Source organism: Pararhizobium polonicum (genome assembly GCF_001687365.1).
Taxonomy (GTDB): Bacteria; Pseudomonadota; Alphaproteobacteria; order Rhizobiales; family Rhizobiaceae; genus Pararhizobium; species Pararhizobium polonicum.
Genome location: NZ_LGLV01000006.1, coordinates 1 through 57,538 on the forward strand (window position 1 = coordinate 1; position 57,538 = coordinate 57,538).

The window sequence follows — 57,538 nt, forward strand, 5'->3', positions numbered from 1 at the left end:
ATTCAAAGTGTGTCCTGACGAAGGAGGTCGGGGCACATGGCCAAAGCGTTGTGCGGCCGGTCTTCGAAAACGCATTGCTACAGTGGCAGTCGCTGGTCTGCCTGACGCGTCAGGTCGCTCTGCTCGAGGAGGCGATTTTGGCCTGGTGCCCTATCGAAAGGACAGATGAATGAGTTCGATCGGCGCGGGGTCGGCCGCCACTACATCATTGACATTGTTTCGTGCGCGAATTGCCCGATTGCTCGGGCAAAAAGATGGCGAGCCTTACGACGCCGAGCGCGGGCAGGCGATCGTGCGGATTGTCGTCGTTCCGCTTTTCTTCCTTTACATCATTCCTGCGCTTATCCTGACGCACAGGACAGGTGTGCTTGTCACAGCGTTCGGCTTCTACTCCGCCTTCTATTTTCCGTTCGTCTGGCTTCTGCTGTACGACACCGTCAAACGTCCGGGCAATTATCTCTGGCGGCGCGGCGCGGCGATGACGGGCGACTATATTGCCATGACATTCGCAATGTCTGTGGGAGGGGCCACGACTCTGCCGGTCTATGCGACATTGTTGTGGGTGACGGTGGGAAACGGCCTGCGGTTCGGCACCACCTACCTCGCGGCCGCAACGGGCGCGGCTGTTGCCGCTATCGGGGTGGCAACGCTTCTCAATGAATATTGGCAGGCGAACCCCTACATGGTTCTCACGCTGGCCGTGACGGCGATCCTCGTGCCGGGATATATTTTTGTTCTGATACAGCGCCTGCAGAAAGCCACCACTCTCGCTCACGAAGCGAACCTTGCCAAATCGCGCTTCCTTGCCCAGGCAAGCCATGATCTGCGCCAACCCATTCATGCCATCAGCCTGTTCACCGCCTGCCTGCGCGACGCTGGTCTCGGTCGCGAGGAACGGCAGATGGTCGAAAACATCGACCGCTCCCTGCAAAGCCTGTCGCATCTCTTCCGCTCCCTGCTCGATATTTCCACGCTGGACAGCGGCAAGGTGATCCCGAAGATGGAAGCGGTATCGATCGGCGCGCTGATCGAGGACGTTGTCCGGCAAAACTCTCAGGCGGCTCAGTGGGCGAAGGTCACGTTGCGCGCCGTCCCGAGCAGGTGCCACGTGCATGTGGACAACGTATTGCTGACGACCATGATCCAGAACATCGTTACCAACGCCTTGAAATATGCTCCCGGACAGCCGGTTCTGATCGGGTGCCGCCGGCGCGGCGGCAAGCTTGCGATCGAAATCTACGACCGCGGCGGCGGGATCGCTGCGGAGTATCTGCCCCTGGTGTTTGACGAGTTCTATCAGGTTCGCGAACGCGGAGACAAAGATGTTGACGGCGTCGGTCTCGGCTTGCCGATCGTGCGCCGCCTCGGCCACCTGATGGGCCTGTCGATCTCCATACGTTCGGTGAAAGATCAGGGAACGGCAGTGATTATCGACGGGCTGCAGATCGTGCCTCTGCCGGCTGCAAAGGCCAAGTCGGGCATTCCCAGGCTGCCGCCCGTTCTTGAGGGGCTCCGTATTGTGCTGGTCGAGGACGACGAAGACGTGCTGCTTGCAACGGCAATGCTGCTGGAGAAGTGGGGATGCCGGGTGCAGGCTGAAACTGCGGCGCCAACCGAACGCGTGGAATGCGACATTCTCATTACCGATTTCGATCTGGGCCAGGGGCAAACGGGGACCGACTGCATCGCGGCCGTACGGGAACTGGCCGGGAGGGATGTGTCGGCGATTGTCATGACCGGGCATGACGAGGCGCGCGTACGCGCGGATCTGGGCGATGCCGCGATCCCGATCCTGTCAAAGCCGGTCCGACCGGCCGAGTTGCGATCCGTCCTGACGGCCCAGGTTTTACGGCAGAGAAACACCGTTGCGGGATAAACCTACGCTAGACGATGTTTGAACGACGCGATGCGGGGCATCCTGAGCTGGAACAGCATGGTTGCTCGACGCTGGTCTGACGTCTCTCCGGTATGCCGGTTTGGTTGGCGATTAAAATCTGCCGAAATGACCGGTGTTCCCGAATCGGGCGTTTTGAGTTGCGTCAGTTATCGCCACCAACGCCGTCGCAGGTTGTCTCCTGAATGGGGCACACGCCCCGGAACCAGGCTCGCTTTTCCTGCTCCGGTTTGCCATAGGCGATTTCTACCCATTCACCGCTGCAATCGGCCACGCGCAACCAGTCTCTCGGGCCATACCAGTCATCGGCGGTGAAAACGACCGGCGAGCGGTTATCCGGTTCCGCAAACCCTTTGGTGGACTGGATCACGAAAAAGATCGCTTCGCCGGATATCCAGCCCGCGACATCGAGAGGGACCGTCTCCACGACGTCGCCATCCTCTATCTTCGGCACGCCGACATTGGCGATCCGAAACCAGCCGTTGTCGGCCTCCAGAATCTCAAACTCCGGCCCGCGTCCGAAGTGAAGCCCACCCTCGTAGGGAACGAATGGCGGCAATCTGCCGACGATCAAAGCATCGGTGGAGGGCCCTCCCCGCACAGGAAGCCCGTCGGCACTGGTGGCGGTTGACCATCCGCCGATTGCACATTGTTTGGGCGCCGCGACGGCGGGAGCCGTCATAGCCAGACCGGCCCCGGCCAGCGTAACGCATATGAAATTTCTGATCCCGGTGACAAGCATGCGATCGTCCTCTGGCGTTCAGGTTTCTGGGCACAAAGGCATGAAGGCTGGGCTGGTGCGCAGCCAAGCATCACCGTCGTTATCCTTCACCTCGAGGTCAAGCTTCGGCAAAGGCCCGGAAGAAGAGATGGCGGCGAGGCGGAGCGGCTTGGTCTTCCTGCTCATGGAAATAGTCCGCCGGCGACCGCCTTGGCTGCCGCGGCGGTTCGGGAGGAAACCCCCAGGGATTTGAGCAATGCGGAGACATGGATTCTGACCGTAAACGGCGAGATGCCGAGGCTCACGGCAATCTCCTTGTTGGTCTTGCCTGCAGAGAGCATGCGAAGAACCTCGAGCTGGCGTTGCGTCAGCGTCGATATCTCGTTATCGCGTTCGGGAATCGAAGAGCCCGAGGCATCGAGCCGGAGAACAAGATCGCCGTCGCGGACTGCGTCGAGTGCTGTAATAATCTCGTGTGGCGGCAGGCTCTTGCTGATGAAGCCGTTGACACCCCGCGCCATAATGCGTTCCGCTATAGCCCGGTCTTCGATCATGGACACGACGACGATCGAAGAGCGAGCGAATTCCTGTCGCAATCCCGTCAGGGCCTCTTCGATGCTCCTTCCAGCAAAAATGAGATCGACGATAAGGATGGCCGGCATAGGACCGCTGCGGGCGAGGGCGAGAAGTTCGTCAAAATCGTTGGCCTCGGCAATCTCCGCCTCCGGCGCGCTGCGCTGGATCAGGCGGCGCAGGCCGTCGCGAAAAACCGGATGGTCATCGGCAAGGATGATGCGTTCTCTGAGCAACCTCTGCTCCGTAGGCAGCATTTCGATGGTTGGGGACTCTATAACCCCCTCAGCCTCCCTAACACGTGTTCACGCCGCAACACAGTAGGTCATCCGTACTAGTGGTTCTTGCAGGCAATGTTGAGATATTGGATGCGTTGCGTCTCCGTCATGCTGACGGCGTCCAAGAACAGAAGAGTTCCGTGAGGCGCCTCATGGGCGGGGTGAGTGTGGAAATCACGATCCGAGGAAATGCGGAGTGACAAAATACGGATCTCAAACGGCAAGAGCCATGTTCTGCACGGCGGCTCTCTCCCTGCCGGCGACAGCCCATGCCAGCGGCAGATTGCCGATCCCTCCCGCGAGCGAGGAATTCACATCGCACGCTGCGTGTATTGCCGCGCTTGAGGCGCACTACAGGGAAGACCAGAAACAAGCCACGCAAAAGAGTGACGGAGTTGGCGGCAAGATGCCGGAAGTGGAGTTGATCACCGACGGGGTAACCCGCCTCGGCGGCGATAGTGCGCGTTACGGCACGACAATATGGCATCACCATCTTCGCATCCGCGATGATCTGCAGCAGACCGAAACGGGCCATAACTACGAGTATCGACTGCGCGAGTGCGAGGGCAAGATCATGCGGATCACGGGAGAGGACGGTTATACGTCAAGTACGTTCGAGCCGCTGCCGGTGGCCGGCGATCAAACAAACAACAACCAGCGGTAAGGTGATATGGTGCGAGTATTCAAGAACTTGATGATTTTGCCTCTTTTAATGGGGCTGTGCATCACAACGGTTGCGGCCGCCGAAATAGAAAAATTGGCAGAAACTCCCAGGAAAGGCCAGTTTTGCAACCAGCAAGAAGATTGGTGTGTCGAAATCGACAAGAGCGGACCGCAAGCAAGCAGCCGCACGCTGAGGGCATCTTACGGAATATGGGATCTGCCCTACATTCCGTCTTCTACGTCGTTGTCTATATGGCCGTCCTTGATCCGCCTCACGGAAGACCGTGCGCTGGTCGGAATTCTGGAGACGCGCGCGCAGCCCTTTTCCGGTGGCGGCTTCGAGGCCAAGGATCTTATTCTCTTCGATGTCACTCTCGGAGATTTTAACAAGTCGAATTCCGTCCTGCGCATCCCCTTTAAAGCCGAAATCAGTATCCGGGCCTGTTTTGGCGAGGATGATTTCGCCAAGCGGCAGGGGGCTTGCCTGGATGAATATACATTCAATTCGGTTCTGGCACCGGTCGACGGCAAGGAGGATTTACCGGATCTGGTGTTGAAAACACAGGCCTGGCGCAACCCGGCCGGAGCAAGCCGATTTGCAGATTCATCCGAAGCCCCGCCCCTGACACAGGATCAGCTCGGACCGAAACAGGATTCTAGCTGCAGCTACGAACGGGTTTTTCTCTGGAGTTCGGAGACGTCCTTGTACAATCCCACGTCCCCCCTTCCGGATTGCCGGGAGTTCACCGAAGCGAATCCGTCTTTCACCCGGACGGCCTCTGCTTGCCCGGATGAAACTTTCGAGAAATTCGTGACCCGGTTCAGCCATGACATTGCAGTTCAGGAAAAATCCACAGCTCAAAAGGTCATCTTCGAGGGGGTTGATATGGATGCCCAGCCGGAGCCGAAAAAGACCAGCGAGGAGGTGCCGCTTTCGATGGTGGAATGGCCCGTTATGCCTGATATGGCGACCTTGAAGCGCCAGAATCTTGTATCTGAATTCGAGGTTCTGGCGAACGGCAACAAGCAGGTCGTGCTTCGCGGCACGGACGGCGGCGCGTATATGGAATTCGAATTCAGCCAGCAGCCGTGCTGGACATTGATCCGCGTCTCTGACCAGAGCATGTAAGTCCGCTGGAGGGGGAGATCATGACTGTATCCCCCGGAAGGTTCAAGCGTCGGCTCAAATCACCTTGCCAAAGGGGCGCCCGGCCGGACAGGGCGTCACTTGCACCACCTTGATCCTTGCCGGACGTGATCGCAAAACATGACGGCAGTGCTCTGCTGCGGGTTCTGCCGGCAGAAACGGAAACCCGGTCATGTATGTGTGGTTCATCTTCGATGGCAATGGCCTGCAGGCTACGGATCAATTCGGCAATAGTGCCGGGGATGACGAACTGGTCGAAACCAAAGGATACCATCTTTCATACTTCCCAGTATGGGGGACACGGGCAACTGGCAATCAGATGAAGACTTTCAGATACTTTGATTTGGCAGCGATCGTTGTTTTCGCAGTTGCCGGCCCGTTGATCGCTGAGTTGGCGTTCATCGCCTGGCTGATTGTACTTGATCCCAGCGAACTCCTGCACCTCGCAAATATAGGGCGAGCCTTTGTCAATTTCGTCAGCATTCTGCCGATCTTTTACCTGCTTGGGCTCGTCCCCTCCCTTTTGGCTGGACTGCTGTTCGGCATTGTCTGGAAGATGTGGCCAGGGAGGATGCTGCATGGTGCACTGGTCTGCGCCAGTGCAGGCAGCGGAGCCGGTGCGCTTGCCGCCTTGTTATGGGCAATCATGCTCAGATTCCCCGACTATACGTCCGGTTCCCTCTATTACGGATTGGGTGCCTGCAGCGGAGCCGTATGCGCGCTTCTTGTCCGATATTGCAAGATCGTCGCGCGAGAAGCTCTTGCAACGCCCGCCCCGTGAGGTTTGCAAAATGCGGTCCGAATTTTGAAAGTGTGTCAACGGATGATGGGTTTTCGAGTGTTTTTGCTTGCCGCGACTATTTTCGGCATCGCGAGCCCGGTTGTTTCGTATGCTCAGACACGTTCAGCAAGAGAGGAGGCGCAAACGTTGGACTTTCACCTGCGGAGGTGGGGACACAATAGCGCATTGAGTGCTCTTCTGACCCTTTTCGCCGAAACCGATCACGCCATGTCCGATGTTTATGTCCCCAATATAAAGTGGTCGGGCCTTCGTGACGATGAAAAGGCCCTGAGTCGGGACGGCCTTACCCTTGTTCGCAAAGGCACGGTATCGCTCGAATTGGCCCCGGAGGGCGCCGCCGAGGTCGCTCTTCTGAGCGATTCTGCCGGCAAAGCGCAGGAGATTGCAATCAGGTTGCGAGGCCATGGCGGCGGTACCGAGTCTATCCTCCAGCAGGAACTTGGCCCGAGAGGCAGGGCCCGCACAATTCGTCACCCTTGCTATGACGAAGAGGCGCCCAGGAAATATGTCGATAATGCATTCCTGAGCATCTCCATGACGGGGGAAGCTACCCTTTACGCTGAATCGATTTATGACGAAGGCCTTATCATCGTTGTCAAGGACAAGCCGACAGCCGAGCAGATGGAGTGCAAGCGTCGCCTTTCGCCATGATCGCCACATCCAGCAGGCGGGTTGGGGCGATCCACCAGCAGTTCTCCCGTCTCCTGGCATCCGCGAGCAGAGCTGTCTGGATCGGCAATAGAATACTGAGGAACGAGCAAGGAGCATGAAGAGAATGAATTTCAGACAATGGATATGCACAATAGCGATCGGGATGAGCCTGACCATGTCTATCGCTGCGCCTGTTCCGGTCATTGCCGGAGAGGGTGATCTGTCCAGCGAGCAACGGGCGAGGCTGCTGGATACCGCGCAAATCAATTGCGGCACCGATGGAAAGGATGATTGCGTCACAGGCAATGTCGAGAGTGGTGATTTTTACGACGTGGACATCCATGGCGATTGCGTAAGCAACCCTTATTTTGGCCGGATCGATGACAAGCCCGCTTCCTTGCGCAGAACGGTCGCGACGACAGGAAGTCGGACGCAGAACGAGTTTACGTCGACGCCCAATCAATTGGTCTGCATCCGGGCGACTGCCCGTAGCGGCCCTGTCCATATCTCTGAATATTACGTTATGGCCCTGCCGATGGATCACGGTCCGGAATGCCCCGGCGAGACGTTGTGCCGAAAACCAGATCCCGCCACACAAACTGACCGCATGCTCAAGTGCCGGCTGTCGGATTCCGGTGCCGACTATATAAATTGCCCGCAAGGCTGGGTATTTGCCGATGAAATAGAACCATACCCTATGGGGCTGCTGGGAAATCGCTGAGGCTCAGGTATCGACAGGGGTGGATATAAGAACTGGTGTTCACTCCTGTCTTGAGTCTGAGGTTCAGCTTGCGGCAAATATGATGGGACGGCAGGAGAATGCTTGACGGTGTTTGCCGGCCACGCCAGTTGCGATGTGGCTACAACTTCGGAAAAAGGACCTTGTTGGCTGGAGCCGATAATACAAAAGCATGAGCACTCTTGGAAACCTGATCCTGTCTGCCGTCCTGGCGGTTTTAACCAGTCTGATCGTCGCGGCGCTGTTTCTGCCTGTCTATGGTATTTTCGAGGGCGGGGCGCACAACTGCCTGAATGATGGCATCGGGGAGTGTATGTCCGCCATTCCATTGAGCATGCTGATCTACGGGCCGTTGTTCTCTATTGCTGGTGGCCTGATAGGTACGCCCGTTTTTATGATGATCCTCGCATGGCGCGATTGAATGCTCAATGTGCAAGTCTCAAACGACCGCTTGCAGTGTCGTCTTGCCCTCCACGTGACTTGACGCCATGCGGCTCCGAGTTGTGAAGCTGCCCCGAATAATGACCCTGCTGAGATATCCTATGACAGTCCGAAATTGGTGGGGAAAAAAGTGTCAATGAATTCATTCCGCCGCGTTGAAGAAGCTATCGGGTGAAGACAGGCTCGTTAGCGCAGTAGCGTCGGCCTTTAGCAGCCATGGTTCACGGTCTTTCGAATCCGCACCGAGACCGCTGGCATTGGCGATGAGATAGCGTGCCGTCGGCAGGCGCCGTTCACCCTGCCATTCGGTAAATCCCTGCGGCAACACCCGGCCGTCCAGCCGGCAGCCGACATAGTTCACCGTCGCATAATCCTGCCATGGCCTTCCAAGACTGATCGTCTTCACCGAGGGATCAGCGGTCACAGTACAATCGTGAAACATATAGCCGCTTGGTTGGCCGGGATACCGGCGGCTTTGCGCGGTGATCGTCACTTGCGGCCGGTCAATGCCGTGCAGTTGTGTCCGCTCGAACCAGGCGAGCGCATCGCCGAACACGAAATCGACAGCGCCCTCGATCACGTCGTCCTGATAATACTGGCGGGCCGGCTTGCAGGCTTGCGCAGTGGTGCAGCCATGGCTGCCAGCGTAAAGTGTATCCTGCCAGCCAGCCAGGCGCAGATCAACAAAGCGCTGATGGTCACCGGTCGCAGAGAGCGCCACGGCCTGTGCACCCTCTGTCACACCGGGGTTTCTGTCGTGGAACCGATTGGCAATGGTCAGTTGGCGGATCTCAATGCCATCCGCCTCGGCAAAGACTGTGGCAGAGCGCGCCGTGCCGCCGCTTTCCCGAGCGGAGCGGTCCGCCTCAATCACCACGTCATCGGCATTGTTGCCATCGCCAGCGACACGAAGATTCGGGGTACGCAGATGCACCACCTCGCGATACGTGCCCGGCTGGATCAGGATCGTATCCCCTGGTTTTGCCGCATCGGCCGCCGCCTGGACGGTGTCATAGGTCTTGCCGGGACCGACAGTCAGGATAGCGGTGTCCCTGGTCCGGGCATGCGGCATTTGGCTATTTGGTGCAGGCGATAGGTCGCCGCGCAGGCCTTTGGCGACCGGAAACGCAACCCAGCGCGCGTCACAGTCGTAGATGGCACCGTCCGTCACGGTTGGGCCGGCGATCTCGGGTACAGGTGGCGTTACGCCCCCAGGTCCGGCGGAAAGTTTGGCATTCTTAACCTGCCATATGACGTTTCGCCCGAAGCGCACGCCGTCAAACGCTATGCTGAGCGGGTGCGCACCATCGTAGCCGTGGATGACGAGCGCTCCGTTCCGCGCCGTTACATTGTGCAGAACGATATTGCTATAGACCGGGATGGCGCTACCCTGCGCCTTGTCATCATAGCGCGTATCGAAATCGATCGGCTTCTTGTTGTTGCGCAGGCAGATGTTCTCGTAAAGCACCCCGCTAACCGCTCCGCCGCGGCTGGCGTCGCTCTTGATCCTGAGCCCCGAGGCCGTACCATCGAGCGTCACGTCACGGACGAGAATGTCGCTGACACCGGCATTCGTCTCGCTGCCGATCGACACGCCGTGCCCCCAATAGAAATGATCGTCCACAATCGAGACATGCCGGGTCGGACCATTTCCGGCCTTGATCGCGATATTGTCATCGCCGGTGCGGATGAAACTGCGGGCAATGGTAATGTCCTGGGACGCGCCGGGGTCTATACCGTCCGTATTGCGGGCGTCGGCGGGGGTATCGATCCGCACGCCCCAGAAAGTGGCGCCGGTAACACCATTCAGTACGGCATGAAAGTTGGGTGAATTGCGCAGCGTGATCCGGTAGAAGGTGATGTCGCGGGCATTATCGACCTCTATCAGGCGAGGATTATTTTGCTTTCCCTGCTGGGCCTGGGCGCGGCGAGCAAGTTGCCACCATGTTTCGCTTCGGCCGGCCATGGTTTCGCCGCCCCGACCGTCGATTGCGCCGTCACCGACGATCCCGCCGCCGTAGGTCCCATCGAACTGAATGAAGGGCCTGCATCCCTTCCCCTTGTCGTCGATGGTACCACAGCGGCCGCTGCCGCGGTCATAGGCGTACGGATCGGAGACTGCCGCCAGCACGGCACCCTGATCGATCCAAAGCGTAACGCCAGACTTCATGATCAACGGGCCACTCAGAAAGCGCCCTCCCTGTCCGCCTGCGACAAGCCGGACCGCCTCGCCCGCCGGGCATTGATCGATCGCAGATTGAAGACGGCCTGTGTCGCGACCACTCTCTTTCAATTGAGCAGCGGTCGTCTCCGCCGATAGTGTCAAGCATACATGCGCTGGCAAGGATGGTTCCACGACCTCCCGGCGATCCTGTGCCTGCGCGGGATGGGCCGGCAGATGGATAAGAAGGAGAAGGGCTGCAATATACCGGCGAAAGGGGAATAATGGTGGGGCCAAGGGCACGATACTGATCCTGACAGCGAATATGTTTCAATTCCCGTCGTGAATTTCATCATGGCCATCGGCCGAATTTGTGACAGCGTTGCCACGATTGCTCTGAACGATGTATCGAATTGACGCTTTGATATGCCTTCAGAGGGAGGGGGGGCCACAAAACCTCAAGCTTGTCTTATGATTTCCCTGCCTCATTTGATAAGATACAGAAACGCGGAATGGCAAGCAGGGTGGGATGGTCGACGACCTCAATTGCCTCGGCTTTATCATGCTCGACGAACTCGGCTACCCGCCATTTGTCCAAGCTGGTGGTCGGCTCCTGTTCCAGCTGATTAGGCTCAGGCCTCATTCATCGATCCAGTAGCAGCACGTCGCTGCGATGAGGATTGCGGATAGGAAGGTGTGAGCGCATCGGTCGTATTGCGTTGCGATGCGCCTGCAATCCTTGATCCTGCCGAATATGTTCTTGATGCGATAGCGTTGCTTGTAGAGGATTTTGTCGTATCCGGCAGGGCGGCGCCGCTTTCTTTGCGTAGCGGGGACGCAGGGTGAAATCCCCTTGTCTTTCAGTCCAGTGCGGACCTAGTCGGCGTCGTAGCCGCGACCGGTCAGCAGCTCCCTTGCTTTGGGTCGGCGATCGAGCAGATGCCGGCCCCCCTGATCGTCGCGGGCATTGCCTGCGGTGAGGAAAAACACCAACGGTCGGCTCAATCCATCGCATGCTGCCTGGAATTCAGGCCGCCTTTCGTTCGTCCGATACAGCGGGAAAGAGCCCTTTTTAAACAGGCTGGCTGCAGTGCGATGGGCTTTCACATGGGTGCATCGATCATCAGCCTGTCGGGTTGGCCAGCTTTCCCGGCAAGCGCCTCGAAAGTCCGGTTGAAGACGCCGAGCCTGCTCCAGTGGATGAAGCAGTTATAGAGTGTCTTGTGCGGACCATAGTTCTTCGGTGCGTCTTTCCACTGACGCCCCTGAGATCGTTGACGCGCTTGATACCGTGGGCCAAAGGGAGATACGGCCTGATCCGGCCGAACTGTGATGGCATCAGCAAAAACAAACCACTCATGGCAAAATCCTCCCGCCATGAGTGAATCAAAACCCCGTTAAATAGAAAAGCGGATCAATCAATCGGCCTGAGCCTAGACAGATGAGTAAATAGGTCGTTGATTCGTATCCTTTCGAGGCGCTCAGTGTTGAGTTTCAGCAGGCTTTGGCTCGTTTTTTCATTTCGCGCTAGCCCACCAGATCTGGTGTAGTGAATTGTCCGCAATCAACTTTATTCGGCCTGAGTGGATCACGGCGAAATGGAAAAACGGTAAGCGGTGTCTTGCTCACGCATTGACCAAATCTGTGGTCGAGCCACGGTTAGCGGTTATCGCCTATTCGATGATTGCGCTAAGAGCGACCTTCCTATTAAGAGGTCACGGACGCCTTATGTTTGGCGTCTTTTGCTATCTGCGCGAGTGTCGTGGCAGCGTACTTCGCAATGAGTTGGGTCTCCGCAGCAGCATGCGCCTTTTCGAGCACAGAATTGGATGCACGCTCGACTGGGCAAGTGGGGTGATCTCGCGAGATGGGAGCGGCGAGGATGGGTCCTTCGGTTAGAGCGCGCTGGACGTCGAGCACCGTGACCTGGTCGAGTGACCGGGTCAGTTTCCAACCACCTCCTCGGCCGCCTTCGGATTCAACGATCCCATGCTCACGCAGCGCCCCGAGCGTGCGGCGCACAACAACGGGATTTGTGTTGAGCATCTGCGCTATGCGTTCTGACGTTTCCCTGCCGCCGAGTAGCCCCATGTGAACCAACACATGCAGCATTCTGGCAAGCCGACCATCGGTCGTCATTGTGCACCTTTCCGCAACAATAAGAGTTACGCTATCTTGACATTCAGCCTATAGCGTAACACATGTTGTTACACGATAGAAGAAGCGCGAATGCGACGCCGTCAGTTTTTGAGTTTTCCGCCGCTCGTGATTGCCTTTCCATCAATTGCCTTGCCAACCAATCAGGAGGCGCCCGTGAAAGAGACAATTATTCAGACCCGCACGATCAACATGAGCATCCTTGATGCCGGTCAAGGCCCGCTAATTCTGTTTTGCCACGGTTTCCCTGAGACCAAATACGCATGGCGACACCAGATCAATGCACTTGCGCAAGCTGGTTACCGCGCCGTTGCACCGGATATGAGAGGTTATGGCGGTACCGACGCGCCGGAGCGCCTGGATCAATACACGGTCTTTCACGCAGTCGGCGACCTGGTGGCACTCCTTGATGCGCTTGGTGAGCAACAGGCCGTCGTTGTCGGCCACGATTGGGGTGCGACAATTGCATGGCAAGCCGCGTTGTTGCGACCAGATCGGTTCCGTGCTGTCGTTGCACTCAGCGTGCCGATGATGGGACAGCCGCCCGTGCCACCATCGAAGATTTTCCCGCAGACCGAAGACGCACTTTTCTATACGCTGTATTTTCAAGAACCGAAGCTCGCCGACGAGGAGTTTGGGCGCGACGTCAGCTTGACTCTGCGCAAGATCCTTTTCGCAGCAAGTGGCGAAGCGGGTCGTCGTAAGCCGGGCGACGGTACACCCAATCCATTCGGAATGGTGGTGAAGAGCACCGGGTTGCTGGCAAATCTCCCGACGCCCGCCAGACTACCGGCATGGCTACCCGGTCGAGAATTTGACCAATTGATCAGAGCCTTCGAGTTGACAGGCTTCACCGGAGGATTGAACTACTATCGCAATCTTGATCGCAATTGGGAACTGCAGCAAGCCTGCGTAGGCCAACTGGTCCAAGTGCCCGCACTTTTCATGATCGGCGAGCGCGATACTGGCCTGAGCATACCCGGCATGGATCAGATTATCGCTGCAATGCCGAACTTGGTTCCTGACTTACGAGGCTCCTATGTTCTTCAAGACGCGGGTCATTGGCTTCAGCAAGAGCGGCCGACCGAAGTATCGGAGTTAACGATCAAGTTTTTGAGCGAGCTTTAGAGGTCCCGGTTCGCATCTCTTCCGCCGAGGCCAGACGAACCAACCGGCCGATTGCCGTTCATGTCAAACTGCCGCAGCCGCATAATTCCACGGCAACAAGGGGTCAGTTCCGGCTGAGGGCGAAATGACACTCTAAGGCGCGTTGATGATTTCAAACTTCGCTGACAATGGCAAAATGCTCGATAAACGATCTAAGAAGGCCGAGGCGAGCCAGAGATTTGGGGAAATATAAATAGAACGCCGGTCTTTGAACTCGGAATTCCGGTAAAATTTCGATGAGGTCGCCGCGTGCCAATTCCTCCTCGACACCTGCGCGAAGCGACCATCCAATACCGAAACCCTGCCGAGCGGCGTCGACGACAGTTCTGAGGTCGTTGAATATCAGCCGCCCGCTCACCGCCACGGAAATCTCACCATCCGGATCATTAAAACGCCACTCGGCGATCCGGCCGGAGGTAATTTGCCGATGGCGGATGCAACTGTGCAACAACAGGTCTCTGGGGTGTGACGGATATCCGCATCGCGAGAGATAATCGGGTGAGGCGACATATGCGCCGTCCTGCGGTGTCGACAGACGGCGAGCGATCATGTCGTTCTGCAGATGATCGCCAAGGCGAATTCCAGCGTGAAACCCTTCCGAGACGATATCAACCAGCGCCTCGTTGATTACGAATTCCAGTTCGACGTCCGGATATCCCGTTTCGAATGCCGCGAGCTTCGGGGCGATTATCAGCTGCCAGGCGCGATAAGGCAGTGTGATTCTCAACTGGCCTGATTTGGTCTCGGCCGCATCACGCGCCGTATCCAATGCCTCCTCGATTGCCCCAACCAGGTGCCGCGTGCTGATGAACAAGGCCCTCCCTGCATCCGTCATAGTTACAGAGCGGGTGTTACGAGTGAACAACGGCGTGCCAAGACGGTCTTCGAATGCTTTGAGCTGATGTGAGATCGCGGGCGGGTTCACGCCAAGCGCACGAGCGGCCGCTCGCAACGAGCCGAGCTCGGCGATCGTCAGGAAGGTCTGGAGCCCAGGCAACTCCGCCCGCGTCATGATTGATTAAAATAATCGAACATGATGATGAAATTAGACTGCCTAGCCGTAATGATCAATGGGAGCGACATTAGGGAAGAATTCCCCTAGGAGGCACTATGGTCATGGCATCAGCTCAACGAAACTCGGTCGTTAAAGGCGTAATCGTCATCCTGCTCACGGTTTTTACGATGGCGCTGACAGATGCTTTTGTGAAATCGGCCAGCGCCGACATGACGCTCTGGCAGATCTATGTTCTGCGGTCGACCATCGCCATTCCGGTGCTGCTCATGCTCGCACGCGGTTCGGTTTGGCCTGCCGCGCCGATCTGGGTGGCGCTTCGCAGCCTGTGTCTCGGTCTGATGTATCTCGCCATCTATGCCGCGATCCCGATGCTCGATCTCTCGGTTATCGCCGCATCGCTCTACATCGGCCCGCTGTTCATAGTCGTGCTGTCAGCCATCGTTCTTGGAGAAAGGATCGCCTGGCATCAATGGGCAGGCATTGTGGTGGGCTTTGTGGGGGGATTGGTGATCGTGCGTCCGGCGGCTGCGGACTTCTCGCCATTGTCGCTGTTCCCGGTCGTTGCGGCTTTTCTTTATGCGGTTGCTGCCGTTCTGACACGGGCCAAGTGCCCAACTGAAAAGCCGTTGACCATGGCACTATGGCAGAATGCGATGCTTCTTGCTTTCGGATGTATCGCAAGCGTTGCCATCGTCTGGTCAGGAACCGGATTGGCGTATGACTATCCGTTTCTTTTGGGTCGTTGGACCGAGATGGGCGTCAGCGAATGGCGGATTATTCTCATCCTAGCTGCTTTGATCCTTGGCGTCAGTATCGGCTTGGCCCGGGCTTATCAATCGGAGCATCCGCAGGTCATTGCGACGTTCGACTATGCCTATCTGGTTTTTGCGGCATTTTGGGGTTTCGTTTTCTTCGGCGAGGTTCCTGACGTGATGACTCTAGCCGGCATGGCTTTCATCGTCCTCGCTGGCCTGATTCAGCTTTTCGCGGAACGGCTGGTCGGAAAACAGGCCCGATCTGTCGGCCAAGTTTAGCACTCTCTGTCAGTGAGATTTTATCCGAATGGCTATTTGAGACCGTATTCACGAGATCGCTTTACAATATCAGCGGCGGTATTCTTGCTAATGCCAAGGTCGCGGGGGATCCAGCGGTTGCTACGTCCTTCGGCGATCAGCGCCAGGACTTTTGGGGCGCTCCCCAGTCTGTCGACCGAGCCTTTTGCCGCGTGCCCTCGCGGCGGCGAGGCCGGATTTCACCCGCTCGCTGATGATGTCGCGTTCAAATTCCGCAATACCGGGGAGCAACGTCGCCAGCATTCGACCATGCGGGGATGACAAGTCGAAGGCTATACCGTTCATGGCTATGACGGAAACCTTCCAGCACTCCAATTCGCATAGCGTGTTGAGGAGGTCGATCGTCGAGCGACCCCATCGAGAAAGCTCGATCGCGAGGATGACATCGATCTGCCTCGACTGGGCCAGGGCCATGATCTTGCGGCGTTCGGCTCGATCTAGCTTCGCGCCGGAACCCGTCTCTTTGACGATTCCGGTGACGCCGGAACCGGCGCGACCGGCAAATGCGGTCAGATCGCGCTCCTGCTTCTCGCATGACTGATCGACGGTCGAAACCCGGTAGTAGATAGCGGCGCGTTGTCCCAATTGAACCCTCGTGGATTTGGCTGCCGGAAGGCCTTGATTTATATGGGGCGATTGTTGTCCAAAACAGAGTTTAGTTCAGTTTGTACGGCAAGCGTTCGGCCGCTACCTTTCCAAAGGAGCCGGTGACACATGATCAACGGCGAGACAGCTTTCCGCAGCGAGGGTGGGATTATCGGATAGCCCTGACAGCCAGTTTGGCAAGCATTTCAAGTCGCTCGCGACCGGCCCCGTCGTGGGCCTGTACCGCCATGCCTTGAATGACCGCGGAAAGATAAACTGCCTTGTCAGCCGCAGCTTCCTGATCCAGCCAGCGCTGCAGCTTCTGTGCAAGCAATGCTGTGAAGGCCGTTCGACGGTCCGAAAGCTCCGCTGCGATTTCGGCGTGGTCGGGATGACTTGTCAGCATGCCCATGTTGAGCATGCAGCCCGCTTCGGTGGACGGATCGCTCAGGCCGTGCGCCGTTGCGTTCAGGAAAGCGAGCACCGCCTCGTCGACAGTCTCGTACGGATCCATGAAGGAGAGATCCGTCGCGCCTCGCAGCCTTCCATATCTGTCGACAGCTTCAAGATAAAGCGCGCGTTTGTTTCCGAAGGCCGCATAAAGGCTAGGTGCCGCAAGTCCCATGGCAGCGGTGAGGTGTTGGAAGGAGACACCTTCATAGCCGTGCCGCCAAAACAGCCGCATCGCGGTTTCCAGTGCCGCATCACGATCGAACTCTCTCGGGCGGCCGCCACTGGGCGATTTCCTAGGTTTCATAATGATCATTAAATAAGGTTTGACAGCCGTCGTCAACTGATGTTGTTTAATGATCATTATAAAACGTGGAGCGACAAATATGACCAACTCTGAAAAGCCCGTGGCCCTCATCACCGGTGCGTCTTCCGGCATTGGCGCGGTCTATGCCGAACGCCTTGCAAAACGCGGATATGATCTCATTCTGGTGGCTCGGCGAATTGACCGGCTCAACAAACATGCGACTGACCTTTCGAGCCTCTATGGATCAAAGGTCGAGGTCCGGGAAGCCGATCTCACGGCGGAATCCGATGTCGCCGATGTCGAAAATGTCCTGCGCTCGGACAGCCGCATCACTCTACTCGTGAACAACGCGGGAAACGGAAAGCTCGGGAAAACGGCGGACATTTCGCACGACGATACGATGTCGACGATCGCACTGAACGTGGTCGCATTGACGCGGTTGACACGCGCGGCACTTCCTCACTTCGTCGACCGCAACAGCGGCGCGATCATCAACATCGCTTCGGTGATGGCGTTGCATTCCCTGCCGATCACGTCGCTCTACAGTGCAACGAAGGCGTTTGTTCTAAGCTTTAGCCGTGGCCTCCAGGAAGAGCTGGCTGGCACCGGCGTGAAAGTGCAGACCGTTCTGCCGGCCGGAACCGCCACGGAGTTCTACGATCAAGCGGGCATTCCGCTTTCGGCTTTTGATCCCGAGCTCGTCATGTCGACAACCGAACTGGTGGACGCTGCCCTGGCAGGCTTCGACAAGGGTGAACTTGTTACCCTCCCTTCGGTAGAGAATCTTGAGCTGTGGTCTTCTTTCAATATCGCACGAAACGACCTTTTTGCAGCGACGCAAAGCGGGAAGCCGGCATCCCGCTATCAGACGGCCCCGCACGGCGCTTCTGGATTGTAGCTGCTTTGTGCTGCGAAAAGGGCAGCTGCCATCCTTCGGCGGCTCTTCTCTTGGGAAGGTTGAGACGTGTATCGGCTCCTGTGGCTGACGTGGAATTTTGAGCCGCCTCCGACAAACGGACGGCTTCCCAGTTCATTCGAAGACATTTTTTATGCGCACAATAAGAACCTGTTCTCGATGGACAACGAGACTGTTCAGCTCTCACGGCAACGGAACGACGTCATTCTTCGCGCTTTCTGGGGCCGGGAGAATTTGTGGCAATCCAAGCTCGTCGGACTTCATGAACTGAATTGGCTTTCGAGCGGCCGCGCTTTTGCTGTGGCGCCTGAGCCTCATTGGCACGAGGACTTCTTGGCTCGTTGGCGTACGGCAACTGGTGAACATGGTACTCGGCGGCCGGAACGACGGACGCTTCTTGCTGAACTGGCTGACAAGCTATCGCTCATCGATATCGACGACCGTACACTCAAGGAGGCCGATATCGACTCCTTGATCAATTGCCTACGCGATCATCATCATCATTAACTTCCATTCGTCAGAACGACCGGTTGCACGCATCCCGAGCATTGACAACGGACATCAGAGCGGTGTTTTCCTCCCACCTTCCAGATTGCTAGCTGATCGTTGATGTTGTGCCCGAACGGGGCTCGGACATATGACGATTACAGGGTTTACGTCTGGCACCAAGGCCGATGAGATGGTGCAGCGGTTTGAGGTTTTCACTGGAGCAGGTCGCCGCCGCGAATGAAGCGACGAGAAGAAGCTTCAGATTGTCGCCGAAAGTCACCGCGGCGAGATGTCGGTCACCTTTGTCGCCGGGAAACAGGTCGGCAATGGTGATCTTTGTTGCCATCAGCACCTCCTATGCCGAAGAGTTTGAGCGTACCCTGTGCTGGGTTCGTACCGAAGCGCCGCCGCCCCCCTTAGCTCCGAGGAGTGTGTTCTTCGTTGAGGAATTTCTCGAGCCCCTCAATGCTTGCCGTTACCTCCTCAAACGTGGGAGGCGTGCCAAAGATCATCCTCGACATTCGTTCGTAGTCGGCAGCCAGTTTCGCGCGCATGTCGGTCGTCGGCACCAGGCGATAGGAGCCGGGCACGGCTCGGTCATAGCGGTGGTCAGGTGCGCGAAACATCAATTCCTTGCGTTGACGGCTGGCCTCGGCGAGATCTCGGATCGAGGCGGTCTCCGTGCCATGGTCGGCGTGACTCCATATCTGGTGAACGTCATAGTAGTGCCGGGAGTAACGGTTGAGATCCGGCACCTTGCGGGCGGGATCGGCTTCCGCGTTTCGTTTGTCGGTCATCTCTGTCATCGCATGCAGAATCAGCACCTTTTCCCAGAAGGTTCGTTCCGGCTTCACCGTCGTCACGTTTGGAATGGTTAGCCCCTTGTCTTCCCCGAACTCCGACGCGACATAGGGGAGGATTTCGCGCGGCGCGGCCGGAACCGGATCGGGCGCCGCCTTCGATCCGCACGGCCGCCTCCACATATCCGCCACTGGTATCGAAGGCACTTTTGTAGCCGACGACGAGAACGCCTGGCGCCTCCTTCTTCCGATAGGCGTCATATCCGAACGAAAGGGAAAAGTGTCCATTCTGCTCGATGGCTGCTTCCACCTCCCTGAGCGGACCCGAAATATACTTCCGAGCGGCGTCATCAACCTGTTCTGCAAGGACCTTCTGCTGTTGCGTCACGGATTTAAGCGCTGCGATTTCGGCTTCGCGTGGAACATGCAGATCGGTTTTGTAAATGCCGATATCTATGTCCTCGGAAAATCGTCGGATCAGCCCATATGCCTCGCTTAGGCTCGTGCCTCCCTTGAAATAGAGACGCGCCGTGTCGGCCGGACGCCGATTGAAAAGGAAGTCGAGCACCTAGCAGACATAGAGGTCCTTCTCGATATTTTCGGCACGCGTCTCCAGTTTGGCGGCCGCAGTGGAAAAGAGCGCTCGCTGTTCGTCAGTGGTGGAGCGAAGGATCTCAAGAAACATTGGATACATGCTGAGCTCCCGATTCCTGCCCCTCTTTTCCATTTTGATCTGCAGACGGCAGCTCCGCGATAATGGTGTTCACGACTGGATACATCCAAGCTGGAAGAGCGTGGACGTTTTCCTGCAGGTCCTGAAGGGTCGCCTGTCGGTATGAACTCTGTGACAGATGGCGGACAATGCCGCTGACGGCGGGTTCAAGACTTGATCGGTCGTCACGAAACCAGTTGAGGGCCTGCACAACCCGCATGGCCGGCCGGGCCCAGTATGCCGTCTTGGCGGCTATGCGCTTGAAGTCGAGCGTGTAGATCACGGGCTTCGCAGCGTTCGGGTCGCCGGCATTGGCCTCGATCTCGATCGTTCGTGGATAGGTATCCGCATAGATCGTCGACCGCGCGGGAACGGCCGCCGTTAAGCCAAGGTCATTAGCGGCAGTCATCCCATCGACCAGCACGCGCAACTTGTCGCGCCGCGCGATTGCGTCGATGAAGGAGGAACGCGGTGGAAACACCATCCTGCCGTTCAGCGCGCTTGTTCCCGGCTTGTCATAGAGACCACGGTAGGGACGCCTAATGTCGCCGCGCTGCTCGAGCCGCTGAAGTGCTTTCTCGACGGCGTTCGGCGTGCCAATGTCCAGAAAATCCGCGCGCGACCAGAGCCCGGACGGCGCAGTCTTTGCGATGCGGTCGTGGATTCGATCGAGGGTATCTGACGTTGGGTCGGGCATGTTGGCTTCGCTTTCTGACCAAAGAATATATAGAAATTTTGGTCAGTATTGCTGGCCGGCTTTACTCGGCGGCCGCGTTGCACGAGAATTTGTGAGCGCCATCAGAATTAGTCAGCCTGCGCTATCGCCGGCCCTTCATTTTCTGTGATCATCGAGAAGTCAGACGTCACCATCTCGGGATAAACTCCTCGGAGCCTACCTCGCGATAGGGATAAGTGTTTCAGCCGTCGCCAGGAAATTCTCGACTTTCCGGCAGACGATGACGTAGCGACGAGACGAAGGTTCAGGCTCCGTTCGGTTTTCGCGCAGGTTTTGAACAGCTCTCGTCGTCCTGCCCCTGGATGCCGAAAATTTTTGTCACTGGCAATTGACCTCAACCTTGCTTGAGGAAGTATCACGTAATGAAACACGGTTGAAGAGCCCCATGCGCGATAGAATACTCTCCATAGGAATCATAGCAGGTTGGGACGACCCGTCTCGTTTCGGCGGCATGATTTGCATGCCGGTCAACGGGGATGGGTTGTTCGTTGCCAGCGCAACGGCGGGAACCGTGTTTACGATAACAATCAACCGGCTCAGCCAGTGGCGGCGGACACTGGGGTGTCCCGTGCCGCAACGTCCGACACGGAGACAGAAGAATGCCCGATAGAACCTTGGCCCTCAAAACGACTTTGCTGTTTATCGCTACACTCACCATCATGGCCGGGACCACGATCGCCCCGTCGTTACCTGCAATCGAGCAAACTTTTGCTTCTACGCCACATGTCGGGATCATGAGCCGAATGGTGCTGACATTGCCGTCGGTTTTCGTGGCTTTGTTCGCACCGCTCGCAGGCGTGCTGGCGGACCGGTTTGGCCGCAAGACGCTTCTGATCGGCTCGATCTTGCTTTACGGCATTTCGGGCATGTCGGGTCTTTTCGTAGACAACCTCACGGGCTTGCTCCTCGGTCGTGCAATCTTGGGTTTGGCAATCGGCGGTATCATGACCATCGGTACGGCGCTGGTTGGCGATTATTTCGACGGCGCAGCGCGGGAGCGCTATTTGGGAATGCAACAGGCTTTCACTCTGCTCGGCGGCGTGGTGTTTGTCATGGCGGGTGGGCTACTGGCAGATGTTCATTGGCGGGCGCCCTTTGCAATCTATGCCATCGCCCTGCTCATTCTACCGGCCGCTGCTGTTTTCCTCGTTGAACCGGTAAGAAGTGGATATCAAGCCGTCAATGTCGACGATGGAGCGGTCTTGGTAAACTGGCCCCTGGTGGCTCTGCTTGGACTGGCGGCCTTCCTCGTCAACGCCTTGTTCTATACGGTCCCCTCGCAATTGCCGTTCTTCCTGCGCGAGCTTGGCATAGCCGCGGCAAGTAATGCGGGATACGCGATCGGCGGCTTCAATTTGGCTGCGGCGCTGACAGCTCTCACCTTCGGCAGATTGCGGTCCAGGTTCGGTGTTTCCAGCATCCTGGCGACGGGGCTGGCGTTGATGGCGGCAGGTTTCTGGCTTCTGGCGCAGGCCGGTGGGATCGCCTCCATCCTTTCCGCGCTTGCCGTCATGGGGTTCGGTCTCGGCGTCGTGATGCCGAGCATCGTGTCGACAACGATCATGATGGCCCCGCTCCAGTCACGCGGACGTATCGCAGGTATCATGACGGCATCCATCTTTCTCGGACATTTCATATCGCCTCTCGCGAGCCAGCCGTGGATTGCGCGCCTCGGCTTTGCCGCGACATATCGTGATATCGGATTTGTCCTCGTGACGATGGCCGGTCTGGCGGCCGTGACGGTCAGCATTCAACGGCGGATGACGGCCAGGAAGCTAAGAAGCAGTTAAGGTGAATCTTGCTGTGGACTGCTGCTCAGGGGAACTGACATCGACGACACTCGCATGCCGCCCGGCGGAATGGTGTGCAGACCGGCGTCCTGTCCATTGCCTGTGATGTTGGGGACGATCGGCTCAAGGGCGGGGATGGCCGCTTACACAGAATGTCCGGACAGTGGCGACTATCCGATTAACCAGCAATCGCAATTGTTGTGGGGCTCTGGTTCGAATCTCATCAAGGCGAGAGATTATACGCGGGCTCGACCGACGCTGACATAATCTACTACCGGCCCACTCAGAGTTTCGGTGTTAACATTTCGAACCGGTCCCGAATGGTGGAGCAGGTGTCACCACCAAGACGGGCGATTGCGTCGATGACATCCGGATCAACGTGCAGCCGTTCATCGACCGCGTCTTCGCGATAATGGGCGTAGATGATTTCGCCCATGATGATCTGACGCGACTTGCCGAGCTCGAGCGTTATGTGGCGGCGGCATTCGAACGATGCAGGCGCTTCCGCAATCCACGGCGATGCGACCTTTACACCCGGCATGGCCGTCAGTCCCGCCTCTTTCAGTTCATCGACGCCGCGTGGGTACTTCGCTGCGCATCTGTGCATGGCTTCCGCGATGGCGACGGAGACGATGTTGACGGTGAAGACCTCGGTCATGCGAATATTGTGGCCGGTATCCTTGAACGACATGTCCGGATTGTTTTCGACGCCCAGCGCCAGGATAGGCGGGTCCGCCGACAGGCAATTGAAAAAGCTGAACGGCGCAGCATTGACGCGGCCATGTTCATCGACGGTCGTGACGAGGGCTATCGGACGAGGGATGATCGTTCCGATCATCAGCTTGTAGCGTTCGCGGGCGTTGAGCGTCGCAAAGTCAAAGGAAGTCATCCCGCTGTTTGCAGGGGTTTCAGCAATCTGTGCTGTCATCGTCAGAGGCCTTTTATTCGAGCGGCATAGGGGGCCAGCAGGTCGCGGATGTCGCGCTCCTGTCTCGCTTCAAGCATGGCTCTGCCAGCGACCGACGCGAGATGGTGATCCATCAGTTCGTTGGCGCGGGCAGCATCGCCATCGACCAGCGCCTTAACGATCTGACGATGTTCGTCCACACCGCAATCGGCAGAGTGGGGTCGGCCGTACATCGCAAGAATCAACGAGCATCGCGACACCACTTCCGTGACATATCGGATGAGAAGCTGGTTTCCCGTCATCCGCGCGAGCAGCAGGTGAAACTCGCCCGCAAGCCGGATCGACTCCCGATCATCGACGCCGGAGACGGCGTGTTCCTTCTCGATGAAGCTATTCAGGGCATCGACCTCGCCGGGCTTCAGCTTTCCGGCAAGAAGACCGGTGACGGTGCATTCGAGGCCTCTGCGAACCATGAAGGTATCGAGGGCTTCCTCAAGCGTTGGGTTTGCGACGTAAGCGCCTTTGTTCGGTTTCAATTCAACCAATCCTTCCACGGCAAGGCGTCCCAGCGCCTCCCGTGCAATGGTGCGGCTGGTTCCGAAAGTTTCCCCGATTGCATCTTCGGGCAGACGTGCGCCTGGCTGTAATTTCTGTTCCATGATCGCCTGGCGAAGTGCGTCCTGGACGGCTTCCGTTCGCGAGGTGGGTGCGGCTTTTCGACCTTCAGCGGTCCCGTCGTTGGCCGGTGGGCCTTTGCCCTTGGCGGTAGGGTCGTTCACTGAACGAGCCGTCCCGCCGCTCTGTGCATTGCGAGTGATCATTTTCCTGCCTTCTTCATTTCCACCCACGTGTTCAGAATTTCCGTGGCTTGCCCGTCCATGCTTTGCGCACTGGGCATCGTGCGTTCGCCGACCAGCGCCCCTGCGGCTTTACGGAGCTTGTCGACATCGATGGGATGCCGTTCCTTCTTCGTCAACCCCTCGAATGCTTTCCCGGCCTGATCCATCGATGCCGCATAAAACAGGCGTGATATGCCGGCGACCTCCATGGTTGCCACGCACATCGCGCAGGGTTCGCAGGAGGTGTACATATCGGCCCCAGTCAGATCGACGCATTCCAGACGACGGCAGGCATCGCGCATGGCTTCAACTTCACCGTGTGACGTCGGATCGAAGTTTGCGAGGGAATGGTTCAAACCTTCGCCGACGATTTTTCCGTTGAGAACGACGACAGCACCGAAAGGCTCGGTACCGGGTTTCGTCAGCGCCTGTCGTGACAATTCCACGGCGCGTTGCATGAAGTCTTCATTGTAGGTCATCGGGTCTCCTTCCTTGGATGTTTATTATGCTGCTTCGGGCAGCAGCCAGGCATGCTGAGGCTGCCAGTTCAACGTCAATTCCTTGCCCGGCGTCAGATCGAGTGCATCGATCTCGTGCTGTTGCTTCTGGACGCGGAATTCCTTGCCTTTCACGTCGAAGAAGATCGTCTGGGTCGAGCCCACGAATTCGATGCCGATGACGCTCCCTGTCACACCTTCTGCAGCCGTTCCCCCCGTTGGCGAAGAGGAGAGGCTGATGCGATCGGCTGCGATGACGAAGCTCGCCTTGTCCTGCTTGGCACTATTTGTCTTCGTCGGCACCGTGAACGTCCCAAGCGGACCGTCGATCCGTACTTTGCCTTCGTCGTGTCCGGACACTTTCCCGCTGATGATGTTGTTCATGCCCATGAATTCGGCGACGAAAGCGTTGGCGGGTTCGCGGTAGACGTCCTGCGGCCGGCCGGTCTGCTGTATCGATCCGTCGTTCATCAGGACAATCCGGTCTGCCAGGGCGAAAGCCTCCGATTGTGCGTGTGTCACATAGACGAAGGTAATCCCGAGTTCCTTGTGGAGGCGGGAGAGTTCGGTCTGCATCCGAACCCTGAGATGAGCATCGAGCGCGCTCAGTGGCTCATCGAGCAGGAGAATCGAAGGCTGCGTCACCAGCGACCGTGCGATTGCCACGCGCTGACGCTGGCCGCCGGACAGTTGAGCGATACCGCGCTCGGCCATGCTGCCGAGGCCAAGACGATCGAGCCATTCCATCGCCCGCTTGCGCCGTTCCTGTTTGCCGATTTTCTTCATGCGGAGAGGAAATTCCACGTTCTCGACAACGGAGAGGAACGGAAACAGAGCAAGGCTCTGCCAGACCATCGGCGTGTCCCGTTGGAACGCCGGGATGCCGCGCATGCTTTGCCCACCGATCCGGATATCGCCACCTGTTGGCTGGTCCAGTCCTGCCAGGAGCCGAAGGGTCGTGGACTTGCCGCAGCCAGATGGCCCCATAAGGGCGATGAACTCGCCGCCCTGGATGTCAAGGTTGATTGCCTTCACCGCGTGATGGGTCGCGTAGCGTTTATCGAGGTTTTCCAAGGTCACGAATGCATTCGACATGTCTTCTGCCTTTCAAGCATTGGAGGAAGCGGTCTTGCTTGCACGAACGCCTATGAAGCGTTGCGCCACGAGGACAAGGACGATGCTGATGATAAGGACGACGGTGCCGATGGCGTTGATCTTCGGATTCACCTGCCCCTGCAGGAGATTGAGAATGCGCACCGGCAGTGTCTCGTTGACGCCGCCGACGAACCAGGCGATCAGGAACTCGTCGAAGGAGACTGCCGCCGAGAGGAAGAACGAGGCGATCAAGGACGGTTTGCAGAACGGCAGGACGACGGTGAACAGTGTCGCAAACGGTGATGCACCGAGATTCCAGGCTGCGGGCTCCAGGTCCCTTGAAAATTCGCCAAGGCGAAGCCGGATGATGGCCATGGCAAAGGACGTGGCAATGGCGACATGACAGGCGATGATGGCCTCGACGGTACCGAACAGCCCGATGCGTGACAGGAATGCAAGCATTGCCATTCCCATGATGCTGACGGGAACGGCCGGCGGGATAGCCACGAGAAGCCCGAACAGCGTCTTTCCGCGAAACATGTAACGGTAGTCGATATAGGCGGCGGCAAACCCCAGAACGGTGGCGATGACCGCAGTCCCGAAACCGACAATCAGGCTGTTGAGGAAGGCGTCACGGATCATGCTGTCTGCCAGCACGGCCTGGTGCCATTGCAGGCTGAAGCCACCCCAGGGGATCGTCGGAAAGCGATTGGCATCGAACGAGAATACCGCGATGACCAGCATCGGGGTTGCGATAAAGAGGGCAATTGCGCCGATCAGGCCGAATTGCAGAGATCGCGACAGGCGGGTGATGAGTGGCAGGGACATCAGCGGCCTCCCTTCTGGGTCCGGCGGTCGCGGCCGAGGAAACCTGCCGCCAGGAATACAAGCGCCAGGATCGCCAGCATGGTGACACCGATGACGGAGGCGCGGGGCCACTGCGATCCCGACTTGACGGTATCGACAATCAGAATCGAAAGTGTCGGCGGCTTGCTTCCTGTCATGAACAGCGGGCTGATATAGTCGCCGAACGACATCAGGAAGGCGGTCGATCCGGCGAGGAAGACTGCATTTCGTATGGATGGAAGCAGGACATGCCGAATGACCTTGCTGCGGCGGCAACCGAGGTTCTCGGCCGCCTCGACGAGCGTGCGATCAACGCCCGAGAAGGCGAGCACAAGGATCAGGATCGCTACGGGAAGGGTGAGTGTAAGCAGGCCGATCTGAAGCGAGAATTGACCACCTAGCAACGGCAAGCCCGTAAAACCTGCTGACTTGACGATGCTGTTGATTACCCCATCGGGGCTTAAAACGATCTGCCAGGCGTAAATGCGCAGCATGTAACTTGAGAAGATCGGCACGACGAGAAACGTGACCGCAAGACCGCGTATTTTTTGGGGGAGCCTGAAGGCAATGGTGTAGGCGGCGGGAAGCGCAATCACCAGCGTCAGGACGGTGCAGGTGGCCGCAACTTCGCCCGTGTAGACCAAGGCCCTCTGGAAAGGGGTGGAGAACAATATTCTCGACCAGTTATCCAGCGAGAAGTCAGGCTCCAGTCGGAAAGACCTGACGCGCCAGAAGGTGACGACGATCAGGAACACAAGCGGGGCTGCGAAGAACACGATCTGCCACAGCAGAACAGGGAGCCCCAGAATGGCAGGCATGATCGCTGGCGAGGCAGCAGTTCGAGCGCGGAATGAACCGCGCCCAACCGCCTCGCCAGCCTTCAGCGTGGATGCATTGATGTCTGTCATCCCAGGGTTCTCCAGGCTCAAGCGTTCGGATCAGAGGCTCTTGAATTCGCTCCAGACGTCGTTCCAGTCCTCGATCGACTGCTGGGTCGGAAGCTGGCGGAACTGGATTTTCTTGGCCTTGTATTCGTCCATGACGTTCGGCTTATCGAGCTGCAGGCGCAGGATTTCGGCATCCTTCGGCATTGTTTCGTTGAGGAGCTTCCAGCCGGCGATCGATGGGATCGACTTCTTGTTGTCGACCTTTGTCGCCATTTTGACCTGGCCCTGCGGAGAGGTGGTGTACTGGATGAACTTGCGAGCGAGGTCTTTCTTCGGCGTTCCCTTGACGATGGAAAGCGATTCCGTCCACTGCAGGCCGCCTTCGTCCGGAATAATCGTGTCGACCGGCACGCCATTCAGCCGCAGGCCAAGCGTGATCCACTCGCCGATACCAGGAACGAGCTGGGCCTGTCCGTTGGTCATGGAGGAGAAGATGTCAGCAATGGTGTAGAAGCCGGAGGCCTGGGGCTTCAGGGTAAAGAGCTTTTCCTTGACGGCGTCGAATTTTTCTTCCGAAATATCAAACGGCGGAAGGTTGCCATTGGACAGGCTGATCGAGCCCATTGAAGGCAGATACCAGTCGAAGAAGCCGACTTTGCCCTTTGCCTTCTCACTCCACATTGCCGCGTAGGACTTCACCTCTTCCGGCTTGAAGGTGTTGGTATTGTAGGACAGGCCGAGATAGCCGAAATCCGTCATGACGCCGTAGAGTTTTCCGTCGAACCAATGCAGCGGGAATTTCTGAAACTCCGGCCAGAAATCCTTGATCGGATAATCGTCCGGGTCGAGTTCTTCAATAAAGTCGGACGCATGCAGCAAGTGCATGTATTCTGCGTCGGCGAGAACCACGTCGAACGAGCCAGGAGGCGACTGATTGATGACGGCAAGCATCTGGTCACCGCCCACATATTCCTTGATGCGGACCTTTACGTTGTTCTCTTTCTCGAAGTCGGCAATCAGATAAGGATCGGCATTGCCGGGCCAGGAGAGGTAATTCAGGACATTCGGATCGTCTGCGTAGGCGCTCGACCATTGATTGGTTGCTGCAAAGGCGACGCCTGCGGCACCAGCCTTCAGGAAGCCGCGTCGGCTGATGTCACGGGACATAAGAGATGGGATGCGCATTTTCTGTTCCCTTCAGGCTTGTTGGCTCGTATGCAATAGATGCATGCGAATTAACAAAAGCAAAGAATGTGCCAGTTCGCCGGATTTGTGAAAGTCCAGCATTTTCAGAGCCATATGATGTTGGAGTTTCTCTAAGCTTGTTAGGGTTTGCATAAATTTGAAGCGTTCATCTGTTGATGTCGCATAATTCGCATGCAATATTTTGTCTATATCGCATGCGATATCTATGTGGCGGGGGCGTCTTTTCTTCAGTTGATACCGGCAACCAGCCTATGGAGATGCGCTATGCAAGCGGTCACCTGCCTGATGGTTGATGGTCCATTTTTCAAAGTTAAATCTATTGAGGAGTCTGCAAGGCGGCGTGTAGGGCTGAACGAACGGAGTGTACCAGTCGATCATTCCACGATTTATCGTCGGGTTCAGAGATATGCGCGGTAGATTGAAAAGTGGCTGCGATGGCACTGGCATCGGCCGCAATCAGCAAGTTGGCACGTTGATGAAACCTATGGGAAAGTCCGTGGACAATGGACGTATCTTTACCGGGCCGTCGACAAAATCGGCAACACGATCGATTTTTATCTGTCCCCGACACGCGATGACAAAGCGGCCAAACGCTTTCTCGCCAAGGCTTTGAATGGACTGAAGGACTGGGAAAAGCCAACGGTCATCAACACCGACAAGGCTCCGGCTTATGGCATTGCCGTTGCGCAATTGAAGGTCGAAAGCAAATGTCTCGTAAAGCTCGTGCACCGACAGGTCAAATATCTGAACACCGTCGTTGAGGCTGATCACGGCAAGCTGAAGCAACGGATCAAACCAGTGAGAGGGTTCAAGACGCTGAAAGCGGCCTATGCGACGATCAAAGGTTTCAAGGTCATGCGCGCTTTGCGCAAAGGACGGGCTGCGATTTTCAACCTAACGGGCGACATTCGTGGAGAAGCACGTATTGTTGAACGTGCTTTCGGCATCGAACCAAGCGCGCTGACGGAAGCGGTAGGACCGCTCGCTCAGAGTCTCGAAAATCACGAGGCTGTCGGCTAATCGACGTCCCGACCAGCGGTCACTATGACCAAAATGGAAATGTGCAACAGAGCCGCGTGGATGTGTCCGCCAATTGTGGCTTCTGCCAACCTGCCAAACCATTGCACCAACCCATTACGTTATTCGTCGCCGGGAACGCCGTACGATGGCGCCTTGGACGGATTTAGCGCGCGCGTCACGTAATCGTTGGCCTGTGGCCTGTACACTTCCCACGCACGCGCAACAGCGGCCACAGGGCAACCATCGTCCAGCCAGTCAATGCGCAGTTCAGCGTAAGGCCAGGTTTCGCGATCAACGATAAGCAATCCAGCGGAATGAATGGGACCTGCCTCACCGCCTTCGGCCACGGCCGCCTCAAGTGCAGCAATCAGCCTGTCACCAAGTGGGCCTGTCGACGTTTCAAACGCTTTGACCATAGCGGCAGGAACGCCGTCATGGGCAAGCAAGTTCCCCCCTGCCGCGCAATCCTTGCCAGAGGCAGAGGTCCATATTCCCAACGCCTTGTCTCCGGAATGGATCGCGGATCTTCCATTCGCGTCCACCGCCAGAAGCTGGCGGTATTGCGGGAAAGCGTCATGGTGCCGCGCAGATGAGACGGCGTCGGCCGCACTCTCTCCATCCGCCAATTTTTCCAGCATAAATGTTCCGAGAGCCGGGTTCGTTATATTTTGCGTCGAGACGGCACCAACCCCGGCGCGCGCCCAGGCGCATCGTGCGGCGACTGCCGGAGAGGATGACGAAATCGCAACCCCAAATTGGCCGGAATTGGCGCAGCGTGCAACGATGGAAAACGTCATATCGAAATCCTGTCCCTTTGGAATGGCTGTTTTGTCCCGGGCAATCGATCCGCGCGTTTGCACGGACCAGCTCACGCGCAGATGAACTGGCGTAACTAGTCGGGAATGACTGCTGTCGCGTCGATCTCGACCAGCCATTCGGGACGTGCAAGCGCCACGACGACAAGACCTGTACAGACCGGGAACACGCCCTTGATGTACTCACCCATCGTCCGATAGACCGCTTCGCGGTGACGGACGTCGGTCAGATAGACGACGAGTTTGGTAACATGCTCCATCCTGCCGCCGGACTCCTCGACCAGTTGGCGAATATTCTGCATCACCTTATGGGTTTGCTCGACAGGGTCATGGCTATTGATATTCTGTGCCGTATCAAGATCTTGCGGGCATTGACCACGCAGAAAAATAACCGTGCCCCGCGCAACGACTGCTTGGCAAAGATCGTTGTCGAGACGTTGTTCTGGATAGGTCTCTTTGGTGTTGAATTTGCGGATTCGGGTATGTGCCATTCTTGTCTCCGTCAGAGCGATTAAAGGTGGGTGTGGCGGGGCTGATCCCAATCAGCTCTGCGGTGAATATGCGTTGTAGGTATCTTGAATGACGATGTGGTCGGCTACGTGCTTTGCATCATGCCAGACGCCCCAGATGAAGCTGGAACCACGGCCTGAAAGCCATGGCAGGCCAAGAAAATAGATTCCCTTTTCGGAAGAGACGCCGCGCTGGTGCTTTGGACGACCGGCATCATCGAAGGCGTTGACCTTCAACCAGCTGTAGTCCGAGCTGAAACCAGTCGCCCAGATGACCGTCGTCACGCCGGCTTGCTGCAGATCCAACTCACGAAGCGGTTTGGTGACGCACTCGACGACCGGACCAAGAACGCGGGCCTCCGGCTCTTCCGGGAGGTCAATGCCGTTACGAGCGACAAAAGCATCCGCCTCATCCAGTAGCGAAAGATAGTTCTGATCGCCACGATCGAGATTGCGGGCAAGATCGTCGCCGAACGCCAGCTTTCCATCCTTGTATGCACCCGTCATGCCTACAAGAACCATGCCCTCGGCGGCAAGGCAGCGAAAATCGATCGTCTGACCGCCACCAGCACCACTGACGGCGATCGTGACATGTTCGGCACCGGGGGCCTGCGCCTGTGCGTCCCATTTCCCGAGAACCCCAAGCCACCAAACGAAATCACGGCCACGATAGGCGCGCGGCGGCCGATCGTGCGGTCCAACGGAAAGATAAACCTTGCGTCCTGCCCGCATCAATTCCTCGGCGATCTGCACCCCGGAGGACCCGGCGCCCACAACCAGCACCGCCCCATCCGCCAGTTCAGCTGGATTGCGGTAGCCGCTGGAATGCATTTGATTCAAACCGGAGGCTGCGGGAATAACCGGCGGGATGTTCGGCTTCTGGAAAGGTCCCGTTGCAGCAACGATGTTGCTGGCTTCAACCACGCCATTGGATGTTTCAACGCGAAATCCGGGACGGCCTTCGAGGCGCTCGACATTTGTTACTTCGACACCACAGCGAACCGGGGCGTCATTCATCTTCGCATAGGCAGCGAAGTAGTCCGCGACCTGTTCTTTCGGAACGAAAGCATCCGGATGACCCGGAAAATCCATATTTGGAAAGCGATCGTGCCATGCCGGACCGTTGGCAACCAGCGAATCCCAGCGCATTGACCGCCAACGCTCCGCAATCCGTCCCCGTTCGAGAACGAGGTGCGAAACGCCGTTCTTTGTCAGATGCTCGCTCATGGCAATGCCGGCCTGCCCGGCCCCGACAACGAGCGTGTGGATTGTCTCAACTGACATAGATTGACCCTTCCTCTTTTCGCCGGGACCTGCTGATCCGCTGACGGCTGTTGCCTACCGATCTATCGAAGGGGTGGGGTTCAGAAAATTATGATTTCCTGCAGCACTGATTAGGATCGCCAAAAGCAGAGCGGTCTCGATCGCGCCAATTTGTATGGAAGATGAGGGCCGCCAGGAGGCGGGCGCTGTTTACGCTTTACGAACTGATAACTGTTAGGGTTCGCATTCAAGCCCGGCCATTCCGACTGGCAAATGGCTTCTTCGCATTCCATGCTCGCCTTTGGCATGACGCTGATCAGGTCCCTCATGCGTTTTACACTCCGCCAGCTCGAATATTTTATAGCAACCGCCGAGGCTGGATCCATCACCTTGGCGTCCGAGCGTATTCACGTTTCTCAGCCATCAATCTCCACCGCCATTTCGCAGCTTGAGATCGAACTGAACACACAGCTGTTCTTGCGACGTCACGCTCAGGGTCTGTCGCTCACTCCAGCGGGACAGAAGATCCTTGCACAGGCCAAAGCGGTGATTGAGCAAGGGCAGAACCTCTACATTGCCGCATCGGAAGCGTCGGACCAGGTCCGGGGCACGCTGTCGCTTGGATGTCTTCTCACCTTCGCCCCCATGCTTTTGCCCGAGGTCAGCCACAGCTTCAAAGCTGCCTTTCCCGGAGTGCAGGTGAGACCGACGGTGGCCGATCACAGCGTTCTTCTGGCGAAACTGGAACGAGCGGAAATCGACGTGGCACTCTCGTATGATCTCCTTGTCCCGGACGGTTTCGAGTTCACGGCACTGGCAGAACTGCCGCCTTACGTTCAGGTTGCGGAGACAGATCCATTGGCCGCGCATTCGGCAATCACACTCAAGGAGCTTGAGGAACGGGAATTCATTCTGCTCGACCTGCCCCTGTCACGGGATTACTTTCTCGGCCTTTTTGCCGCCGCCGGCGCAACGCCCAACATTGCCGCGCAGATCCAGCATCAGGAAGTGATCCGCACCATGGTCGGCAATCGCTACGGATACACGCTGGCCAACGTGCGGCCGAAGAACAAAGCCGCGCTGGATGGCCGGCGCCTTGTCGGTCTTCGCCTGGCTGGCGAACACAAACCCATGCGCATCGGCCTCATCCGCGTCGGCCAACAGGTTTCAACCCGCATGGTGCGCAGCTTCGAAGATCATTGCAAAAGCCTGATATCGAACAGCTATGTGCCGGGAATGGAGGCGCCTATCATGAACATGCGCCGCAGCACCCCAAGCTAGAAGCTAGGCTCGCTTTTTTCTAAGCACCAGTTTCGAATATCTTATTTTTCTTTTTGGCCATCCGGTGAGACTGTGCGCGCCTGTTGCCGCGCCGCAGTCAGCGGCCCAGTCATGTTCCATGGAGATTACCCTTGTCCAACAACACCATGCTTGCCGATCAACCGAAAGAGACGATCGTCGATGCGATGACAAACCAGGAGAAGGTTGATCTCCTTTCCGGCTTCGGCATGTGGAAGACCGCAGCCGTTCCTGCCTACGGGATCAAGCCGATTGTCATGACGGACGGGACCTACGGCGTGCGTTATTCGATCCCGCAGATCGACAGCGACGAACGCGGCGGTATGGATGTTGACGCCTTTCTCTCCGTGGTCAATCAGCGCGCCAGCGACGTGTCGATCGCCTGGGGCGAAATGAAACCGGCCACCTGCTTTCCGAATGGATCGGCTATGGGCAACAGCTGGGACGAGGCGTTGATGCTGCGCCTCGGCACCTTGCTCGGCAAGGAATGCCGTGCAATGGGCGTGCATCTGCTTTTGGGGCCAGGCATCAACCTGCGCCGCACACCGCTGGCGGGCCGTTCCTACGAATATTACTCGGAAGATCCGCTTGTCACCGGCAAGCTATCGGCCGCTGTTATCGAAGGCGTCCAGTCGCAGGGGGTGGGAACCTCTCTCAAGCATTTCGCCTGCAACAATTCCGAGGTTGAACGCACGACGATGGACAGTATCGTCGAAGAGCGTGCGTTGCGGGAAATCTATCTCAAGGGTTTCGAAATCGCCGTCAAGCAATCCAAGCCCTGGACAATCATGTCCTCCTACAACCGCCTCAACGGTGTTCAGGCATCGGAAGATCCCTGGCTTCTGGATGCGGTTCTTCGCAAGGATTGGGGCTACGAAGGCGTCGTGGTATCCGACTGGCACGGGATCAAAGACCGTCCAGCCTCGTTGATGGCGGGGGGTGATCTCGACATGCCCGAAAGCCCCCGGCGCAAGGCCGATTTGCTTGCAGCCCTCGATTCGGGTGCGGTGCCCGCCGAGGTGGCCGATCTGTCGTGCACCCGCATGCTGGATCTGATCGACCGCTGCAACGACGGCGCGCAGGGACCGGTCTCTGTTTATACCGCCGAGGAGCACCACGCCGAAGCCCGCGCGATGGCTGCTGCCTCGATGGTGCTGGTTCGCAACGAGGCGCTCTTGCCCATCCGCCCGGAGATGCGCCAGATCTTGGTCGTTGGCCGCGATGCCGGTACACCGGTGATCCAGGGCTCCGGTTGCGCCACCACCATACCGACGATGGTCGATCAGCCTCTTGAACAACTGGAGCAGGCATTGGGCTCTGCCCGTCAGTTGACCTTCCGGCAGGAAGCCGATGCCGAGACACTTAAACTGGCCGCCAGTGCCGATCTGGTTCTGGTCTACACCTCGACCGAAGGCGCATATGATGGTGAGGGCTCCGACCGCACCACACTGGCTCTCGGTCCCGGTCAGGATCAAATGATCGCGGCACTTGCGGCTGCTTCCGACAAAGTCGCGGTGGTGATCGCCTGCCCCGACGCGGTGGAAATGCCTTGGATCGATGCCGTAGGTGCCGTTCTCGTCACGTTCTATTCGGGCCAGGCCATGGGCGGCGCGGTCGCCGACATTCTGACCGGCAAGGTCAACCCTTCGGGCAAGCTCTCTGTCACCTTCCCCAGGCGCCTCGCCGACGTTCCCGGTTTCCTGCATTATCCCGGTGAGAATGGCCAGCATATCTACGGAGAAGGAATTCACGTCGGCTACCGATCGTATGACATGCGCGAAATCCAGCCTCTGTTCCCCTTCGGCCACGGATTGAGCTACACGACGTTTGAATATTCGGACCTGAAAGTTTCCGCATCGGAGATCGGCCTCCGCGAGGAGATCAGTGTGACCTTTACGGTGACGAACACTGGCGAGCGCGCAGGGGCAGAAGTGGTGCAGCTCTATCTGCAGGCTCCCGGCAAACGGTTAAGGCGCTCGCCTCAGGAACTCAAGGGCTTCGCCAAGCCGATGCTGCAGGCCGGAGAAAGCGAGCAGGTCGAAATCACACTCAAGGGTTCCGACCTCGCAATCTGGGACCCGGCTCTGGCGCGCTGGGTGCTGGAAGGCGTCGGCGCACGCCTGGTCGTCGGTGCCTCGTCACGAGATCCGAAACTGACCGTAGACCTGGCGTTACGCGCTTCTGTTCTGCCGTTCCGCCGCATCGCCTATGACACCCAACCCGCCTATGTGCTGCCGAACGCCATTGCGTGCGAACAAATCTGCGCCTACCTGACGAAACGTTGCAACATTTCTCCGGAAGATGCGATGCGACTGCTACAGCATTGCTCGAATTCGTTCTTCGGGATTTTCACTTCGCTGGAACGGCGGCTGCGTCTTTCCATTCCGGAGACCGAAGTCGCAGATCTCATCGATAGCATCAACGCCGCCATGGACGCGGCTGAGGCAAAATCGTGACGCCAACGGAAGCGTGGCTGGAGCGCCTCATCGCACACCCGACCGTCAGTGCGGATACGAACCTGCCGCTGATTGAAGAGATCGAAACCGCGCTATGCGGCGCGGGTGCGGCCTGTGAGCGCTTCACCGATCCTACCGGTCTGAAAGCCTCGCTTCTGGCCCGCTTCGGACCGGACCTTCCCGGCGGATTGATGTTGTCGGGGCATGTCGATGTCGTACCGGTTGCCGGACAGAACTGGACTGTGCCGCCGTTTACCATGACGCGTAGCAACGGGCGTTTGTTCGGCCGCGGAAGCGCGGATATGAAGGGGTTTGTCGCATCCATCATGTCCCTGTCAGAGAGACTGGCATCGATCACGCTGACGGCCCCACTGTGGATCGCCATTTCCTATGACGAGGAAATAGGCTGTGTCGGTGTCCGGCCGATGCTCGATGATATTGCAGCCCGGGGCATTCGCCCGGATCTGATCGTGGTTGGAGAACCGACCTCGATGCAGCTGGGACTGGGGCACAAGGGCAAGATGGCATTTCACGCCTCCATCAAGGGTGTTGCGCGCCATTCGGCCGAAGCCCCCCTTGCCCTCAACGCTCTCCATCTGGCGGCGGATTTCATCACCGGCCTGAGACGGCTACAGGACGACATCGAGGCCCGCGGTCCACGCGAAGCCGGTTACTCGATCCCTTATGCGACGGTCCATGTCGGAAAACTGACTGGCGGAACAGCTGTCAATCTTGTGCCGGATCATGCCGAATTGCAGATGGAGTGCCGCATGATGGCGGCAGATGATCCGCTAGCGCTCGCAGACAGCATTCGCAAGGTTGCAAACGCAACTGTCGCCCCGCATCGCTCTCGCTTTGCAGACGCTGCAATCATTGTCGACAACGCCGGAAGCTATCCCGGTCTTGCGACGGACATTCAGGAGCCTGCCGTCCAGGCATTCGCAGCATGTCTGCCGGACGGAACGATCGAATGCCGTCTTAGCTTTGGCACGGAAGGCGGGCTGTTTGCGCAAGCGCTCGATGTGCCGGTCGTTATTTGTGGACCGGGCAACATGGATCAGGGTCATCGTCCTGATGAGTTTGTTGAGCGAACACAGCTCGCTTTATGCGATGACGTCCTTTTTGCCGCAGTTAATCGGTTTTGCCAAGGTTAGGCGCGAGCTGCTTCGCTTGTGCCAAAGCAGATGCACGGAAAATTGTAATTTACCGAACCAGCGCGGTTCGCAAATGTAGGCTGATAAAGGTCAAAACCAACGCCGGAGGGTAGAAATGAACAATAATTTTTCGCGCCGTGAATTCATGAAAACAACCACGGGTCTCGCTGCCGTCGCACTTGCGGCCCCGGTCATTCTGAAAGGCTCGCGGGTATTTGCCGGCGAAACGCTTGTCGTCCGCGACATGGGTGGTGCTTTCTACGAAGGCTTCAAGGTCGCGTTTTACGACACTTTCACCGCCGAGACCGGTGTCGTCATTCAAACCAACACCAACGAGCCCGATCCGATCCCGCAGTACAAGATGGCTGTCGATACCGACACCAAGCTGTTCGACGTTGCACTGATGACACCTGAGCATGTTCTGCGCATACGCCAGCTCGGCGACCAGTACATGTTGCCGCTCAACATCGAGATTCCCAACAAGGCGGACTTTACACCGAACACCTTTGAGCCTGAATTCGCCGGTGTCGCGATCTTTGCGCTGGCCATGGGATATCGCAAGGACACGATGAAGACGGTTCCGACAAGCTGGGCCGATTTCTGGAACGTCGAGGCTTTCGAGGGACGCCGTGGCCTTTGGCGCAGCCCGGTAACGACACTGGAAATGGCTCTGCTTGCCGACGGCGTTCCTCTCGACAAACTGTATCCGCTGGATGTCGATCGTGCCTTCAAGAGTCTCGACAAAATCAAGTCGCATATCAATATCTGGTGGACCTCGGGTGCCCACGCGACACAGCTCCTCAAGGACGGCGAGCTGGACATGATGTCCACATGGTCGACCCGTGCCCAGGCCGCCATCAACGCCGGCGCTCCGGCCGGCATTGTCTGGAACGGCGGTCTTTTCAACATCGACGGCTGGACAATTGCTGGTAACACCGAGAAGGCTGATCTAGCACGTAAGTTTATCGAGTGGTGCCTGGATGCCAAGCGTCAGGCAGCTTACACGGATCTCCTGGCATGCGGTCCGACCAATATGAAGGCCTACGATCATCTCAGCGCCGAAAAGGCGACCCTCCTGCCGACAGCCCCCGACAATATCAAAGGCCTGACCGTACTGAACGCAGCGTATTGGGCAGAAAACCAGGATGCGCTGACGCAGCGTTTCGAACAGTGGATCCTGAGCTGATCAGTCTGACTGAAAATACCGCTCGATTTTTCGGCCTTGCTATAAGGTGAGGCCGAGCTTCTGACATGGGTGGCCCGGCTCCGCATCAGCGGTGCGGGCCATTTGAACAAACGGGACTGCCATGGCTGAACTGACCGTCAATCAAACATCTGCAAAACAGCGCATGAGGTTTGATAGCCTCTGGCTATCGGCGCCCGGGCTTTTCTACATGGCCCTGTTGCTCATCCTTCCGGCTGGCGCGCTGATCTGGCAATCTTTCGTCGATCCGAAATCCGGCAGTTTTGACCTGTCGGTCTACGAGCAGATGTTTTCGGCCGGGGTCTATGTAAAAGTCCTGACGAACACGTTTGCGATCGCAGCCCAGGTCACCCTCGTTTGCCTTTTGGTCGGTTATCCGATCGCGGTGTGGCTGGCGGGAATGGAAGAACGTCGGCGCCGCATGGCCATGTGGCTGGTGCTTTTGCCATTCTGGGTCAGCCCCCTTCTGAAAAATTTTGCCTGGATCGTGCTCCTTGCCCGCAAAGGCATCGTCGCACAGATGCTGACAGGTATGGGTTTCGATGCCGAACTCAATCTGCTCTATGGCCGTGGAGCCGTGGTCTTCGGCATGGCGCACGCCATGCTGCCCATCGCCATTTTGACGATGCTGCCGACAATGCTGACCATCGACAGCCGTCTGGTTCCTGCTGCGATGACGATGGGCGCAAGCCGCAGCCAGTCTTTCTGGCGCATCTTCGTACCACTGTCGATGCCGGGCGTCGCCGCCGCGGGTCTTCTGATTTTCGTGATGGGCCTCGGCTTTTTCATCACGCCGGCACTCCTCGGTTCACCCAACGAGACGGTGATCGGCCAGATGATGATCACCCAGGTTCAGAAACTCTTCAATCTGCGCCTTGCCGGAGCACTTGCGGCCCTTCTGCTGGCCGTCACCTTGATCACTATCGCCATCTACGATCGCTTCTTTGGCATGTCGTCTGTATCGGGCACCGGGGCTGTCGCAAGGCGTGGCGGTGTGATCGGTGCGATTGGCGGGCTGATCATCGAGGTCGGCGCCACGCTCAGCGAATTCGTTGCCCGTTTGCTTCCCGCCCGTCTGGGGCGCGGTACCTTCACCGTCTTCGTCTGGCTGGTGATTGCCGTATTGATCGTACCGGTACTCGCCTTCCCGCCCATGGCATTCTCGGGCTCGAGCTTCCTTGAATTTCCGCCGAAAAGTTTCTCGCTGCGCTGGTTCGAGGCCTATATCGGTTCCAGTCAGTGGATGGGGGCGACAGCACGCTCGGCAGTGATTGCCATTGTGACAGGTGTTCTCGCGACGATCATCTCCGGCATGGCCGCCTATGGCTTGGCGCGTTCGCAAAGAAAGGCAGGAGGGCTGATTTTCCTCTCCTTCATGTTGCCCATGGTGGTTCCGAACATCGTTATCGGTGTGTCCCTGTTCTACGTCCTTGCCAAGATCGGATTGATCGCAACAGACACAGGCATCGTGCTCGGGCACACACTGTCCGCGATGCCCATCGTCTTTGTGATACTGCTCACCACATTCCGCAGTTTCGACTGGCGTCTTTTGCAGGCCGCCGCAACGCTCGGCGCAAGCCGCTGGCAGCAAATCCGGCTTGTGCTTCTGCCGCTCGTGAAGGGCGGAGCCGTCGCTGCATTCCTGTTCGGTCTGTTACATTCGTTCGAAGAGCTGACCATCGCGCTTTTCGTTGGAGCAGGCGTCAAGCAGACCCTGCCGAAACAGATGTGGGATGATATCATCCTCAGCATTTCTCCGACCCTGGCCGCGGCTTCGGTCTTCATCGTGGCGGTTGTGACAGTGCTGTTCGTCATCGCCGAAAAGGCAAGGCCTCGCTGACATGCGCATGCCAGCCTCTCCCTTCACGACCAAAGGAATTTCTCCCGACATGTCCGCTACCTCTGCCACCACGCCGGAAATCAAACTTCAGGTTCAAAGCCTGGCCAAGCTATACGGTCAGACCATTGCACTCGATCACGTGGACCTCGAAGTCCGCAAGGGTGAACTGCTCACGCTGCTTGGCCCATCAGGGTCAGGCAAGACGACCCTTCTGCAACTGATCTGCGGCTTGCAGGAGCCCAGTTCAGGCACTGTCGTCATCGATGGCAAAGATCAGACGCACGCTCCGGTAAACAAGCGGGATATCGGCGTCGTGTTCCAGAACTATGCGTTGTTCCCGCATATGACCGTCGTGGAGAATGTCGGATTTGCACTGAAGATGCGTGGTCTTCCAAAGGTGGAGATCGACACCAAGGTCGCGAAGGCGCTGGAGACAGTCGGGCTGACCCACGCCGCCGGCAGGGCGCCATCCCAGCTTTCAGGAGGCCAGCAGCAGCGCGTCGCCCTGGCACGTTGCCTTGTTTATGATCCGGCGATTATTCTCATGGACGAACCACTGGGTGCTCTCGACGCCAAGTTGCGCGAAGTCATGCAGATCGAAATCAAGCGCATTCATCGCGAAACCGGTGCCACGATCATCTTCGTGACACATGATCAGCAGGAGGCGCTGGCGCTTTCGGATCGCATCTGCCTGATGAACAACGGCAAGATTGCCCAGCTCGGCACACCCCGTCAGATGTACGAGGAGCCACAGAACCTGTTCGTGGCGGATTTCATCGGCGTCTCATCGATCATCCGTGGCACGGTGAAGGATGGAGCATTGCAAACCACGCTCGGGCTTTTGCCGATTTCGGGTGCGCGCCCATCAAACGGCACAAACGGCGCAATTGTCGTGCGGCCTGAAGCGATTTCGCTGGGCGAGGGATTTTGCGAAGGGCGGGTGCGTGAAACCGTTTATGGTGGCTCCGACATGCGTGTGATCATCGATGCTGGCGAACAGGAAATCATCGCCCGCGCCACCGCCGCAACAGGCGACATTGAAGTGGGAAAGACAGTCCGCTTCGGCTGGGCGCCCGACGCCGTACGTTTCCTGATCGATAAGGATTGATCTATGACTGCCCTGCGTTTTGTCTACGATTGCGATCCCGGCGCCGACGACGCGCTGGCAATGCTCTTTGCTCTTGGGCGACGCGACGCGCTGGACATGATCGGCATCACCTGCGTTGCTGGCAACGTCGGTCTTGAACCCGTCTTGAACAACGCACGGCGCATTCTTGAGCTGGCCAGTCGTCAGGACATCCCCGTTTATGCTGGGGCCGCGCGCCCCTTCATGGCGCCGAGCGGCAAGGTTTCGATCATGCACGGGTCTGACGGTCTTGCCGGCAGCGCGCTGCCTGCGCCGACAATGGCGTTGAGCGATGGCCATGCAGCAACGGAACTGTCGAGGATCGCACGGGCGGAGGGACAGCTGCATATCTGTGCCACCGGCCCGTTGACCAACATTGCGCTGGCGCTTCTCCTCGATCCGGAACTGCCAAAATTTGTGAGTACGATTACGCTTATGGGCGGGGCCGCCTTTTGCCCAGGCAACACCACACCACTCGCCGAGTTCAATTTTGCGGTTGATCCGCATGCCGCTGCCATCGTTTTCGACAGCGGCATCCCGATCACTATGCTCGGCCTCGATGTGACCCGTCAGGCTGTTGTGACCGATGAGATGATCCACGAAGCCCAGAAAATTGGAACTCCGGTTGCTTTGGAAGCCGCGTATCTTCTCATCAATTACGGTGCAAAAGACCCGTGCTTGCATGATCCAAGTGCGATTGCCTGGATGCTCGAGCCTAAGATTTTCACGACCGTTGCCGGGCACGTATCGATCTGCACAGACAATGGCGCCGCTGCTGGCCAGGTCGTTGCAGCCGTCAGTGAGCGACATCTCGCTGGGCGGGCTCCCAACTGCACAATCGTAACGGGCGTGGATTCAACAGCGTTTTTGGAGCTCTTCTTAAATGCTTTGCGCGATTTTTAGGCAGCGACTTTGGGTATTGTCACAAGCTTTTGAAAGGGCGCAGAAGCCGCAATCGCCGGACACGCCTATGCGGTGAGTGCAGCGAATTGCCGAAGTGTCGATTGGCCACCGGTTGAAAATTGGTGCTCGCGGATCAGGTGGAGTCTGTTTTCTGCCGATCTGTGATTGCCTTGAGATGGAGGTGAAACATGGTCAGGTTTCATTCTTTGGATATTCGCGAGCGCGTTGTGTCGACGGTGGACGGCGGCCAGTCGCGGCGGGCAGCGGGGCGCGGCACTTCTGTGTCAGCGAGAGTGCTGCGATCAAACTTCTGCGGCGCCGCACGATGACCGGCACGGTTGTGCCGTTGCGGCAAGGCCGTCCGCCGGGAAGCGGGAAGCTTCGGTCTATCTGCCTTTCCTGATCGCTGAGGTCGAGCACAGGCCCGACATCACCATGCCGGAACTGGCCGGCGAGCTTGACGGGGCGCATGGCATCCGGGTTGCGCCTTCGTCGTTGTCGCGTGTCCTGGTGGCCCAAGGGTTCCCATATAAGAAGCCCTGATGGCATCGGAACGCGCACGCGCGACGGTGCCGCTGGACCGTGACGTCTGGATTACCAAGCGTCAGCCAAGGATGCGACTGGAACCACATCATCTTGTCTTCATTGACGAAACTTCCGCGAACACGAAGATGGTCCGGCTGCGTGGCGAATGTTTGTGCCGTTCGGGCATCGGCGAACGCAGACCTTCATTGCCGCATTGCGCTGTTATGGCCTGACCGCGCCATGGATTGTCCACCACGCCATGAACCGTGTCGCGTTCGGCACTTATGTCCGGACCCAGCTTGCGCCAACACTCGAACCCGGTGACGTTGTCATCTTCTACAATTTCGTGGTTCACAAAAGCACCAAGGCGGCACAGGCCTTGAAAGACAGAGGCGCCTGGTTCCTGTTCCTGCCACCTTACAGCCCCGATCTCAATCCCATCGAGATGGCTTTTTCCAAGATCAAGGCGCACCTGCGCGCCGCAGCCGCAAAAACCTTTGATGCCCTCTTCAATGCTCTCGGCTCAATCCGTAATCTCTGCAACAGAACCGAATGCTGGAATTATCTCAAGACATCAGGATATGCCTCCGATTAATCGGACGAGGCTTTAATAGCCAACGAAGGCTTAAAGTCCATCTTGGACGGCAGCACTCACCAGCCAGAATGCGGGTCCCTATTAAACTGGTCGGAGGGTTCTTATGGGTTCAAGACCGCCAAGATGTTGGACTGAGTGAAAATCTTTGCTGCTGGGGGAGGAGACTGACGCTATAGCTAAATCCGACCCAACTTCGTATTCGCTTGCCACTTCATCTGTAATATGAGAAATAAAGTCAACTTATGTGATGAAAGAGAGGCCTTAGCGCCGGTTTGTACACCCGCAGGCCCCAGACCATTTCGAAGAGGCGGGCGAGCTGCACATGAGCTTCTGGCACACAATGTCCTGGAGAACTGAAGGGATTCAAGTCGCAGCTCCGGTTCAGTGGCGTCAGTTGGATGGGATGGTGACCGTTCTTTGGGAAGCCGAGAGCCAGGTTGGTGCCAGCGGCTATTATCTTGCGGACGATCCACGGATCATGTTTTTCTTCAACGATGTTTCGCCGCATGTTCGGATTTCGAACAGGAATGACGGTTTCGCGCGGAATTCACGGTCGATGGCGCGCGCAGTGTATGTCCCTGCTGGCGTGCCGATGTGGACCAGCAGCAAGAGTGCGCATCGCTTCAGCCATCTCAACCTCCATCTGCACAAGGACCGGGCGCTCCGGTACTTGACGCCCTCGGTCGGCAGTTCTGCGGCACAGATGGCGATACGGCGTCCGGTGGAGCTTCAGGACGTCGCGGCTATAGAAGTGTTGGCGAAACTCTTGGCCGAAGAAATCAGAAACCCGTCGAAGCATGCCGTCTATGCCGAGAGCCTTGTCGGCAGCATTGTCACCGGCCTTCTGGATATTCCGGCAGACGGGGACGAAAAGGCTAGCGGCAGACTGACGCAGGCGCAGATGAACAAGCTGCTTGCTCATATCGAGAGGCTTGGCGATTATCGGATGACCGTCGCCGACATGGCCGCAACGGTCGATCTGTCGGAAAGCTGGTTTGCCAGCGTGTTCAAGCACACCACGGGCAAGTCACCGTTGCAATGGCAGTTGTCCAAACGGATCGAGCAGGCAAAGCAGCTGCTTGGCGAAAGTGATCTTCCGGTTGCCAGTATCGCCGTACAACTCGGGTTTTCCGATCAGGCGCATTTGACCAAGGTATTTCGCCAGGTGGCTGGCGAAACACCGGCCGCCTGGCGAAAGCTGCAGCAGCCCTGAAATTTCCCGCCAAACGCTTTCGCGGGCGGGAGAAGAGGTCACCAGCTCTGGCGAAGTGTCGCCAGAACAACACGACCTGGGTTGTAATAAACCCCGCCGCTATCCTGGCTGGCGATATGCTTCTCGTCGAACACATTCTTGACGTTGAGCTGAAAGGTCGTGTTTGCCTGGACCTTGTAGGTGAAAGCGGTATCGAACACGACAGCACTGTCCGAGGATACGGTGTTGCCGAGGTCCAGGAAATATGAGTCCGTGTAGCGCGCGCCCACCCCAAACGTCATGTCGCCGCGGGCGCCCTGTCCCTCCACTGTATAGGTGCCCCATACAGAAGCCGCGTGCTTGGGCACGCGCATGAGACGGTTGCCGTCATTGGCGCCGCCGGGCTCATCGATCCTGGAGTCGATGTAGCTATAGGCGGCAATCACACCGATATTGCTCGTTACCTCCGCCTTGGCCTCGAGTTCAAAGCCGCGATGCCTGACCTTTTCCACGGTTTGTGGCAGATAGGTGACGCTGTCGTAGACGGTGATGTCGCCCTTCGTCAGGTCATAGACCGACGCGGTAAACAGGGCAGGGAAGGCATCCGGCCGATATTTGATCCCGACCTCGTACTGCTTACCGGTCGTCGGATCCGTCCCGACACCAGGAGGGGCTGCGGATTCGGCATAGCTTGCATAGGTCGCCAGTTCCTCGGAGATCTTGTAGCTGACGCCGATCCGCTTGGTAAATTCGCTATGATCATCCGTCTGGGCGACGTTCGAGAACAGGTCCGTCTGGCCGAGATCAAACCAGTCATTGCGCAGACCCAAGCTCACCGTCAGCTTGTCGAAGAAGGTCAGATCCTGCTGCAGATAGATCGCCTTGGTCTTCTGGTCGTTTGCCGTTCCGTAATTAGGCGCCGTCGAGATTGGCCCACCCGTATAGATCGGGTTAAACCAGTTTATGGGCGGAGCACTGGGGTCATAAAGACCGTAATTTTGCGATTCGAAATTATTGTATTCGACACCCGCAAGCGTGCGACTTTCCACAGTGTTGAAATTCGCTTCGTAAACCAGGTTCGCATCGATAATGAACTGCTCGTTCGTCGTGTCGCTGCCGAAGAAGTATCGGTCTGCGAGGTTCGAACCATCCGTTCGCGTATTGGAGAGATAGGCGCTACCGAACGCGGTGTTCGATTTGCTGTAACGGGCATTGGAGCCGAAGCTCAGTCCGTTGCCGAAATCGTGGTCGAACATGAGGCTGTAGACATTACGGTTCGTGGTATTGAAATAATAATCCGGTTCGCCGAAGAACTTGTCCCTGTCGAAGTCCGTGCCGAGCGGCTGGCCGCCGCTGCCTGGAACGCCATCCTTGTCGAGATGATCGAAAACGAATGTCAAGCTTGTCGCGTCGCTGGGGCGCCAGGTCAGGCCGCCCATGATGAAGTTCTCATCATCCTGAGAATAATCATATTCGGCGTCCGACCGTTGGAATTTGCCGGTCAATCGGTAGGATAGAGTGTCGTCCTCTGTGAAATTGTCGCCGAAATCGAACCCGGCCTCCTTGTGCGCGAATGACCCGCCTGTGCCATAAACTTCGCCGAAACGCTCTCTCTTCGGCGTTTTCGTGACATAATTCACCGACCCGCCGGGTTCAGCTGCTCCAAAGCCCGCCGAACTGGCTCCCTTCAGCACCTCGATGCGCTCGAAGGCATAAGGCTCTTCCCGAACGCCGGCGAAAGTCCTGCCGATGGCCAAGCCGTCGCGATATGTGTAGGGCGTGAAGCCGCGAATATCGAAATAATCATAACGGTCGTCCGAACCATAGAAGTCAGTCACCACGCCAGCCGTATATTGCACGACCTGCTCGACACTATCGGCGGCGCGTTCCTTGATTTCCTTGGAGGTGACTACGGATACCGAAGCCGGCGCTTCCAAAATATCTGTCGGCATCTTGCCTGCGCCGGTCGTTTCCGTGGCGACGACGGACTTTGAATCATTGTCCGTATTCAAGACACCTGAACCGGAGCTGCCCTGGACAACGAGTGTCTCCAGCGTCGTGGCGGCGCCGTTGGCTTCCTCGGCAGTCGAGTAGCCCGGCATAAGTGCAACGAGTGCCGTGCATGTAAAAAGCAGCGCATTCCGGTGGCGGATCGGGGCCTGTCGTGATCGAGCGCCTGTTTTATCGATGTCCATTTTTCATAATCCAAATTGACGTAACTGCTGGTGATCGGCGCCGCCGATACGGTTCGCGAGCGTCGATAGCCATCGCATCTGAGCTCTCACAGGCGAACCAAATCCCCCATGCTTTCCCGGCTAGATATCGTCATCCCCGCCGCTCCTATTAACTGGAGTGTATTTGTCCGGTATTGTACAATTCCCCGGTTTTGTAGGATCCCACGGAAATCTATGCCCACTTTCCACATAGTGGTGGCTTTGCCGTTGACGCCGCGCAACTAAGCTGAGAGTTGGGGTCAACTTATATTGTTGGATGGAGTATGGCGATGAAGCTGTTTCGTTTCGCCGTGCAGGCCATGATAGCTTGTGTCTGGATTGCCACGCAGGGAACCGCATTGGCCGGGGAAGGTGCCTCGTATCCGATAAGCATAAAACATGCCTTCGGCACGACGATCATCGAGAAGAAGCCGGAACGGGTTGCGACCGTCGCCTGGGCGAACCACGAGGTTCCGCTCGCGCTCGGCATCGTTCCGGTCGGCATGGCGCGTGCCAACTTCGGAGATGACGATGGAGACGGTATCCTGCCATGGGTGGCCGCTCGGCTAGGGGAATTGAAGGGCGACATGCCGCTGCTATTCGACGAGGGAGATGGCATCGATTTCGAGGCGGTCGCGGCGACCCGTCCCGACGTGATCCTGGCTGCTTACTCGGGCCTGAGCCAGGCGGATTACGATACGCTGAGCCAGATCGCTCCTGTTGTCGCCTATCCGCAGGCGCCGTGGTCGACCGACTGGCGCGAGATGATCCGCCTCAACAGCGCTGGTCTCGGCATGGCTGCCGAAGGCGAGGCGCTCATTGCCGACATCGAGGCAGACATCGCCCGCACGCTTGACGGATATCCCGAGCTCAAGGGGAAGTCGGCGATGTTCATCACGCATCTCAGCGCATGGGACCTCAGCATCGTCAATTTCTATACGACCAACGACACGCGGGTAAAATTCTTCGCTGATCTCGGTCTCACGCCGCCGAAAAGTGTCTTGCAGGCATCGGATTCTGGAAAATTCGCAGGCTCGGTAAGCGCCGAGCAGATCGATGACTTCGACGATGTCGATATTCTGGTGACCTATGGCGACGGGATGCTTTTCGACGCTCTTAAAGCCAACGCGCTAATGCTGCATATGCCGGCCGTAGCGCGGGAATCGATAGTGATGCTCGGCAACGATCCCGTCGGCAATGCCGCAAATCCAACGCCGCTGTCGATCAGATGGGTTTTGAAGGACTACGTGACGCTGCTGAGCGAGGCGGCCAAGAAGTCGAAATGAAAGCCGCTATCCTCAAGACATTGGACCACCGCTGGTTGCCTGCTGCCCGGTCCAACCGGGCGAGAGGCCTCTGGTTTGCCGGACTTCTCGCCGTGCTGGCGATTTTCCTGATATTGTCGGTCACGATTGGCACGCGCGACGTCGAATGGGCCGATATTGCTGCGGTGCTCTGCGGCGTGCAGGACAATATTGGCCAGGCGGCGGTTGCGCTGCGCATTCCACGGACCTTCCTGGCGCTGCTTGCAGGCGCAGCACTCGGACTCGCCGGCGCGATCATGCAGGGTGTCACTCGAAATCCGCTTGCCGATCCCGGCATCCTGGGCGTCAACATGGGAGCCTCGCTTGCCGTCGTCATTGGCGTCGCCTGGTTTGGAATGTCGTCGGCCCATGCCTATATCTGGACAGCGATCGGCGGCGCGGGATGCGCGGCTGTCTTCGTTTACACGATAGGTTCGCTCGGAAGAGGCGGCGCGACGCCGCTCAAGCTTGCGCTTGCCGGGGCCGCGACCTCGGTCGCCTTCGCCTCCATGGTCATCGCCGTCGTGCTGCCACGCGGCGATATCGCGGGTGGCATCCACGCTTGGCAGGTAGGCGGCGTCGGCGGCGCGACTTACGAGCGCATTGTTCCCGTGCTGCCGTTTCTCGCCATCGGCTTCGCGATCAGCCTGCTTTCGGCACGAAAACTGAATTCCCTTGCTCTGGGCGATGAACTGGCCGCCGGCCTCGGCGAGCACGTCGCCGCTACGCGAGCCATCGCCTCGCTCGGGGCTATCCTTCTTTGCGGCGCAACGACGGCCGTGTGTGGACCGATCGGCTTTCTGGGGCTGGTGGTTCCGCATCTCTGCCGGAACCTGATCGGCGTCGATCATCGTTGGTTGCTGCCGTTTTCCGCACTGGGTGGTGCGGTCCTGTTGCTCGGTGCCGACATTCTTGGTCGCATCGTCGCCCGGCCAGGCGAGATCGATGTCGGGATCGTCACCGCGCTGATCGGCGCGCCGTTTTTCATCTGGATCGTTCGGCGTCAGCGGGTGAGGGAGCTGTGACTATTCTCTCGCCCACGATCAATGTCCTTATTACCAACCGCCGCCGCCGCGCGCGCAGGCACTCCATGATGCTTGCGGTGCTTCTGGCTCTCGTCGTGGCAATCTTCGGCATCACCCTGTCTGTCGGGCAATCGTTCGCGCCCCCGATGGATGTCGTGCGCGTGCTGCTCGGCGAGGCCGTGCCTGGCACGTCCTTTACCGTCGGACAGTTGCGCTTGCCGCGCGCCGTTCTGTCGATCCTTGCCGGCATGTGCTTCGGGCTGGGCGGCGTTGCATTCCAGATCATGCTGCGCAATCCACTTGCCAGTCCCGACATTATCGGCATCACCTCGGGCGCCGGGGCGGCGGCCGTATTCGCAATCGTCGTCTTGTCGATGACGGGACCCATGGTCTCGGTGCTTGCGGTCGTCGCTGGCCTCGGTGTCGCCGTGCTGGTCTACGGACTGTCGTTTCGCAACGGTGTCGCCGGAACGCGTCTCATCCTTGTCGGCATCGGCGTTTCGGCCATGCTTCAGAGTGTTATCGCCTATATCCTCACGGCCGCCCCCGCATGGAGCCTGCAGGAAGCGATGCGCTGGCTGACCGGCAGTGTCAACGGCGCGCAGCTTGAACAGGCGCTGCCTTTGCTCCTCGCGCTCGTGCTTTTCGGCGGAATTCTGCTCAGCCGCACCCGCGATCTTGAGGCACTGCAACTGGGTGACGACACGGCAGCCGCCCTCGGGGTCCGGGTCGCGCGAACCCGCATGCTGGTCATCGTCTCAGCCGTCGGCATGATCGCGACTGCGACGGCCGTCACCGGGCCTATTGCCTTCGTCGCCTTTCTGTCCGGACCGATTGCGGCGCGTATCGTCCGCGGCAATGGATCGCTGCTGGTGCCATCCGCGCTGGTCGGCGCCGCTCTCGTAATCGCCGGCGATTATGCGGGTCAGCTTCTCTTGCCGAGCCGCTATCCGGTCGGCGTGGTGACCGGCGCTCTTGGAGCACCATACCTGATTTATCTGATCGTCCGTGTCAGCCGGACCGGAGGCTCGCTGTGACTGCACATTCCCTCGCCGCCAGCGGACTTTCCGCCGGATATGACGATACCGCGATCCTGCAGGAACTCGACCTGACGATATCACCCGGGAACATCACCGTGATCGTCGGCGCCAATGCCTGTGGCAAGTCCACGCTGCTCCGCACAATGTCGCGTCTCATTTCGCCAAGACAGGGACAAGTGCTCCTTGATGGCAAGTCGATCCATCGCACTCCCTCGCGCGAGCTTGCCCGCACATTGGGCCTGTTGCCCCAGTCACCTGTCGCGCCCGAAGGCATCACCGTTGCCGACCTTGTCGGCCGCGGCAGGCATCCGCACCAGAGCCTGTTTTCCCGCTGGACGCGACAAGACGACGAAGCCGTCGACAGCGCTCTCGCCGCAACGAAAACGTTCGATCTTGCGGAGCGGCCTGTCGATGAGTTGTCCGGCGGTCAGCGCCAGCGTGTCTGGATTGCCATGGCACTCGCCCAGCAGACGGATATCCTGCTGCTCGACGAGCCGACGACCTTCCTGGACATCAATCACCAGATCGAGGTTCTCGATCTTCTGACAGACTTGAACCGGGCACGGGGCACGACAGTCGTCATGGTCCTGCACGACCTCAATCTGGCAGCGCGCTACGCCGATTATCTCGTCGCCATGGCGGACGGGCGCGTGCATGTCTTCGGCACACCAGAAGACGTGCTGACCGAGGAGATGGTTCGGCGAGTCTTTGGATTGGAGAGCCGCATCATCACCGACCCCATTTCCGCCCGGCCCATCATGTTGCCGATCGGCCGCCACCGTATGGCCAGTCAAGGTGCCCCGGTGACCGGGCACCAGGAGAAACGCTCATGAACGCCGTCCAATCCTTCAAGCTCTCGGGTATCGCCATTCCCCACAGCGCCGCAGAGATGCTTGACGAGATCTGCGAGCATTTTGTCGAGCATGCCGAGGTGGAGCGGAGCAATGATCTGGCGATTCTGCGAAGCAAGAGCGGCCTTGCGACAGTTCAGGCCGACAATGGAAAACTGCTGATCGAGCTTGAGTGTCCGACATCAGAATCGCTTCAGGCGGCACGCACGGACATCGCGGAACACCTGTTTTACTTTGCCGGCGACCAGCCGCTGGAGTTGAAGTGGACGGAACCGGTATCCCTGCCTATTCTGCCGAACCTGCATGAAGTAACAGTCGTCTCCGCAGAAGATGTTACTCCACGCATGCGCCGCGTCAGATTTTCCTGCGCTGATGTGACGCCTTTTGTCGGCGGTGACATGCATGTCCGCCTGCTGGTTCCTCCAAGGGGAAAAACGCCGGTCTGGCCGGGTTTTCGCGAGGATGGACGCATCGCCTGGCCGGAGGGGGACGACGAACTGCTGGTACGCGTCTACACAATCCGGATGGTCGATCTTGAGCGCAAGGAACTCTGGATCGACTTCCTGCAACACCCGACGCCTGGGATATCCACGCCCGGCGCCGATTTTGCACGCGACGCACAGACCGGAGACAAGGCTGCGCTTCTTGGGCCAGGGGGTGGCAGTCTTCCGCTGGCACCGTCCATGCTTCTGATCGGTGACGAAAGTGCCCTGCCGGCCATCGCCCGCATTGCTGCCGAAGCTCCGGCGGGCACGTATATGCGAGCAATCATAGAAGTTGAGGACCCGGCGGAAGAGCAGTCATTCCCGGCGACTGATTCGCTGGAGGTCCGTTGGCTGCACCGAAGCCATTATCCGGACCGCGCCGATCGCATTCTCCTGGCGGAAGGCCAAAATGCGATTACGTCCATTGATCAGAACACCTTCGTGTGGGCGGCTTGCGAGAAGGAGGACATCCGTGTGATCCGATCTGCCCTCAAGGAGCGACGGCATGATCGTAAGAACATGTACGTCGCCTGGTACTGGGAACGCAATCTCGGGTAGGAAGCGCCAGCCAAATCGTATTCGAGCGGGTACGGTTTTCGGAGGTCGCACGATGGAAAAGTGGCTGGCAACCGTTGAGCTATTCCCGATTATACGCGACGTTGAAGATCTAGCGCTGACAACGGTGAGAAGGCCCCACAGAAAGTCCGTTACAAGCACACGGAGACTGAAGAGATCTTACTTTCGCGGACACGGCCTTCCAATCTGATGGCTATCCGGCGCTTGCTCTGCAATAGATTTACACAGGCCAGCGTCCAGCGTGTCGACGTCATTTAGTTCATCAGGCGGCAATTTCGAGTTTCGATCGCGTCGTCCGTCAATCCCTTGACTTCGTACCTTGACCCTGAGACTGCGCTGCTTGCGAAGGTCGTGGCACGGCCATTTTTCGTAATGGGAACACGGCGTGATTCCGCGCAGTATGCGAAAGCTCTCTGGTTCGATTCCGTTCAAGGCGCCCGTGGGCGCTGCCTATTCATCCGCTGTATGCGCTCATCTGCGACTTGATATTTTCAGCGAGCCTTGCCGCAGCAGTCTCCAGTACGCCCTTCGAGCGGACGACGAGGCGAAGGGATGGGATGGGGAAATAACGTTCTACGAGCGGCAGCCATATCAACGCTCCGCGCTTCATCTCCGCACTGATGTCGAAGGGGTTCAGGAAAGTGATGGCGCTGCCACTCATCGCGAACTGTTTGATGACCTCGATCGAATCGGTTTCTACCGTCGGCTGCAAGGGCAGTTCGGCAGAGGCGAAGGCATGATCCATGACGCTGCGGATCGCCATCGTGTCGGTCCCCGTCACGATCGGATACTGAATGCAGTCCGATAAGCGAAGAGCCGACTTTTGTGTGAGGGAATGGTCTGGGGAAACGACTGCTCCGATTTCCACGTCGATTGTCTGCAGAATACGAAGGCCCGGATTGGGTAGTATGTTGTAACCCAACCCGATATCACTTTCTCCCGACATGACGCGTGCAGCGATCGCCTCGGGCGACGGCTGGATTTCTACACGCACCAGCATGCGGCTGTGTTGGCGGATGAATTCGCAGGCCAGGGCCAGGAGTGGGCCGTAGATCAATCCGCCCATGGTAGAGAGCCGGATCGTGCCTCTTTCCATTCCCTTCAGCGCCGCGATGCGGCCCATCGTCGAGCGATAATCGCGTTCCACCGCTTGGGCGTGCGCGACCAGCACTTCGCCAGCCGCCGTCAGCCGGAGCTTGCGAGGAAGACGCTCGAACAGGGGCATCCCGACTTCTTCTTCCAGGGCCAAGATCTGCCGGTTGAGCGCGGACGAGGAAATATTGAGGTTTTCGGCGGCCTTCCGCATCGATCCGTAACGGGAGACCTGTTCGAGAAACCGCAGGGTCTTTTGGTTCATCGGTTTGTCCCTCTTCATGTTCGTGGTGCAAAAAATGGGACATATATACGCAAAAATGACGCTGTAAAGAGGACATTTATTGACGTAGCGTGCTCGCGCAACACCAAGAATGGGGAACAACAATGTCAACCAGGACCACCCGCGTCAGCGGGCTTGCAATGATGGCCGCAACGCTTCTGCTCGGCGCCAGTGGCCCTGCTGCCGCACTCGACAAGATCCGTTTCGGTCTCGGTTGGCTGCCCGAGGCCGAGCATTGCGGTTTCTTCCAGGCCAAGGCGACGGGTCTCTACGAGGCGGCAGGCCTCGATGTCGACCTGATGGCTGGTGGACCCGGCATCAACACCGCCATGCTGGTTGCGGGCGGCGAGCAGGATCTCGGCATGGGATCAAGTTTCACCACGCTCAATATGGTCAAGCAGGGTATACCCGGCGTCACAGTCGCGGCCTTCTTCCAGAAGGATCCCCAGACCCTCGTCGCTCATGCAGGGCAGGGGGTATCCAAACTGGAGGACGTCAAAGGTCGTCCGGTGATGGTGGCCGATTTTGCCCGCGGCGAATTCTGGCAGTTCCTCAAATACCGTTTCGATTTCACCGACGACCAGTTGCGGCCCTACACCTACAGTTCTGCGGTCTTCGTCTCCGACAAGACCGCGATCCAGCAGGGCTATGTCACGGCGGACGCCCATTACCTCGGCAACCAGCTCGACCAGCCGCCGGTGATCATGTTGCTCGCAGATCACGGCTATCTCAACTATGCGACGACCGTCTTTGGTATGAACAGCTATATCGAGGCACATCCCGATGCCGTCAGGGCGTTCCTGAGCGCCACGGCTGAAGGCTGGAAGAGCTGCATGACTGGCGATTACACACCCGCGATGAAGCTCGCGACGTCGATCAACACCGATCCCGCCTATGGCGAGGGACTTTGGAAGGCCTCGATCAACGAGATGCGGGACCGCCATATCGTTTCCAATGAGAGCGGCGAGGGCGTTGGTGCGATGACGGATACGCGCTGGGCGGACTTTTTCGCTGACATGGTGAAGGCAGGCGTCTATCCAGCTGACTTGGAATTCAGGAAAGCCTATACGCTCTCCTATCTTCCGGGTTTGAAGTGAACGCCATGCTTCGCGATCAGGCACAACCTGCATTCGCCGGGCTCGACCTACTATACGCTTCCGCCCTCACGCAGGCAGCGATGGTGCGTGAGGGAAGTATCTCGTCCGAGGCGCTCGTCGCGTTGGCCATCCAGCGCGCCAAGGACACAACGACGGATATCAACTGCATCGCGGTACCGCGCTATGAGCGCGCGCTGGAAGATGCCCGCAACATTGACGTGGAGATTGCCCGGAGGGCGGATCCCGGGCCGCTCTGCGGTGTGCCGGTGACCGTGAAGGATGGCATCGCCACAGTCGGCGACAGGCAGACCCTCGGATCGTTATCGATGGTGAACATCATTGCGGAGCGAGACGATGTCGTCTGGGCGCGGCTGAAGACGGCCGGCGCTGTTCTCATCGGCAAGACTGCAACGTCGGAATTCTATCATGAAGTCACGACGCATTCCGCCCTTCACGGCGTCACCCGCAATCCCTGGTCGCTGGAGCTTACGCCGGGGGGCTCAAGCGGTGGTGCCGCAGCGGCATTGGCGGCGGGTATCGGCTCTCTTGCCGTCGGCTCGGACGGCGGCGGATCGTTACGCTGCCCCGCAGCCTGCACGGGCACTCTGGCATTGAAGCCCACCGTTGGCCGTATCCCGCATGAGAGTTTCCCAGACACCTTTGGCAACTATTCGTCGATGGGGCCGATGGCGCGCTGGGTCGAGGATCTTGTGGCTATGTACGCGATCATGTCCGGCCCGACAGATACCGATGCTCTTTCATCGCTGACGCGCGTCGCTGATGTCAGTCGCTGTGGCGGTAATCTCGAAGGGACCAGAATCGGATGGCTCGCAAATCCGGGCGGCTATCCTGTCGAGACGGAGATAAGCGACCGCTGCAGCGCCGCACTCGGCGTTCTGGAGCGTGCCGGCGCGTGCCTGCAACCGGATCTTGAGCCGGAGCTTCTCGATGGCGCGCATGCCATCTACAGGGTCATCGGTGCTGTCGGCCATGCCGGACGCCTGCGCCAGCTCGGCGCATCGGCGCGGTCAATGTGGGGTGAGACCTTCAGAAACATCGCCGACCTCGGCATGTCCTTCAGTGCGGCGGATCTCGCGCAGGCTCAAGAGGCGCGTACAGCACTGTTCCGCCGTGTGCAACATGCGTTCCGGCATGTGGACGTGATCGCCACACCAAGCCTTACACGGTCACCTGGGCCGGCCGCCGCGCAGTGTCCAGTCCATGGTGAAGACTATGCTGCCTGGGCCGCCGCGCTCTATCCCTTCAATCTTACCGGACACCCGGCCATATCAGTGCCGTGCGGGTTCACTTCAGAAGGCCTTCCCGTCGGCATCCAGCTCGTGGCGCGCTGGCATGATGAGGAGCGCCTGTTCGATCTCGCGGCAGCAGTTCAAGCAGCCTCACTAGGTTGGGCGGAAAGGCCGAGCCTATGACGATATCTGAACATAAAGATGCTGTGGTGCCTGCGGCCGTCATCACCGCGGACGGGGTAACCGGTTCGCTCGACCTGGTATTCGATCGGTTCGTACCCCCGATCGCCGGCGCGATCTTCCTCATCGCCTGGGAAGTCTTCGTGCGCTGGCGCGGTATCCCGCCTTATGTTCTCCCGGCCCCGAGCGTCATCTTCCAATCGTTATGGACGAATGCCGGTGGACTGATGCGCGCGCTTGGAAACACTGCACTGGTGACGTTAAGCGCATTCGTGCTCGCGACGATAAGCGGGATCGTCCTCGGCATTCTGATCGCGCTCTTCCGGACGGTGGAAAAGATCATCTGGCCTTACGCTGTGGCGCTCCAGGTAACGCCCATCATCGCGATCGCGCCGCTGGTGATCATTTGGGTCGGACTTTCCAAGGTTTGGCTTGCGCTGCTGATCCTGTCCTGGCTGGTTGCCTTCTTCCCGATGCTCTCGGCCACCGTCGTCGGGATAAAATCCGTCGACCGCGGGCTGCAGAATGTCTTCACCCTTTATCGCGCCACGCGTTGGCAGCGGCTCTTGCGCCTGCAATTGCCGGCGGCATTGCCCTTCATTCTGTCCGGCGCCCGGGTCTCATCGGGACTGTCGGTCATCGGTGCCGTCGTGGCGGAATTCGTCGCCGGCAGTGGAACCTCGACTGGCCTTGCGTGGACGATCATCCAAAGCAGCACGATGCTCGACGTCCCCCGGATGTTTGCCGCGCTCTTTCTGCTTGCGGGGTTCGGGGTTGTGCTCTGGCACGCTATGAGCCGGTTGTCCTCGACCCTGCTCGGTCATTGGCATGAAAGTGAGTTGAAAGATGAGGCTTGAAGAACGCAGGCAAAATAGCGCTGTCATTGTTGCCCGGCTCGAGGGCCTGACCAAGCGCTATCCGAACGGCACACTGGCGATCGACCGAATGGACCTTACAGTCGGCAAGGGTGAGTTTGTCAGTCTTCTCGGACCTTCCGGCTGTGGCAAGTCGACGGCTCTCTATATTCTTGCGGGTCTGGCGAATGCCACAGCGGGTCGCGTGGAATTGGCGGGCGATGGTCGACAGGTTGTCGGCGCTGGCTCGATCGGATTCGTGTTCCAGGAACCAAGCCTCATGCCATGGGCGACGGTCTCAGAAAATGTCGCTTTGCCACTGACCTTGCGGGGCTCCGCCGCGGATCTGGCATCTGAGGTTATTCGCTGTCTCACCATGGTCGGGCTGGAGACTTTCGCCAACGCTTACCCGCGCGAACTCTCTGGTGGTATGAAGATGCGCGTCTCTATCGCCCGTGCGCTGATTACCAGGCCGCAACTCCTCCTGCTGGACGAGCCATTCGGCGCACTCGACGAAATCACCCGGGCGCGATTGCACGACGATCTTCTGCACATCTGGAGTGAGACTGGTTGTACGATTGTTATGGTAACCCACAGCACCACCGAGAGCGTCTATCTGTCTAACCGCGTTGTCGTCATGGCCGCACGACCCGGCCGCCTCATTGGTTCGGTCGATGTTTCCGAGCCCTACCCGCGGACAAAGGCATTCCGTCTCGGTCCCGGTTTCTCAGATCATGTAAGGCAGGTTTCGGCGTTAATGGACCACGCCTCTTCGGGGGAACTCATCTAGGTGTTTGATCCCGGACTTTGATGGTGCAATGTTATCCATTGAATGGAAGGAGG

At 58.1% G+C, this 57,538-nt stretch carries 52 protein-coding genes and 4 pseudogenes; 31 read left to right on the plus strand and 25 right to left on the minus strand.

The window, feature by feature from the left end; translation table 11 throughout:
* The first annotated feature begins 169 nt into the window (after positions 1-169).
* Positions 170-1,876, plus strand: a complete 1,707-nt coding sequence (locus tag ADU59_RS08875; protein ID WP_099050786.1) for a hybrid sensor histidine kinase/response regulator — start codon at positions 170-172, stop codon at positions 1,874-1,876.
* A 163-nt stretch (positions 1,877-2,039) separates the two neighbouring features.
* Here the strand turns inward: ADU59_RS08875 and ADU59_RS08880 are convergent, their stop codons facing one another.
* The 3 genes from ADU59_RS08880 to ADU59_RS08885 are packed head-to-tail and all read right to left on the minus strand — an operon-like array spanning position 2,040 to position 3,424.
* The gene (locus ADU59_RS08880; RefSeq protein ID WP_068953769.1) at positions 2,040-2,636 is read right to left on the minus strand and encodes a hypothetical protein; all 597 of its coding nucleotides are present in this window, start codon (positions 2,634-2,636) and stop codon (positions 2,040-2,042) included.
* Positions 2,637-2,654: 18 nt separating this feature from the next.
* On the minus strand, positions 2,655-2,801 hold the full coding sequence (locus tag ADU59_RS30590; RefSeq protein WP_158515708.1) for a hypothetical protein: 147 nt from the start codon (positions 2,799-2,801) through the stop codon (positions 2,655-2,657).
* Positions 2,798-3,424, minus strand: a complete 627-nt coding sequence (locus ADU59_RS08885; RefSeq protein ID WP_244506375.1) for a response regulator transcription factor — start codon at positions 3,422-3,424, stop codon at positions 2,798-2,800. The genes ADU59_RS30590 and ADU59_RS08885 overlap by 4 nt, the downstream gene beginning before the upstream one ends.
* A gap of 271 nt (positions 3,425-3,695) precedes the next feature.
* Between ADU59_RS08885 and ADU59_RS08890 the strand changes: the two genes are divergently transcribed.
* The 6 genes from ADU59_RS08890 (at position 3,696) to ADU59_RS08915 (ending at position 7,889) form a co-directional block, all read left to right on the plus strand.
* Positions 3,696-4,130, plus strand: coding sequence for a hypothetical protein (locus tag ADU59_RS08890; protein ID WP_068953771.1), 435 nt, complete (start codon positions 3,696-3,698; stop codon positions 4,128-4,130).
* Between the two features lie 6 nt (positions 4,131-4,136).
* Positions 4,137-5,258 (plus strand): hypothetical protein, encoded by a 1,122-nt coding sequence (locus ADU59_RS30970; RefSeq protein WP_193427073.1) that lies wholly within the window; start codon positions 4,137-4,139, stop codon positions 5,256-5,258.
* A gap of 190 nt (positions 5,259-5,448) precedes the next feature.
* Positions 5,449-6,057, plus strand: coding sequence for a hypothetical protein (locus ADU59_RS08900; RefSeq protein WP_068953772.1), 609 nt, complete (start codon positions 5,449-5,451; stop codon positions 6,055-6,057).
* 186 nt (positions 6,058-6,243) lie between these two features.
* Complete coding sequence (locus ADU59_RS08905; protein ID WP_139093162.1) at positions 6,244-6,729, plus strand: hypothetical protein; 486 nt, start codon at positions 6,244-6,246, stop codon at positions 6,727-6,729.
* A 124-nt stretch (positions 6,730-6,853) separates the two neighbouring features.
* Positions 6,854-7,450: a hypothetical protein gene (locus tag ADU59_RS08910; RefSeq protein ID WP_068954103.1), complete on the plus strand. Its 597-nt coding sequence runs from the start codon at positions 6,854-6,856 to the stop codon at positions 7,448-7,450.
* A gap of 190 nt (positions 7,451-7,640) precedes the next feature.
* Positions 7,641-7,889 (plus strand): hypothetical protein, encoded by a 249-nt coding sequence (locus tag ADU59_RS08915; RefSeq protein ID WP_068953774.1) that lies wholly within the window; start codon positions 7,641-7,643, stop codon positions 7,887-7,889.
* Positions 7,890-8,051: 162 nt separating this feature from the next.
* Here ADU59_RS08915 and ADU59_RS29565 read toward each other — a convergent pair whose 3' ends face one another.
* The 3 genes and pseudogenes from ADU59_RS29565 to ADU59_RS08930 form a co-directional block, all read right to left on the minus strand.
* The gene (locus tag ADU59_RS29565; protein ID WP_244506399.1) at positions 8,052-10,079 is read right to left on the minus strand and encodes a pectinesterase family protein; all 2,028 of its coding nucleotides are present in this window, start codon (positions 10,077-10,079) and stop codon (positions 8,052-8,054) included.
* Positions 10,080-10,709: 630 nt separating this feature from the next.
* A pseudogene (locus ADU59_RS29570) lies at positions 10,710-11,430 on the minus strand (IS5 family transposase).
* Positions 11,431-11,777: 347 nt separating this feature from the next.
* Positions 11,778-12,209, minus strand: a complete 432-nt coding sequence (locus tag ADU59_RS08930) for an RrF2 family transcriptional regulator (RefSeq protein ID WP_068953775.1) — start codon at positions 12,207-12,209, stop codon at positions 11,778-11,780.
* A gap of 90 nt (positions 12,210-12,299) precedes the next feature.
* On the opposite strand from ADU59_RS08930, the gene ADU59_RS08935 reads away from it, so the two are divergent.
* A complete protein-coding gene (locus ADU59_RS08935) occupies positions 12,300-13,355 on the plus strand; it encodes an alpha/beta fold hydrolase (protein WP_068953776.1) in 1,056 nt (351 codons plus the stop codon).
* A 151-nt stretch (positions 13,356-13,506) separates the two neighbouring features.
* On the opposite strand, the gene ADU59_RS08940 is transcribed toward ADU59_RS08935, so the two are convergent.
* Entirely contained in the window at positions 13,507-14,406 is a 900-nt protein-coding gene (locus tag ADU59_RS08940; RefSeq protein ID WP_068953777.1) for a LysR family transcriptional regulator, read from the minus strand.
* Positions 14,407-14,504: 98 nt separating this feature from the next.
* Between ADU59_RS08940 and ADU59_RS08945 the strand changes: the two genes are divergently transcribed.
* Positions 14,505-15,443: a DMT family transporter gene (locus ADU59_RS08945; protein WP_068953778.1), complete on the plus strand. Its 939-nt coding sequence runs from the start codon at positions 14,505-14,507 to the stop codon at positions 15,441-15,443.
* A gap of 120 nt (positions 15,444-15,563) precedes the next feature.
* Here ADU59_RS08945 and ADU59_RS08950 read toward each other — a convergent pair whose 3' ends face one another.
* Together ADU59_RS08950 and ADU59_RS08955 are read right to left on the minus strand one after the other, a co-directional pair.
* Positions 15,564-16,067, minus strand: a complete 504-nt coding sequence (locus tag ADU59_RS08950; protein ID WP_244506376.1) for a recombinase family protein — start codon at positions 16,065-16,067, stop codon at positions 15,564-15,566.
* A 169-nt stretch (positions 16,068-16,236) separates the two neighbouring features.
* Positions 16,237-16,935, minus strand: coding sequence for a TetR/AcrR family transcriptional regulator (locus ADU59_RS08955; RefSeq protein WP_244506377.1), 699 nt, complete (start codon positions 16,933-16,935; stop codon positions 16,237-16,239).
* Here ADU59_RS08955 and ADU59_RS08960 point away from each other — a divergent pair.
* Both ADU59_RS08960 and ADU59_RS08965 read left to right on the plus strand, forming a co-directional pair.
* A complete protein-coding gene (locus tag ADU59_RS08960; protein WP_068953779.1) occupies positions 16,904-17,722 on the plus strand; it encodes an SDR family NAD(P)-dependent oxidoreductase in 819 nt (272 codons plus the stop codon). The two genes, ADU59_RS08955 and ADU59_RS08960, sit on opposite strands and share 32 nt — an antisense overlap.
* Positions 17,723-17,788: 66 nt before the next feature.
* Positions 17,789-18,247, plus strand: a complete 459-nt coding sequence (locus tag ADU59_RS08965) for a hypothetical protein (RefSeq protein WP_068953780.1) — start codon at positions 17,789-17,791, stop codon at positions 18,245-18,247.
* Between the two features lie 88 nt (positions 18,248-18,335).
* On the opposite strand, the gene ADU59_RS08970 is transcribed toward ADU59_RS08965, so the two are convergent.
* The 4 genes and pseudogenes from ADU59_RS08970 to ADU59_RS08980 all read right to left on the minus strand — a co-directional run bounded on the left by ADU59_RS08970 (position 18,336) and on the right by ADU59_RS08980 (position 20,438).
* Entirely contained in the window at positions 18,336-18,575 is a 240-nt protein-coding gene (locus ADU59_RS08970; RefSeq protein ID WP_068953781.1) for a hypothetical protein, read from the minus strand.
* Between the two features lie 70 nt (positions 18,576-18,645).
* Positions 18,646-19,597: pseudogene (locus ADU59_RS08975) on the minus strand (nucleotidyl transferase AbiEii/AbiGii toxin family protein).
* A complete protein-coding gene (locus tag ADU59_RS31310; protein ID WP_274534644.1) occupies positions 19,598-19,723 on the minus strand; it encodes a hypothetical protein in 126 nt (41 codons plus the stop codon).
* A complete protein-coding gene (locus ADU59_RS08980; RefSeq protein WP_068953782.1) occupies positions 19,704-20,438 on the minus strand; it encodes a DUF6088 family protein in 735 nt (244 codons plus the stop codon). Before ADU59_RS08980 ends, ADU59_RS31310 begins: the two co-directional genes overlap by 20 nt.
* Positions 20,439-21,076: 638 nt before the next feature.
* Here ADU59_RS08980 and ADU59_RS08985 point away from each other — a divergent pair.
* Positions 21,077-22,267, plus strand: a complete 1,191-nt coding sequence (locus ADU59_RS08985; RefSeq protein WP_068953783.1) for an MFS transporter — start codon at positions 21,077-21,079, stop codon at positions 22,265-22,267.
* A 283-nt stretch (positions 22,268-22,550) separates the two neighbouring features.
* Here ADU59_RS08985 and ADU59_RS08990 read toward each other — a convergent pair whose 3' ends face one another.
* The 7 genes from ADU59_RS08990 to ADU59_RS09020 all read right to left on the minus strand — a co-directional run bounded on the left by ADU59_RS08990 (position 22,551) and on the right by ADU59_RS09020 (position 28,523).
* Positions 22,551-23,156 (minus strand): flavin reductase family protein, encoded by a 606-nt coding sequence (locus ADU59_RS08990; RefSeq protein ID WP_068953784.1) that lies wholly within the window; start codon positions 23,154-23,156, stop codon positions 22,551-22,553.
* Between the two features lie 41 nt (positions 23,157-23,197).
* On the minus strand, positions 23,198-23,833 hold the full coding sequence (locus ADU59_RS08995; RefSeq protein ID WP_425332007.1) for a GntR family transcriptional regulator: 636 nt from the start codon (positions 23,831-23,833) through the stop codon (positions 23,198-23,200).
* A 158-nt stretch (positions 23,834-23,991) separates the two neighbouring features.
* The gene (locus ADU59_RS09000) at positions 23,992-24,492 is read right to left on the minus strand and encodes a nucleoside deaminase (protein WP_068953785.1); all 501 of its coding nucleotides are present in this window, start codon (positions 24,490-24,492) and stop codon (positions 23,992-23,994) included.
* Positions 24,493-24,516: 24 nt separating this feature from the next.
* Entirely contained in the window at positions 24,517-25,605 is a 1,089-nt protein-coding gene (locus ADU59_RS09005; protein WP_068953786.1) for an ABC transporter ATP-binding protein, read from the minus strand.
* Between the two features lie 12 nt (positions 25,606-25,617).
* Entirely contained in the window at positions 25,618-26,433 is an 816-nt protein-coding gene (locus ADU59_RS09010) for an ABC transporter permease (protein WP_068953787.1), read from the minus strand.
* Positions 26,433-27,380, minus strand: coding sequence for an ABC transporter permease (locus ADU59_RS09015; protein ID WP_139093163.1), 948 nt, complete (start codon positions 27,378-27,380; stop codon positions 26,433-26,435). The genes ADU59_RS09010 and ADU59_RS09015 overlap by 1 nt, the downstream gene beginning before the upstream one ends.
* Before the next feature lie 9 nt (positions 27,381-27,389).
* Entirely contained in the window at positions 27,390-28,523 is a 1,134-nt protein-coding gene (locus tag ADU59_RS09020) for an ABC transporter substrate-binding protein (protein ID WP_068953788.1), read from the minus strand.
* A gap of 375 nt (positions 28,524-28,898) precedes the next feature.
* On the opposite strand from ADU59_RS09020, the pseudogene ADU59_RS29575 reads away from it, so the two are divergent.
* Positions 28,899-29,564: pseudogene (locus ADU59_RS29575) on the plus strand (IS6 family transposase); the annotation flags it as partial.
* A gap of 119 nt (positions 29,565-29,683) precedes the next feature.
* On the opposite strand, the gene ADU59_RS09030 reads toward ADU59_RS29575, so the two are convergent.
* The 3 genes from ADU59_RS09030 to ADU59_RS09040 form a co-directional block, all read right to left on the minus strand.
* Entirely contained in the window at positions 29,684-30,361 is a 678-nt protein-coding gene (locus tag ADU59_RS09030) for a DUF1028 domain-containing protein (RefSeq protein ID WP_068953790.1), read from the minus strand.
* 95 nt (positions 30,362-30,456) lie between these two features.
* A complete protein-coding gene (locus ADU59_RS09035; RefSeq protein WP_068953791.1) occupies positions 30,457-30,870 on the minus strand; it encodes a RidA family protein in 414 nt (137 codons plus the stop codon).
* A 51-nt stretch (positions 30,871-30,921) separates the two neighbouring features.
* Entirely contained in the window at positions 30,922-32,172 is a 1,251-nt protein-coding gene (locus tag ADU59_RS09040) for a flavin-containing monooxygenase (RefSeq protein ID WP_068953792.1), read from the minus strand.
* Positions 32,173-32,478: 306 nt separating this feature from the next.
* On the opposite strand from ADU59_RS09040, the gene ADU59_RS09045 reads away from it, so the two are divergent.
* From ADU59_RS09045 to ADU59_RS09085, 9 genes and pseudogenes are all read left to right on the plus strand, one after another.
* Positions 32,479-33,432 carry a LysR family transcriptional regulator gene (locus tag ADU59_RS09045; protein WP_068954107.1) on the plus strand — a complete coding sequence of 318 codons (954 nt, stop codon included), beginning with the start codon at positions 32,479-32,481 and terminating at the stop codon, positions 33,430-33,432.
* A gap of 131 nt (positions 33,433-33,563) precedes the next feature.
* Positions 33,564-35,906, plus strand: a complete 2,343-nt coding sequence (locus tag ADU59_RS09050) for a beta-glucosidase (protein ID WP_244506379.1) — start codon at positions 33,564-33,566, stop codon at positions 35,904-35,906.
* Entirely contained in the window at positions 35,903-37,060 is a 1,158-nt protein-coding gene (locus tag ADU59_RS09055) for an acetylornithine deacetylase (RefSeq protein WP_068953793.1), read from the plus strand. Before ADU59_RS09050 ends, ADU59_RS09055 begins: the two co-directional genes overlap by 4 nt.
* Positions 37,061-37,175: 115 nt before the next feature.
* The gene (locus ADU59_RS09060; protein WP_068953794.1) at positions 37,176-38,246 is read left to right on the plus strand and encodes an ABC transporter substrate-binding protein; all 1,071 of its coding nucleotides are present in this window, start codon (positions 37,176-37,178) and stop codon (positions 38,244-38,246) included.
* A 163-nt stretch (positions 38,247-38,409) separates the two neighbouring features.
* A complete protein-coding gene (locus ADU59_RS09065; RefSeq protein ID WP_244506380.1) occupies positions 38,410-40,104 on the plus strand; it encodes an ABC transporter permease subunit in 1,695 nt (564 codons plus the stop codon).
* 49 nt (positions 40,105-40,153) lie between these two features.
* Positions 40,154-41,212 carry an ABC transporter ATP-binding protein gene (locus ADU59_RS09070; RefSeq protein ID WP_068954109.1) on the plus strand — a complete coding sequence of 353 codons (1,059 nt, stop codon included), beginning with the start codon at positions 40,154-40,156 and terminating at the stop codon, positions 41,210-41,212.
* Positions 41,213-41,215: 3 nt separating this feature from the next.
* The gene (locus ADU59_RS09075) at positions 41,216-42,133 is read left to right on the plus strand and encodes a nucleoside hydrolase (protein WP_068953796.1); all 918 of its coding nucleotides are present in this window, start codon (positions 41,216-41,218) and stop codon (positions 42,131-42,133) included.
* A 188-nt stretch (positions 42,134-42,321) separates the two neighbouring features.
* Positions 42,322-43,253: pseudogene (locus ADU59_RS29580) on the plus strand (IS630 family transposase).
* A 322-nt stretch (positions 43,254-43,575) separates the two neighbouring features.
* Entirely contained in the window at positions 43,576-44,466 is an 891-nt protein-coding gene (locus ADU59_RS09085) for a helix-turn-helix domain-containing protein (protein ID WP_083198182.1), read from the plus strand.
* A 38-nt stretch (positions 44,467-44,504) separates the two neighbouring features.
* Here ADU59_RS09085 and ADU59_RS09090 read toward each other — a convergent pair whose 3' ends face one another.
* Positions 44,505-46,640 carry a TonB-dependent siderophore receptor gene (locus tag ADU59_RS09090; RefSeq protein WP_068953797.1) on the minus strand — a complete coding sequence of 712 codons (2,136 nt, stop codon included), beginning with the start codon at positions 46,638-46,640 and terminating at the stop codon, positions 44,505-44,507.
* 308 nt (positions 46,641-46,948) lie between these two features.
* Between ADU59_RS09090 and ADU59_RS09095 the strand changes: the two genes are divergently transcribed.
* Genes ADU59_RS09095 through ADU59_RS09115 form a run of 5 tightly spaced genes read left to right on the plus strand, consistent with a single transcriptional unit; the run spans position 46,949 to position 51,921 of the window.
* Positions 46,949-47,944: an iron-siderophore ABC transporter substrate-binding protein gene (locus tag ADU59_RS09095; RefSeq protein ID WP_068953798.1), complete on the plus strand. Its 996-nt coding sequence runs from the start codon at positions 46,949-46,951 to the stop codon at positions 47,942-47,944.
* Positions 47,941-48,987 carry a FecCD family ABC transporter permease gene (locus ADU59_RS09100; RefSeq protein ID WP_068953799.1) on the plus strand — a complete coding sequence of 349 codons (1,047 nt, stop codon included), beginning with the start codon at positions 47,941-47,943 and terminating at the stop codon, positions 48,985-48,987. Before ADU59_RS09095 ends, ADU59_RS09100 begins: the two co-directional genes overlap by 4 nt.
* Positions 48,984-50,024 carry a FecCD family ABC transporter permease gene (locus ADU59_RS09105; RefSeq protein ID WP_068953800.1) on the plus strand — a complete coding sequence of 347 codons (1,041 nt, stop codon included), beginning with the start codon at positions 48,984-48,986 and terminating at the stop codon, positions 50,022-50,024. The genes ADU59_RS09100 and ADU59_RS09105 overlap by 4 nt, the downstream gene beginning before the upstream one ends.
* Positions 50,021-50,860: an ABC transporter ATP-binding protein gene (locus ADU59_RS09110; protein WP_068953801.1), complete on the plus strand. Its 840-nt coding sequence runs from the start codon at positions 50,021-50,023 to the stop codon at positions 50,858-50,860. Before ADU59_RS09105 ends, ADU59_RS09110 begins: the two co-directional genes overlap by 4 nt.
* Entirely contained in the window at positions 50,857-51,921 is a 1,065-nt protein-coding gene (locus ADU59_RS09115; protein ID WP_068953802.1) for a DUF2218 domain-containing protein, read from the plus strand. Before ADU59_RS09110 ends, ADU59_RS09115 begins: the two co-directional genes overlap by 4 nt.
* Positions 51,922-52,393: 472 nt before the next feature.
* Here the strand turns inward: ADU59_RS09115 and ADU59_RS09120 are convergent, their stop codons facing one another.
* Entirely contained in the window at positions 52,394-53,296 is a 903-nt protein-coding gene (locus ADU59_RS09120; RefSeq protein WP_068953803.1) for a LysR family transcriptional regulator, read from the minus strand.
* A gap of 122 nt (positions 53,297-53,418) precedes the next feature.
* Here ADU59_RS09120 and ADU59_RS09125 point away from each other — a divergent pair, with 122 nt between their 5' ends.
* The 4 genes from ADU59_RS09125 to ADU59_RS09140 are packed head-to-tail and all read left to right on the plus strand — an operon-like array spanning position 53,419 to position 57,485.
* Complete coding sequence (locus ADU59_RS09125) at positions 53,419-54,411, plus strand: ABC transporter substrate-binding protein (RefSeq protein ID WP_068953804.1); 993 nt, start codon at positions 53,419-53,421, stop codon at positions 54,409-54,411.
* Positions 54,412-54,416: 5 nt separating this feature from the next.
* Positions 54,417-55,844, plus strand: a complete 1,428-nt coding sequence (locus ADU59_RS09130) for an amidase (RefSeq protein ID WP_068954111.1) — start codon at positions 54,417-54,419, stop codon at positions 55,842-55,844.
* Positions 55,820-56,698 (plus strand): ABC transporter permease, encoded by an 879-nt coding sequence (locus tag ADU59_RS09135; protein WP_244506381.1) that lies wholly within the window; start codon positions 55,820-55,822, stop codon positions 56,696-56,698. Before ADU59_RS09130 ends, ADU59_RS09135 begins: the two co-directional genes overlap by 25 nt.
* On the plus strand, positions 56,688-57,485 hold the full coding sequence (locus tag ADU59_RS09140; protein WP_068953806.1) for an ABC transporter ATP-binding protein: 798 nt from the start codon (positions 56,688-56,690) through the stop codon (positions 57,483-57,485). Before ADU59_RS09135 ends, ADU59_RS09140 begins: the two co-directional genes overlap by 11 nt.
* Positions 57,486-57,538 lie beyond the last annotated feature (53 nt).

Coding starts and splice junctions, on each gene's coding strand:
- ADU59_RS08875 (WP_099050786.1), top strand. CDS start 170: ATGAGTTCGATCGGCGCGGGGTCGGCCGCCACTACATCATTGACATTG.
- ADU59_RS08880 (WP_068953769.1), bottom strand. CDS start 2,636: ATGCTTGTCACCGGGATCAGAAATTTCATATGCGTTACGCTGGCCGGG.
- ADU59_RS30590 (WP_158515708.1), bottom strand. CDS start 2,801: ATGAGCAGGAAGACCAAGCCGCTCCGCCTCGCCGCCATCTCTTCTTCC.
- ADU59_RS08890 (WP_068953771.1), top strand. CDS start 3,696: ATGTTCTGCACGGCGGCTCTCTCCCTGCCGGCGACAGCCCATGCCAGC.
- ADU59_RS30970 (WP_193427073.1), top strand. CDS start 4,137: ATGGTGCGAGTATTCAAGAACTTGATGATTTTGCCTCTTTTAATGGGG.
- ADU59_RS08900 (WP_068953772.1), top strand. CDS start 5,449: ATGTATGTGTGGTTCATCTTCGATGGCAATGGCCTGCAGGCTACGGAT.
- ADU59_RS08910 (WP_068954103.1), top strand. CDS start 6,854: ATGAATTTCAGACAATGGATATGCACAATAGCGATCGGGATGAGCCTG.
- ADU59_RS08915 (WP_068953774.1), top strand. CDS start 7,641: ATGAGCACTCTTGGAAACCTGATCCTGTCTGCCGTCCTGGCGGTTTTA.
- ADU59_RS29565 (WP_244506399.1), bottom strand. CDS start 10,079: ATGAAGTCTGGCGTTACGCTTTGGATCGATCAGGGTGCCGTGCTGGCG.
- ADU59_RS08930 (WP_068953775.1), bottom strand. CDS start 12,209: ATGACGACCGATGGTCGGCTTGCCAGAATGCTGCATGTGTTGGTTCAC.
- ADU59_RS08935 (WP_068953776.1), top strand. CDS start 12,300: ATGCGACGCCGTCAGTTTTTGAGTTTTCCGCCGCTCGTGATTGCCTTT.
- ADU59_RS08940 (WP_068953777.1), bottom strand. CDS start 14,406: ATGACGCGGGCGGAGTTGCCTGGGCTCCAGACCTTCCTGACGATCGCC.
- ADU59_RS08945 (WP_068953778.1), top strand. CDS start 14,505: ATGGTCATGGCATCAGCTCAACGAAACTCGGTCGTTAAAGGCGTAATC.
- ADU59_RS08960 (WP_068953779.1), top strand. CDS start 16,904: ATGACCAACTCTGAAAAGCCCGTGGCCCTCATCACCGGTGCGTCTTCC.
- ADU59_RS08955 (WP_244506377.1), bottom strand. CDS start 16,935: ATGAGGGCCACGGGCTTTTCAGAGTTGGTCATATTTGTCGCTCCACGT.
- ADU59_RS08970 (WP_068953781.1), bottom strand. CDS start 18,575: ATGGCAACAAAGATCACCATTGCCGACCTGTTTCCCGGCGACAAAGGT.
- ADU59_RS31310 (WP_274534644.1), bottom strand. CDS start 19,723: ATGTATCCAATGTTTCTTGAGATCCTTCGCTCCACCACTGACGAACAG.
- ADU59_RS08980 (WP_068953782.1), bottom strand. CDS start 20,438: ATGCCCGACCCAACGTCAGATACCCTCGATCGAATCCACGACCGCATC.
- ADU59_RS08985 (WP_068953783.1), top strand. CDS start 21,077: ATGCCCGATAGAACCTTGGCCCTCAAAACGACTTTGCTGTTTATCGCT.
- ADU59_RS08990 (WP_068953784.1), bottom strand. CDS start 23,156: ATGACTTCCTTTGACTTTGCGACGCTCAACGCCCGCGAACGCTACAAG.
- ADU59_RS08995 (WP_425332007.1), bottom strand. CDS start 23,833: ATGGAACAGAAATTACAGCCAGGCGCACGTCTGCCCGAAGATGCAATC.
- ADU59_RS09000 (WP_068953785.1), bottom strand. CDS start 24,492: ATGACCTACAATGAAGACTTCATGCAACGCGCCGTGGAATTGTCACGA.
- ADU59_RS09005 (WP_068953786.1), bottom strand. CDS start 25,605: ATGTCGAATGCATTCGTGACCTTGGAAAACCTCGATAAACGCTACGCG.
- ADU59_RS09010 (WP_068953787.1), bottom strand. CDS start 26,433: ATGTCCCTGCCACTCATCACCCGCCTGTCGCGATCTCTGCAATTCGGC.
- ADU59_RS09020 (WP_068953788.1), bottom strand. CDS start 28,523: ATGCGCATCCCATCTCTTATGTCCCGTGACATCAGCCGACGCGGCTTC.
- ADU59_RS09030 (WP_068953790.1), bottom strand. CDS start 30,361: ATGACGTTTTCCATCGTTGCACGCTGCGCCAATTCCGGCCAATTTGGG.
- ADU59_RS09035 (WP_068953791.1), bottom strand. CDS start 30,870: ATGGCACATACCCGAATCCGCAAATTCAACACCAAAGAGACCTATCCA.
- ADU59_RS09040 (WP_068953792.1), bottom strand. CDS start 32,172: ATGTCAGTTGAGACAATCCACACGCTCGTTGTCGGGGCCGGGCAGGCC.
- ADU59_RS09045 (WP_068954107.1), top strand. CDS start 32,479: ATGCGTTTTACACTCCGCCAGCTCGAATATTTTATAGCAACCGCCGAG.
- ADU59_RS09060 (WP_068953794.1), top strand. CDS start 37,176: ATGAACAATAATTTTTCGCGCCGTGAATTCATGAAAACAACCACGGGT.
- ADU59_RS09065 (WP_244506380.1), top strand. CDS start 38,410: ATGAGGTTTGATAGCCTCTGGCTATCGGCGCCCGGGCTTTTCTACATG.
- ADU59_RS09070 (WP_068954109.1), top strand. CDS start 40,154: ATGTCCGCTACCTCTGCCACCACGCCGGAAATCAAACTTCAGGTTCAA.
- ADU59_RS09075 (WP_068953796.1), top strand. CDS start 41,216: ATGACTGCCCTGCGTTTTGTCTACGATTGCGATCCCGGCGCCGACGAC.
- ADU59_RS09085 (WP_083198182.1), top strand. CDS start 43,576: ATGAGCTTCTGGCACACAATGTCCTGGAGAACTGAAGGGATTCAAGTC.
- ADU59_RS09090 (WP_068953797.1), bottom strand. CDS start 46,640: ATGGACATCGATAAAACAGGCGCTCGATCACGACAGGCCCCGATCCGC.
- ADU59_RS09095 (WP_068953798.1), top strand. CDS start 46,949: ATGAAGCTGTTTCGTTTCGCCGTGCAGGCCATGATAGCTTGTGTCTGG.
- ADU59_RS09100 (WP_068953799.1), top strand. CDS start 47,941: ATGAAAGCCGCTATCCTCAAGACATTGGACCACCGCTGGTTGCCTGCT.
- ADU59_RS09115 (WP_068953802.1), top strand. CDS start 50,857: ATGAACGCCGTCCAATCCTTCAAGCTCTCGGGTATCGCCATTCCCCAC.
- ADU59_RS09120 (WP_068953803.1), bottom strand. CDS start 53,296: ATGAACCAAAAGACCCTGCGGTTTCTCGAACAGGTCTCCCGTTACGGA.
- ADU59_RS09125 (WP_068953804.1), top strand. CDS start 53,419: ATGTCAACCAGGACCACCCGCGTCAGCGGGCTTGCAATGATGGCCGCA.
- ADU59_RS09130 (WP_068954111.1), top strand. CDS start 54,417: ATGCTTCGCGATCAGGCACAACCTGCATTCGCCGGGCTCGACCTACTA.
- ADU59_RS09140 (WP_068953806.1), top strand. CDS start 56,688: ATGAGGCTTGAAGAACGCAGGCAAAATAGCGCTGTCATTGTTGCCCGG.